We start from the raw sequence: 57,357 nt of genomic DNA on the forward strand, positions 1-57,357 counted from the left end.
CACAAAAAACAGCCGCCCCTTAAGGGACAGCTGTGCTCCTTGAATTTAGGTTTAGGTTCAATCGACGCTTACCCGGAAACGAACTGGATGACGCCGATCAGAATCAGCACAAGGTACACTGCGGCGAATCCGATAAAAATCGATAACGCGATCCTGCCCAAACTCCCTCCTCTTCCCTCGTTCTTTCTGAGAAAAGGGTCGGAATAGGTCCTTTGCTCCCGTTTCAAGCGTTCGACTTCCTCGCGGAGTTCTCGTACCTCTTGCCGCAGTTCTTCGAGATCTTGCTCCATCCCGTTCCACTCCTCCGTTCGCTCTTCACTCGACTTCGGCCGGCTGTTGGAACCATTTTAGCAGAATCTCCTGGAATTGTTGACGGGGCGTGGGCGTTGCGATCATCCAGTCTTCATCGTCCTTCGCGCTAAAGCGGATCAGCCAGTTCATATGCGAGTTGTTCATGAACTGCATCTGCTGCGTCTCCCAGTAGTCGCCGCGGTTGGCATAAAACTGGATTTCTCCGTGCGCGAGCGGCGCCTTCATGCATTTCGCCAGGGCAATGCTTCCTTCCTCATCGTCCGTCATGTCGGCCAGCAGAGCGGCCAGGCGATTCGAATCCTGCTCCCCTGCCTGGCTCATCACCGCGTCAAATTGTTTCTTGGACATCATCAACGCGGGAAGCTCGCTCGGCGTCCGCGAGTTCCATTTCATTCGTCCCGCCAGCGATCCGCTCAGTTGTTTCCCCCCGATGGTCCGTTCGATGAATATACCGCCAGCGTCCCCGGTCAACCGCTCCAATCGAATCACCTGATCGCCGGAGATATGCAAATATTCCTCGAAGCTCCGTTTCCCGCAAACGTAGGTCAGCCGGCAAGCTTTACCGGCAGCGGATGCCGCCGTCAGGTGGTCCATGACGTGCAACGGCAGGCTTAACCGTTCTCCTAGCTTCGTCTCCGCTAAATACCCCTTGTTGCTTAACGTTTCCCTTGCGTTTCCGGCTTCCGGGTCCGGCGTCTCCCGCAAAAACACATGAAAGGGATGGTGCGGATCCAGCCATCGGTTTAAACCCAGCCGTTCTGCCAAATACAACCATTCTCGCGCTTGAAGCACCACTTTTTCCTTGCGGGGAGAATCCGTAATCAACATCCGTCCACCTCCTTCAGATTGGGTCTTGCTTCCGCTGTACGACTTATGGGCCGGTACTAGACACGGCGATTTCATCTCCCGCTTCCGATGCAGTAATCATACCATTATTCCTTTTCCCGATGCTCGGAAATTTTTGCCAATCTATTACATTGTACCCATGAAAATAGGAGGTGAAGCACATTTTTTCATAGAGGATGAAACTTTTTAATCCGGGTGTCCGTATTAGTTGTATATGGCGTGCATACCGTGACCTCCGTCCTGTTTTGCCCGTTGTCATCAAACTTTTATGTAAACATAATGTTTTCTTAATCATTTTTTAAGTTTTCTATTCTACAATGTGTACTATGAAACCACTGTATAGAGGTGATTCTTATGAAAATCTTGATCAACTTCCAAAATAATTTGGTTCCGGTTTATTTCAACGTCGATAGCAAGCAACCTGTGCAGCGGACTTTGAAACTGCTGACGAGTGCGCTCGAGTACAAATATTATAATGGCAAGCAAGCCTTGAAGAAGTGCCTGAGCTCCCTGATCAGCATTGAAATTGAGGGCTCCGAAGCGATCTTGCACAGCAAAAGCGAATTCGATTCCCTTGCGCTTTCTCTCTATTAATCTAGCGGCGGCCATTTCATAGGAAAAGGCTCCGTGCTTCAGCTTATCGCTGACGGCACGGAGCCTTTTTTTGATCTTCCGGCTACTCTCTCGTCTCGAAAAACTCATTTTCGTTCGGACGACGTCCTACAAATAACGGCTTGAACCGAAGCGTAGCCGCCGTCAATGCCAACAATGCCCCATTCAGGACGAACACCACCGGTATCGAGATCCATCCGCCCAGCGCGCCGCCGGCGATCGGTCCAACCATGTTGCCTAGCTGGCTGGCGGACTGGTTCAAGCTGAATGCTCGGCCGCGAAATTCCGGTTTGGTCGCCTGCACGATCAAGGCGTTCAGCGCAGGGAATACGGCGGCGAAGAACAAGCCGTAAACGAAGCGCAGGATTCCGAACCCGACCAAGGAATGGAAGAAATGCTGCAGAATATTGCCGACTCCGCCGCCGATCAAGCCGATCATCAGCGTGTTGCGGTAGCCGATCTTCTCCCCGACCTTCCCCCAGAACGGTGCGGCGATTACGGTGGAGATCCCCACCGCCGAGAAGATGATTCCCGAACTAAACGAGGCGTCGGAAGCCGAAGCCCCTAGATCAAGCACGTACAGCGAAAGCAACGGTTCGAGCACCATCACCGAAGCGGTTACGATGAGCACGATGAGCAGCTTTCCCATCAGCGGACGATTCGCCGACGCCTCCTTGAGATCGTCCAACACATGCGAACGCTCGCGGTTGCGGTCGAAATTCTGCTCCTTCACGAAGATCAAAGCGATCAGCGCCGAAATTAGCACCACGCAGCCCGACGCCAGAAACGACTCCCGGTAGCCGATAAATTTGCTGAGCGAACCCCCAACCAGCGGCCCGATAATGCCCCCTGCCGCTCCAGCCGTCGACATGATCCCAAGGGAGTATCCGACATGCTTCTCCGGCGTATTCGTCGCGACCAATGCGATGGCGGAAGGCACATAACCGGCTAAGAGCCCTGACAGGATGCGGACCGCGATCAGTTGGTAAGGATCTTTAACGAAGAAGTATAGGAGATACACCGCACTTAGAGCGAACCCGGAGCGAAGCAGCATCGGTTTCCTTCCATACTTGTCCGACAGCGATCCCCAATACGGAGAGATCAAAGCGCCGGCCAAGAACGTCACGCCAAACGCAACCCCCGACCATAGGGTCAGGTGCTCGGTCACTCCGAGATCGTGTGCAATAAATAAGGACATGAATGGGATGACCATGGAATACGCGGTGCTGCAAAAAAATACGCCAAGCCACAGCACGTACAGATTTCTTTTCCAGGGGAAATTCACTTGATCCACCCCCAGCGTTGTTACTTTCCAGCCCTGGAACCAACCCGTTCTTTCTATTTTAGCACGATTTCTTGTCAAGCGTTCCGAACGATTTCGGATTTCCACGTTTCCACGGTATAATGGACGGTGTAAATGAGCGATTATCTAAATTTCCGTGTCCGCTTCGGTAAACGCTTACTTCGGGTATGGCGAGGCGGCATGAAGTCAAAGGAGCATGAATGTTATGGCACTGTTTCAATGTCGTTTTTTCTCGGAAGTGTTGGGTCTAAGCACGTCCATGACCGTCATTCTGCCGGAACCCGCGCTATCGCAAATCGGGATGTCCGCCCCTGCGGTGGCCGGGCCGTATCCGACCCTTTACCTGCTACATGGCATGTCGGACGACGACTCGATTTGGCTGCGGCGCACGTCCATCGAACGGTATGTCTCGGGCATGGGGCTGGCCGTGGTGATGCCGCAAGTCGATCTGAGCTTCTATGCGGATATGGCCTACGGCAACCGCTACTGGACGTTCGTCAGCGAGGAGTTGCCGCGGCTATGCCGGTCGTTCTTCCCGTTATCCGAGCGGCGTGAGGACACCTTCGTCGCCGGTCTGTCGATGGGCGGTTACGGCGCCTTCAAGCTGGCGCTGCGCAAGCCGGAGACGTTCGCCGCCGCAGCCAGCTTGTCGGGCGCGCTCGATATCGCGAACAGCCGGCACGGATTGTCGCCGCTGTTCGAGCGGATTTTCGGCGAAGCCGGCCCCCAGGGCACGGACAATGACCTGCTGACGCTACTGGATCCGCTCGCCAAGGACATGCAAGAGGGCAAGCCGATTCCCGGGCTGTACCAATGCTGCGGCACGGAGGATTTCCTCTACGAGGACAATCAGACATTCCGCGAAGCATGCGCCCGTGCAGGCCTGCCCCTCACCTATGAAGAAGGCCCGGGCTCGCATGAGTGGGGGTTTTGGGATGCGAAAATCCAGGACGTGCTGAAATGGCTGCCGCTTCAGCCGAAGTAAGATAAACCAATCGCCGGTCAGGGAATAATTCCTGACCGGCGATTTTGATCTTGCTGACCTTACAGGGTCATTCTATTCCCAGTCGCTGGCGTAGCGCCGGCGCTGTTCGCCTTTGCCGCGCGGCTCGTGGCGGCCGGTTTTGCCCGACGTTGCGGCGCGGACCGAGCGTTGGCGGGTTTGCTCCTTGGCGGCCTGAAACTTCAGTTCCCGCTGCGTTTTCAGATAGTTCTCAAACCGCTTGCGCTCCAACTGACCGCTTTGCAGGGCCTCCCTGACGGCGCAGCCGTCCTCGCGTTGGTGCCTGCAGTCGTTGAAGCGGCATTCCTTCGCCAGCTCCTCGATGTCGCCAAACGCCTCGGACCATCCGCCCTCGTCGTCCCACAGCTGCAGCTCGCGCATCCCCGGCGTATCGATCATGACCGCGCCTTGCGGCAACACGAAAAGCTCGCGGTGCGTCGTCGTATGCCGCCCGCGGCTGTCGTCCTCGCGGATGGCCTGGGTCTTCTGCATGTCTTCCCCGGCCATCCAGTTCAGGATCGTTGACTTCCCGGCTCCGGACGAACCGGTGAGCGCGACGGTCACTCCCGGCTTCAGCAACGCATCCACTTGCTCCCGGCCGAGATCCTCCAAGGCGCTGACCGCGATAACGGGCACGCCGGGGGCGACCGATTCCGCTTCGGCCACGTAACGCTCCGGCTCGTCGCATAAATCGGCTTTGCTCAGCACGATGACCGGCGAAGCTCCGCTATTCCAGGCCATGATCAAATAACGCTCCAACCGGCGAAGATTGAAATCCATGTTCAGCGCGGCGACGAGAAACAGCAGATCGACATTGGCCGCAACGACTTGTTCGGTCGGCACCGAGCCGGCGGCCCGCCGCGAAATGCGGCTGCTCCGCGGAAGCATGCCGTGGATGACGGCATCTCCGCCGGTGTCGCTAAGGAAACGCAGCGCGATCCAATCCCCGACCGCCGGATATTCGCTTCGTTCTCCCAGATCAAATTGCAGGCGACCGCTCATTTCTGCCCAGCCTTCTCCCCGCTCCGTGGCGACCCGATACTTATGGCCATGATCGGCGATGATCCGCCCCGGCCAGACTTGCTCTAACCCCAGTCCGCGAAAAGCGCTCTCCCGCTCCGGGTTCCATCCTAAATCCTGTAGATTCAATGCGTATTCCTCCCAGGGCTTCTTTGCCCTCAATTCATATGATTGATGTTCTTCCTTCCGACGATTCGTCTTAACGTCTCCTTGGCGGTCCTAGCCTGCAGCTGCGGCGCCTCGCACGCAGCCGCAGCAAAAAAGCCGCGGGACCCATCGTCCCGCGGCTTCCATCCAGGCACCGGGAAATGAAGCGGCTAAAAACCAACGTCTCCTTCCAGGAGACGCCAGCCGATCCATTCCCGGGCCCGGGTTCCCGCCGTCACCCCAAGGGGACGGCGGACGCAAAAAAGCCGCGGGACGTGATAACGGTCCCGTGGCTTCGCGCTGCTTGCACATGAATCGAATACACGACCGTGATTCGAATCAGGCGCAGCGTCTTATTTTCCCGCCAAGGAGACCGTATTTACGCGCACTACAAGTACTTTCACCATAAATAACAGCCTCCTTCATAAGAATTTGTACACATCATACTTGATGACGGGCGGCTTTGTCAATCCTTTCCTGTCCGGCACGGCTCCTGTCCGTATTGTTCCAGCAGTTCCGGGATTTCATTCAGCTCCGATATCGTCCGCCAAGGCTTGCCGCCCTCCAGCGTTTCGTCCCAATCATGCTTGCGCCGCAGCCAAATGCCGCGGATTAGGGTTTGGGCCGCTCCCCAGATATCGTTGCGGGGGTGATCGCCGACGATGACCGTCTCCTCCGGCAAGGTTCCAAGCCGCTCCAAGGCCAGCTCGTATATCCGCGGATCCGGCTTGCGGATTTCCACGTCCCCGGACACCACGATCGCATCGAAAAACCGGCGCAGGCCCAGCAAATCGATTTTTGCATGCTGCAAATGGCTATACCCGTTCGTGATGATTCCGAGCCGAAGTCCCTTCTCACGGCATGCCTGCAGGGTATCCTCCGCATAATCCATCGCTTTGGCATGGGTCATATAATAACGGTCGTAATACGACTTCAATTCTTCCAGCGTCGTCTCCTTAGCCCAAGGCAGCCAATCCAGCAGTTCCTGAAAAAATCCTTCCTTCGGCCGGTATCCATCCCGGTCGCGTTCGATCATTTCGGCTACCAACGCTTCCCGGCGCATCTCGTCCATCGGCACCAGGCACTCCCGCACCAGTTGGGAGGCGAAGCTGCGAAACGTGTGGTCCCGATCCATCAACGTGTTATCCAGGTCAAACAATACGGCTTTCAGCTGCAATCCCATTTCCCCACTTTCCCTGTTGTCTCTCTCTATTGTAAAACAACCTGTCAAATCAAAAGCGCACCCCCGGGTTACCGGAAATGCGCTCTCGGCGTTCGTTATATCACTTGTTTGGGACGATGGGTCAGCATCATTTCCTGATCCGTCACGTAGAGCGGGAATGGCGGAAGCTCTTTCAAATAATGCTCCCGGATCAACAGCCGGCAATCGACCTCCAACAGGCGCGATTCGTCCAGCACCGGAAGCTTGCCTTGTTCCTCGACGTAGTTATCCACGGCGGCTTGCACCAGATCCAGAAAATACGGGATTTCCCGTTCGTGTTCTGCAAATATTTCATAGGTTTCCTTCGACAAGAAAAAGCGTTGATCCGCAATCCCGCCCAAATAACGCGACAGGCGTTTCATATCCAGACTTCCGTCCGGCAGCAGCAACGATAACCGGTTTATGCCATCGGGCATGTCGGCTTCGTAGCGCAGCACGGCGCGTCGAACTTCGTCCAACGTAACCTGGATGGCATTCGGGACCAAGGCGCGGGCAGGTTTGCGTTTCTTAAACCAGGACAGCATGTTCGGCACCTCCCAATAGTCCTTAAAATTTTAGGTAACCGCTTACACTACTAGTGTACTCTAAAATTCCCGGTTTGAACCTTCGAAAACGAAGTTGTCATAGGATTGCCACAACCTTCTCCCCTAAGCAACGCCGGTCGATGGTTGGCAATTCCCGATCATTTGCGGTAGGATGGAATTGTTTTGAAAAATCGTTTGAAATCTATGTAAATGAGGAGGTTCCCATGCTGGATGTCATCATCATCGGAGCGGGGCCGTGCGGTCTGTCGGCAGCCATCGAATGCCAGCGTCGCGGACTGCGGGTGCTCGTTCTGGAGAAACATTGCCTTGTCCATTCCATCTATTCCTACCCGACGTACATGCAGTTTTTCAGTACGGCAGAGCTGCTGGAAATCGGGGATGTTCCGTTTGCCTCGGCGAACGATAAACCTTACCGCCATGAAGCGCTAGCCTACTACCGCAAGGTCAGCGATCACTATGACGTCCCGGTTTCGGCTTACGAGGAAGCCAACGAGGTCGTACGGCAGCCGGACGGCTCGTTCGTGGTTCGCTCGGTGAAACGCGGCGGCGAGCAAGCGGAGTATCAGGCCAGACATGTCATCATCTCGACGGGATATTTCGATCATCCCAATATTTTAGGCATTCCGGGAGAAAATACCGACAAGGTGACGCATTATTTCCAGGAGGCGCATCCGTATACAGGTACGAAGGTCACCATTATCGGCGGCAGCAATTCCGCGGTCGATGCCGCGCTGGAGCTGGTTCGCGTGAACGCCGAAGTGACTGTCGTATATCGCGGGGATGACTTGTCCGGGAACATCAAACCGTGGGTGCGTCCGTTGTTCGAAAGTGCGGTGAACAAAGGAAAAATCGCCTTGCGCTTAAACTCGCGGGTGGTCGAAATCCTGCCCGACCGCGTGGTGATTGAAGCAGCTGGCGGAGAAACGTCGGAGCTGGCCAACGATTTCGTACTGGCGTTAACCGGGTTCCGGCCGGATCGTAAGCTGTTGTTCTCCGCCGGAGTCGAAATGGCCGGCGACATGGAGAAGCCGGTGTTCGATCCGGAGACGATGGAGACGAACGTACCCGGACTGTATGTGGCGGGGGTTATCGCATCCGGACGCAACGCCAACGAGGTCTTCATCGAAACCGGGCGCGGCCACGGCAAGCTGATCGCCGAGCATATCCTCGGTTCGCAGGCCGCGGGCAACGAATAAACTATCGGATTTCACCGCAGGAGGTGGATCATGAATCAAATTGACGTGACGGCCCTGCTGCTTCTGCTGCTGGCTGCGCTCGGCATCTTCAGCAATAACATGCCGATTACTGTGGCGATGATCGTGTTGCTGCTGCTACGCGTGCTGCACATGCACTATACGTTCCCTTGGCTGGAGAAATACGGCCTGACGCTAGGCATCATCATTCTCACCATCGGGGTGATGACACCCGTCGCCAGTGGCAAAATCTCCATCCAGACGTTATGGGCTTCCTTCTTCCACTGGAAATCCCTGCTTGCCATCGGCGTCGGCATGCTTGTGGCCTGGCTTGGCGGCCGCGGCGCGACCTTGATGGGCAATCAGCCGACCGTCGTCGCCGGCCTGCTGATCGGGACGGTGCTGGGCGTCGCCTTCTTCCGCGGCGTCCCCGTCGGCCCGTTGATCGCCGCCGGCATCTTGTCGCTGGTGATCGGGAAGCTATAGCGGCGCAAAAAAAGGTTGTTCTACCGGCGAAAGTTTTCCGGTGAGAACAACCTTTTTTGAGTTACTTTTTCATCTTTTCTCCCCGCAAATGCCCAATTTGAGCAAAATAGAGTGAAATCATCACCCAGATTGCGAGATACAGCGGTACTTTTTGCCCTTATTTCGCCTAAATGAGCATAATCGGATAAAATAGCGGTAAAAAAAGTCCTTATTTTGCTCAAAGTCTGCAAAATCCGGCTATCAAGGTGCGTATTGCGAGAAATAGCGGTACTTTTTGCCCTTATTTCGCCCATTCCGGCTTAGGTGGACGAAATAAGGCCTTTTTTTGTCCTTATTTTGTGCTGAAGAAAAAGGGAGCACGCCCTCACCCCAACTCCCCGCTCTCCACTGGGCTCAGGTGCTGGATGTTGTACAGCTGCGCGTACACGCCGTCCGAGTTCGCCATCAGCTCGTCGTGCGTACCGCGCTCGGCGATCTCACCGTTCTTCAGGACGATGATCTGGTCGGCGTGGGTGATCGTCGACAGCCGGTGCGCCACGATCAGCGTCGTGCGGGCGCGTGACAGCTGCTGCAACGACTGCTGGATCAGGTGCTCCGACTCCAGGTCGAGCGCGGACGTCGCCTCGTCGAGCACGAGGATCGGCGGGTCTTTCAAGAAGACGCGGGCAATGGCGATCCGCTGCTTCTGCCCGCCGGACAGCTTGACGCCGCGCTCCCCGACCTCGGTGTCGTAGCCTTGCGGCAGCTGCATGATGAAATCATGCGCATTGGCCGCGCGGGCCGCCTCGATCACCGCATCCTCGTCCGCGTCCGGCCGGCCGAACAAAATATTGTCGCGCACGCTGCCGCTAAACAGGAAATTGTCCTGCAGCACCATCCCGATCCGGCTGCGCAAGCTTTCCATCGTCCATGCGCGGACATCCCGGCCGCCTACCGTCAGCGTCCCCCGCTGAACGTCGTAGAACCGCGGAATCAATCCGACGAGCGACGATTTCCCGCCCCCGCTCATGCCGACGAACGCGACCGTTTGGCCGGGGTTCACCTCGAGCGAAATGTTTTTGAGCACCCAGTCGCCGTCTTCCCGGTACTTGAACCAAACATCCCGGAACATCACGCCGTGGCTACCCTGCGGCAGCACCGCCGCGTCCGGCGCGTCGGTCATGTCATACGGTTCCTCCAGCAACTCCAGCACCCGCTCCCACGAAGCCGAAGCCTGCGTCAACGTCGTAGATGAGTTAATCAACCGTCGCAACGGGGCGTATAACCGGTCGAGATAGCCGAAGAAGGCTACAAACGTCCCCAAGGTCAAATCCCCGTAAATCACCTGGTAACCGCCGTACCCGATCACGAGCAGCGGCGCGATGTCGGTGAGCGTGTTGATGATCGCAAACGTCCAGGCGTTCCAGCGGCTGTGGGCCAGCGCTTTATGTAGAAACCGTCCGTTGGTGCCTTCGAACTTCTTCCGGTCATGCCGCTCCAAGGCAAAGCTGCGGATGACCGAGATGCCCTGAATGCGTTCGTGCAGATAGGCCTGAATGCCGGCGAGCGCCGCCGAGCGGTCTTTGGTCAGCTTCTTCAAGCGTTTGTACAACACTTTCACCGCAATCGCATACAAAGGGAAGATCGCGATCGACACGAGCGTCAGCCAGGGATTCAAATAGAACATGAAGCCCAGCACAAAAACCAACGTAAACATGTCCAGCCAGACGTTCATCATGCCGACCTCGACGATGTTCTTCGTCTGCTCGGCGTCGTTGATGAAGCGGGAGATGATCTCCCCCACCTTCGTGTTCTGGTAATAGCGAAGCGATAGCCGCTGCAAGTGGGCATACAGCTTGTTGCGCAAATCGAACAGGATCCGCGCCGTGATCAACTGGGCAAAATACTGCCGCGCATATTCCACCGGACCGCGCACGATCACGAACAGGAACAGCGTGGCCCCGAGTACGATCATCAACTGCGATACTTTATGTTCAAGATCGATCGCGCCGTTCAGCAAAATATCGTCCACTACGTACTTCTGCACCAACGGCAGCAAGGAAGGAATGCCGAATTTCAGTATCCCGATAAATAAGGTAAGCAAAATCCATTTCGTATAAGGCCTAACGAAGGTCAAATAGGCTTTCCAATGTTTCAATTTGCGAGCACATCCTCTATTTGTTTCTTTCCTGTCCTATCGGATCAATCCAACTTTCGAGCCAGACTCTCAGCATATTCGTCCAAGCGGCGGGCGATCCACTCCGGCGATAGGGCGGTTAGCCCCAAATCCGGCCAGCCCTGGTACACTTCGGGAGGTCCTGGCAGCATTTCGATCAGGCATAACATATCCCAATAGGGATCGTTTACATCGCATCCGTTTTGCTGAGTCGCCGCTAGATAGCTGTCCAAAAAGGCGTCCGCCGCCTCCACGCCGTACATCTGCGCGAGATTCAACCGGCAGTGGCCGGTATCGATTGCGGCCGGCCCCATGCAGGCGTTCACCCAATCCACTACGCCGCTGACTTGCCCTTCCCGCCACAGCACGTTCGTCGGATGATAATCGCGGTGAATGAACTGCGGCCGGTACGATGGGGGCGGTCCTTGAACGCGGCCGATGATTCCCCGCCACGCCTCGGGAACGCGGGTCCACTCCGGCACGGTCAAACGAGCCACCTCGTTGTAGGTAAAATAGCTCCATCCGATCGGCGAAACATCCGCCGCGTGGAGATCCGCTAGCGTCCGGGCAAGCCCGTCCAGCCAACCCGGCAGATCCGCCGGGTCCAGCACCACCCGGCCGGGCAGCCGGGTCATCAGCACGGTCGGCAGGCCGCAGGCACCGCCGTCCGGATCGCAGGCGAGCCAGCGCGGCGACGGCAGTCCCGCCGCGCCGGCCGCCTGCAGCGCCGCCGTCTCGTGCAAAGCAAGCTCCGGCTCTTCCCGCAACCACTCCGTATTGGTAAATTGTCTTAGCACCGCTTCGTGGCAGGTATCTCCTTGGTTTATTTTTAACCCAAAAACCGCCGATGAAATGCCGCCTTTCAAAGACACCGCCGAGACCACCTTGGCGCCTTGCCCCAACCGTTCCTCTGCCCAGCGAAGCGTTTCTTGCGAGAGTCCGGCGGATCCGTTCTCCATGCTCCCGTTCATCCCCATCTGCCCCCTTTCCATAGATAAAAGCCGATTTTCATGCGGCAAAGCTGAATTTATCCATCGGTTGTGGTATACTCCTTAATAAATTGAGTTGTCATAAGCATTACATGGACAGCTACGAGTTACAGGCCGTTTTAGGAGGATGACCATGTCACGCCGATTTGTGATCGAAGCCGTGATGGTGGCGATATATGGTGAATTGCTGGTGCCGGGTGCGCCTGTGGAATATATTGTACCTTACACCACCGTCATGGAGCTTTATGAATTTCAGAACAGTCCGGAGCCGCTGATGAACGACCCCGTCGACGATATGCACGTGAAGCAGAAAATCAGCGAATTGATCGCCTATCTCGAAGAGCCGCTGAACCGCAAGAAACTGGAACGGGCCCTTACCGTACCTTGGTCCAAAAGCCCTTCGATCCTGTTCGGCGATCATGTGACCTGGACCGTGGTGAACGCGGTGGACAACGAACAATACGGGGAGTTCCTCGATCCGATCGAAACGGAAATCGTCCTGACCGCTCAGCGGGAGAACGTGCCAATCCTGACCGACCAGCTCGAACTGATCCGGCGGATCATCGAGGCGGAGGTGCCGGTGCAGGTTTACGATATCGGCGATTTTGAATACGCGATGGAAGACAGCATCATTTGACCGTTGCCGGGCCACGCGCCCGTCCGCCCCATCCCACAAAGATAAAGGCCCGTGCAGGTTGACGGGCCTTTTTGTTCTTTCGCTAACTTTGCAGCCGCTGACCAGCGTCCCCAGCTTAATTCGGTGCCGCAGCCTCGTATTCATATTCGATGTCGCCCAACTGCTGGTCATAAGTCACGTTAAGATGATATCCGTCGAGATACCACATATCCTGGTCTTCCATGAAGAACGTAATGCCCTCCACTTCCGCTTTGATGCCCGGGGACACGGGCTGATCGACGTCGATCCCGAGCGAGAATCCCGGATGCAGCTTGCCTCCCGCGCTATATCGCGCAAAGAAGCGTACCGCCTGCCCCGCCTCGAGTCCAAGTTCCTGCTTAAACCACTCGGCGGCTTCGTTACTCACGTGAATCATGATAGATTCCCCTCCTCTTCTTGCATCCAACCTTATTCGCGGTGCTTCAATCCGAACGGATTGAACACTTATTTTTTAAGTTTATTGTAGACGAAACCGCGCCAAAAGCCAAACCTTTGTTCGATCTGACCCGGGATTAATTGATAGTTACTGAAAAAAATAACGTTTGACATTTTCTTCGGGCCGGTGCTAAAATCGGGAACATACGAGATCGCTTTTCAAGTAATTACCAAATGAGAAAGGGTGAGCACGGTGTTGAAACACAAATTTATGCCTGCGTATCGCGATGCGCATCACATCCAACAATTAAATACCGGAGCAACCCCTGCAGGCTTGGATGAATCTATGCGCTGACCGCCCCTTAGCTTTTAAAGGGTATAAGCGATATCATACACGCGGAGGTTGCTTGCTATAAGTAACGGACGCGACATATGTTATGGTTTTAAGGCATATCGTTTTCGGACGATATGCCTTTTTTGCGGTTTTTTGCAGGTTTAGCACTCTTGTAGAGGTTTTCCGGCAGGTTAGGCAATCGGGAATTCAAAGGAGGAAACCCCATCATGTTTTCGGTATTAAAAAATTTGGGCTGGTTTTTCAAACGTGAAAAAAGGCGTTATGTCATCGGTTTGTTCCTGCTCATTCTGGTGGGCGTCGTGGAATTGGCGCCGCCGCGGCTGCTGGGCAGCGCGATCGATGAAATCGTGGCCGGCACGGTCACTTGGGCTTCATTAACTCAATATATTTTGCTCATTATCGGCGTATTGATCTTCATCTACCTCATTACGTACATATGGATGCATTCTCTGTTCGGGGGTTCGAACCTCGTCGAGCGGCTGCTGCGAACCCGGTTCATGAGCCATCTGCTCCGGATGACGCCGCCGTTCTTCGAGCGGAGCCGCACCGGCGACCTGATGGCCCGTGCGACAAACGATTTGCGGTCGGTCGCCACGACCGTCGGCTTCGGCATGCTGACGTTGACCGACTCGACGGCGTACCTCACGGTGATCTTCGTGGCGATGAGCACGCTGATCAGCTGGAAGCTGACGCTGGCTGCGATCATCCCGCTCCCTTTTATCGCCTTGGCGATGAAAATTTACGGAAAAATCATTCACGAGCGCTACACGCTGGCACAGGATGCCTTCGGGGACATGAACGACCAGGTGCTAGAGTCGGTAGCCGGCATCCGCGTCATTCGCGCTTATGTCCAAGAACGCCATGACGAACAACGTTTTGCGGATATTACGGAAGACGTCTACAAGAAGAATCTGGCGGTGGCCAAAGTCGACGCTTATTTCGAGCCGACGATCCGCTTATGCGTTGGCCTTAGTTATGCGATTGGGCTCACGTACGGCATTTATCTCGTCTTTCATAATGAATTGACCCTGGGCGATCTCGTATCTTTCAACATGTACCTGGGGATGATGATTTGGCCGATGTTTGCGATCGGCGAGCTGATCAACGTCATGCAGCGCGGCGGCGCTTCGCTGGACCGCGTGAACGAAACGCTTAACGAGAAGCCGGACGTCGAAGACGTTCCCAACCCGATCCCGGTCGAAACGCCGGAAACCATCGAGTTTAAGGATGTGACCTTCTGCTATCCGACTTCGACCATCCATAATCTCGAGCATATCGACTTGACGATCAAACGCGGCGAGACGCTGGGGATCGTCGGCCGTACCGGCAGCGGCAAATCCACCCTGCTGAAGCAGCTGCTGCACGAATATCCGGCGGGCAGCGGCGAGCTGACCATCTCGGGCGTGCCGATTCAGCAAATTGCGCTGGACCGGTTGCATGGCTGGATCGGATATGTGCCGCAGGAGCAAATTCTGTTCTCCAAGACGGTGCGGCAAAACATTCAGTTCGGCTCCCCCGGCGCGTCCGATGAGAAAATTCTGGAGGCGATCCGCACGGCGGCCTTCGACCAGGATCTCGGCACGTTGTCCGACGGCCTGGATACGCTTGTCGGCGAGAAAGGCGTCGCCCTTTCCGGCGGCCAGAAGCAGCGGGTCTCCTTGGCCCGGGCGTTTATCGCCGATCCGGAACTCCTGATTCTGGACGACGCCTTGTCTGCCGTCGATGCTCGGACCGAGGCGCGGATCATCGAAAACATCCGCAGCCAGCGCTCCGGCAAAACCACGCTGATCTCCACGCATCGCCTGTCCGCGATTGAACATGCGGATTGGATCGTCGTGCTGGAGAAAGGCAAGATCATCGAAGAAGGTACCCATGAGACGCTGCTGCAGCTAGGCGGCTGGTACCGTGAACAATATGAACGTCAGCAGGTGGAATCGAACCTGACTGACGGGGAGGTGTCTTAAGCCATGCACACCCATACGGGAAAAGCACTTTTCAAATACGCCTTAACGGCGAAAAACACGTTTATCCTCGCGCTCGTCATGCTGGCGATCGGCGTGGCGGCCGAACTGGCCGGCCCGTTTATCGCCCGCTCGATGATCGACGATCATATGCTGGCGATCGAGCAGCCGTTTTATGAAACGACGGTCAAAGACAAAACGACCGTCGACTATGGCGGACGTACCTTTAAGCGGGGCGACCGCTTCGTCGAGGGCGAAACCAAAGGCGCCGAAGTCCGCGTGCTGCAGGTCGGCAAAAGCTTCGTATTTGTGGACGCTGCGGTCCCGGACGTCTCCGGCGACCGCAACTTCGCGGACGGCGTTCTGACCCTCACCGGAAAGGACGGCGCAAGCCGCGAATATCCGGCACAGAAACTTGGCGCGGCGGGTCTGTTCGCTTTTTACAAGCCGGAGGTTCCCGGCATTATGTCGCTCATCATCTGGTATCTCGTGTTCCTGGCCGTGTCCATCGTGATGGAATTCGGCAAAACCTATTGGCTGCAGTCTTCGGCCAACCAGGTGATCCGCAAGCTGCGTATGGACGTTTACGCCCATATTCAGCGGTTGCCGGTGCATTTTTTCGATAATCTGCCGGCCGGGAAAGTCGTCTCCCGCGTCACCAACGACACGGAAGCGGTGAAGGAATTGTTTATCGCCGTACTGGCGAACTTCTTCTCCGGGATCATAAACATGCTGGGCGTTTACATTGCCTTGTTTATCCTGGACGTGCGGCTCGGACTCATCTGCCTGTTCGTCGTTCCGATCATTTACTTGTGGGTTGTTCTCTACCGCAAGTTCGCTACGAAGTACAACACGATTATCCGCTCGCGGTTAAGCGAGATTAACGCCATCATCAACGAATCGATCCAGGGGATGTCGATCATCCGGATTTTCCGCCGCGAGTCGCAAACCAAGGAAGAGTTCGAGAACCTGAACAACGATTACATGAAGCACCAGAACAAAATGCTGAACTTGAACGCGTTCACTTCGCACAATCTGGTTAATGTGATCCGTAATCTGGCGTTTGCCACCGTGCTTTGGTATTTCGGCTCGGCGCAGCTGGACGGCACCAGCGTGATTTCGCTTGGCGTGCTGTATGCTTTCGTCGATGTGCTTGGGCGGTTGTTCCAACCGATCACCGGGATGGTCAACCAACTCGCCGCGCTCGATTCCTCGATGGTCTCCGCCGGCCGGGTGTTCGCGCTCATGGACGAACCGGGCGAGGACGTCGTTGACGGTTCGATGCCGCGCTACAAAGGGAACGTGGAATTTAAGGACGTCTCGTTCGCCTACAAGAAAGATTACGTGCTGAAAAATATCTCCTTCGAGGCGAAGCAAGGCCAAACGGTCGCGCTGGTCGGACACACGGGCTCCGGCAAAAGCTCGATCATCAACCTCCTGTTCCGGTTTTACGATCCGCAGAAAGGCACGATCACGATCGACGGCCAGCCGGTAACGGAGCTGCCGAAGCAGTGGATCCGCCACCATATGGGGATCGTGCTTCAAGATCCGTACCTGTTCACCGGGACGATCCTGTCGAACGTCACGCTGGGTGATGAACGCATCTCCCGCGAGACGGCGGAGAAAGCGCTGATCGACGTGGGCGCGGACCGAATTTTGGCCCACTTGCCCAAAGGCATGGATGAACCGGTCGTGGAAAAGGGCAGCACGTTATCCGCCGGCGAACGTCAGCTGATTTCCTTCGCTCGGGCGCTCGCGTTCGACCCGGCGATTCTGATCCTCGATGAGGCGACAGCCAACATCGACACGGAAACCGAAGCGTTGATTCAGTCCGCGCTGGAAGTGCTGAAACGCGGCCGGACGACGTTCATCATCGCCCACCGGCTGTCTACGATCCGCAGCGCCGATCAGATCCTCGTCCTGCACCGCGGCGAAATCGTCGAACGCGGCACGCATGAAGAACTGCTCGCGCTGGGCGGCCGGTACTATCAAATGTACCGGCTGCAGCTGGGAGCTGCCGAAGTTCCAGCCGCACCCGGCGCCGGACCCGCCATCACGCCGGTGGCGAATCCAACTTAATTAACAAAACAACCGTTCCTTTAAAACCAGGAACGGTTGTTTTTTTGCCTTTAAGGCAAACGCTTGATAACGACCTGATACGCGTTGGAGACAAACGTTTCCGCCTTCGTATCGGTGATGACCTGGATATACCCTTGATCCGGGTCAGGGGACAAGAGCTCGTAGTAGACGGTGGCCGTGCTGCCGGAGAACTCGATCTTGGCTACGCGAATGCCGTAGCCCGGATTCGGCTGCTCCGCCCGGGTCAGTTCGACTTTGTTGATTTGGTCGTTCACCTTTTCGACTTGAAAGCTTACTTTATCCTTCATTTCTTGTTCGGCTTCCTTCTGTTTGTTGACGAATTCTGCGGCGTTATAAACGAGACGTGCCGCGTCGATTCGTGAAATCGCCTGCTTCGGATTAAATTTCCTCTGCTCGTCCAGATTGGCGATTTTCATCAGCAGCAAGGTCTGGATGCTGTTGGCATAATCCGGATTCATTTGATCCGCGTCGACGACCTCGATATACATTTTAATCGTCGGATAGTTCCCCGTCGCGTTGACCGCTTGCATCAAAAGGTCGGCGAACGCTTCCCGCGTCAGTTCGCCATTCGGCGCGAAATCCTTCGGTAGCTTCATGCCGTTGTCTTCGGCAATCCGCAGCGAGGATGCATACCATTCGGTTGGGTCGGAAGATTGCGGCGAGCCGCCTGCTTTGGCTTTTAAGTCAAGCGCTTTGACGATCATATGTACGCCTTGCGCACCGGTCAGCTTGCCCAGCGGAACGAATTTGTCCTTCGTGATCCCTTGAATGATCCCCTTTCGCTGCAAAGCATCCGTCATGTCGGCGTCTTGTCCTTGGACATCGCTGAAGGCGGATACGGAAGTGGCCAGGAGCAGCGAGCCGGTCATCAGCAGAGTTGCGGCCAGTTTCGTCTTGCGGCCGGTTGTTGTTTTCATTTTCATCTTATCCTCACCTCTGCCCTCCTAGACGGCTCGTCCGCTCCAAAGGTTGCATCCCTTCTCGTCGGCCAGCAGATTTCTACACGCTCGCCTGCTTTTATGAAAATGTAGTCCTAGGTTGCCCCGGGCAAACTTAAATTAATCGACGCAAAGGAGAGAACCGCGGCGGCTCGCGGTTCTCTCTCAGTCAACATCGGTTGGTTCCGAAGGCAGGTTCATCTTGATGAACTACATCGATGGTTTACGTTCCAGTGCGTTTAGCCGCTGGGCGATTTCGTGTTTGTCAAAATGCTCGCCGATAAACACGGCCACGTCGGGGACGTCCCCCTGCGGCGTAATTTTCAGATAATCGGCTTCCCGGTACGCATATTGGAACAAGAAACGGCTGGCCGTATCGGTAAACCGCAAAACGCCTTTACCGCGATAGACTTCCCGGGGCAATTCGGCGATAAAACGCTCGAAGTCCATGCTGTCCACCGGCCCGTCAAAATAGTGCGTGTACACGGTGACATGCTCATGCGATGCATGGGGATGAACGTGATCGTGATCATGGTTGTGTTCATGTTGAGGATATCCATGTTCATGGCCGTGAGTATGATCATGATCATGCCGATGATCAATAGCGCCGTGATCTTGCTCATGAGCAGCTTCGCTGTTTTGCTCTATGTACGCAGCGCCGCGTTGAACCAAAGGGTTGGAGTTGTCTTGCTCCTCTTCCGGCTTCCATAGAGTCGTTACATCTACATCGCATTTCACCGCAGGGATGATCCGCGCGTAGGGGTTCGTGCGGCGTAGAAACTCCGTCATTTCCCGCTGACGATCAGGTTCGAGCAAGTCGATCTTATTCAGGATAAGCACGGAGCCGCAGCGGATTTGCTCCATCATAAGCCGGTACGTTTTTCCTTGCTGCGACGCGTGCAAATCGGCCAGATGGGCGGCATCGACGACCGTTACCATCGGCTTGATGTCCAATTTGAGATAAAGCGACACCTCGGTCACCGCATCGAAGATTTCCATCGGATTGCCCGCGCCCGTCGCCTCGATGACGATCAGGTCCGGCTTCTCCCCTTCGATCAGTTCGGCCATCTGCACGCTCAGGTCGCCGCGAATGGTGCAGCAGATGCAGCCGTCCAGCATTTCAGCCATCGGCACGTCGCTGGATACGAGCAAACCATCGAGGTTCACTTCCCCGATTTCGTTCATGATCACGGCCGGACGAAGCCCCTGCTCCCGCCAGTGACGAATCAGCCGTTGGAGCAGCGTCGTTTTGCCGCTCCCCAAAAATCCGGACAATATATAAACGGGTGTCACCACGTTTTCCACCTCATCTCCTAAGATCTAAACGATAAAATGCATACGAATGCGAGTTTACACCAACCTTACAGGACATGCAACCACTTTTCCAGCATAACCCCGGCCGTTCAAACATGATACAATGGAGATAACATCCAAAGAAAGGAAGCGAACGCGATGAGATCCGTCGATGAACACCGAATGGAAGCGCCGAACGAGGTATCCTGCCTCGTGATCACCGTCTCCGATACGCGTACGGAAGAGACCGATACCAGCGGCCGGCTGATCCAAGAGTTGCTTCGGCACAACGGGTATCATGTTGCCCGCTATACCATCGTCAAAGACGATTATGACGGCATTCGCCAGTTGCTGCGGGAAGCAGCCTCAGATCGGGAGATCGAAGCCGTCCTTCTGAGCGGAGGAACCGGCATTGCCCCGCGGGATACCACATATGAAGCAGTGCGCAGCCTGCTCAATAAGGAGATGCCGGGCTTCGGGGAAATTTTCCGTTACCTCAGCTTTACCGAGGATATCGGCTCGGCCGCCATCCTTAGCCGCGCGATCGCCGGGACGATCGGCAACATGGCGGTCTTCTCCATGCCCGGTTCACAGGGCGCCGTCAAGCTGGCGATGGAAAGGATCATCCTTCCCGAGCTGCGTCATGTCATGCGCGAAATCTACAAGAAATAAGCGCGAAAAACCAACCGCTTACCCTCCTCGAACGAAGGCAACGGTTGGTTTTTTTTTAAATACCTCTGCTGCAGCTTACTCCGAACGATCCTTCATCTGCTCCAATAACCGACCAAATACCGCCTTCATTTCCTTACGGTATTGGCTGTCCTTCTGCGCGCTTGAGGCATAAACCAAAGCGGTGTTGCCTTTAGCCGACAGAACGGACGCCTGGCTCGCCGCCGAGCGGGTCGCGATCTGTTGTTTTCCGTCACCGGTTCCGTAGATTTCCTCGATTTCGCGGATTCGATCCTGTTCGCTAGGAAACACGTGCACGATAATGAAATGCCGCGCGTCCCCGTTGATAAAATAACTGTAGCTAATATTCCCGTCGAGCCCTTCGGCATAAGTTTCATGGGTTAGCCGGATTCCCCGCTGCGCGCATTCCGCCTTTAAAGCTTGCAGCATCGCCGTGTTCAGCGTCGTGCCGCTCGTCAATTGGCGTTCGTTCCCTTGCCGGTAGCTCTGCATGTTATATTTGCTCATTTCATCCTTGGCCACCCGCTGCAGGTTGCCGCACCCTGCTGTCAGCGACAGGGCCAGGGCCATTCCCAATCCAACCTTCCACCATCTCATTGACATCCATCCTTTATCCTAAGCTTGTAAGCCAGCTTCGGCCGATGGTGTTAGGTTGTCTCATCCTCCCCCAATTTATACCATACGGGTTAGTTGATGAAGGAAATGACCTGGCGTCCGACGGCTTTGCCGGCCAGTACCGTATTCAAGGCTTCCGGCAACTGCTCCAGCGGATACTCGGTCACGCCTGCGGTCAACACCCGTTCCGGCTTCCAATCGCCGGCCAGCAGCTTCCAGAGCTGGTGACGCAGCGGCTCCGGACAAAAAACGGAATCGATGCCCAGCAAATTGACGCCCCGCAAAATGAAGGGATACACGGAGGTTTCGATTGCGCCGCCGCCGGTTAGTCCCGACAAGGCGACGGACCCGCCGTACTGTACCGATTTGAGCAGATCGGCGGTCATTGCGCCCCCTACGGGATCCACGATCGCGGCCCACCGCTCTTTGCCGAGAACGCCTTTGGCCCCCGAAGCCGCTTCCTCGCGGGAGAGGAACTCGGCGGCGCCAAACGCCGTCAACTTCTCCCGCGCCTCCGGCTTTCCGGTGACGGCCGTTACGGCGAACCCGAGCCGGCTGAGGATCGCCACGGCCATGCTGCCGACCCCGCCGGTGGCACCGAGGACGAGAACGGGGCCTTGTCCCGGCGCCAACCCGTTATCCAGCAGGCGCCGCACCGACAGGGCTGCCGTAAACCCGGCCGTCCCGATCGCCATCGCTTCCCGGGCCGTGAGCCCCTCCGGCAGCGCCACCAGCCAGTCGCCCGGTACGCGGGCGACCTCGGCGAACCCGCCCTCATGCGAGACGCCTAGGCCGTAGCCGGTGCAGAGCACCCGGTCACCAGGCTGGAATCTTGTATCGCGGGAGGCCATGACCTCTCCGGCCAAATCGATGCCGGGGATAAACGGGTAGGTTTTGACGATTTTCCCCTCCGGAATGCTGGCCAATCCGTCTTTATAGTTGACGCTGGAATAATGCACCTTGACGGTGACGTCGGCGTCGGGAAGCGTCGAGACGTTCAAGTGCTCGACCCCCGACCGGAACCCGGACTCGTCCTGGTGTACGCGAAACGCGCGAAATAACTGATCCATACTGCTAACTCCTCCTTCACTTGCTTATCTTCTACTTAACGAAAAAAGCGGCCATATGCCGCTTCCTTCGGTTATTATTAAAAGCCTCCAAATAAAGGTTCATAAAGTGAGCAACGGAAGGCCCGGCTGAATACAAGATTTGATGCCGAATAGACTTCTTGATCTTACTTCGTGAACAAAAGACGACTTTTTGAACGACCTTACAAATAGGGGTTTTCGTGTTTGGCTTGGAGGACTCTCCAGCGCCGTTCCACCTCTTGCTCGAACTCCGCCAAAGCCTCGGCGTTTTCCGGCTTCGTCAAGTGGCGGGTTTTGCCCATCGTCTTCAGCCAATCCGTCAGCGGAATGTGGTTGCCCTTCTCTTCCGGATTGTAAGTGATGGTCGTCTGCCCGTGTTCCACCTCGTACAGCGGGAAGAAGCAGGAATTGACGGCCGCGTCGATGATGTTGGTACCCTGATCGTCCGGTGAAATCCAGTTGAGCGGGCAAGCTATCAATATTTTACCATAAACCAGCCCTTCGTTTTGCGCGTACCACTGGGCTTTGGCTGCTTTTTTCACCAAATCCTGCGGATAAGCCTCACTGCCCGTGAAGACGTAAGGAATGTTCGTCGCTGCCATGATTTGCGGCGTGTCTTTATGTTGGAAGGCTTTCCCCTTCTGCACTTTGCCGATGTTCGACGTAGACGTACGGTGGCCTAGAGGAGTCGAATACGACAGCTGCGCCCCGGTATTCATATATCCTTCGTTATCATACTCGATAATGATCATTTTATGACCCCGCAGCGCAGCGCCGATCGCCGGCCCCATGCCGATGTCCATCCCGCCGTCGCCGGTGACCATCACGAAGGTGAAGTCGTCCTGGAGGCCGAGCTCGTCGAGTTCGCCGCGGCGTTTTCTTTCCCAGAACATTTCCACGACCCCGGACAAGGTGGCCGCTCCGTTCTGGAACAGATTATGGATGTACGTCGCTTTATGGGACGAATACGGGTATCCGGTCGTCACGACCATCGCGCAGCCCGTATGGAACAGGGCAACGATATCGCCTTCGATCCCTTTAAAGAACAGCTCCAGGCCGGAGAAAATCCCGCAGCCCGGGCAAGCGCCGTGTCCCGGTGCAATCCGTTTCGGCTTCTTCGTCAACGCGCGAAGCGGCGGAATGCGCACGCCCAGCTTGCCGGTTTCTTCATTTTTGGTGACCGTAATCAGTCCGGTCTTCAAATCTTCGAATTTGAGCGGATTCATCACCCGCTTCGGTGCTTTCTCTGAATTCCCCGGCGTATGGCCGTAATAGTCGAACGGCACTTCCACACGGCCCTCCTTCGCCGCATCGATCGCCAATTGGAACAAGTGATGCCCGTCCTCGGCGTAAAACTCCTTGCCCCCAAGGCCGTAAATCCGGCTGATCACCTGCGTCGTATGGTTGCCGTGCGTAAACAGCGCGGCTTTGATCTCGTTAACCATATTGCCGCCATACGCGCCGTAGGAATCGCCGCGGTCGCCAACCGTAATGGCTTTCACGTTCTTCAACGCCTCGGCGATTTGCTTCTGCGGGAATGGACGGATCATGTTGGGCGCGATCGAGCCGGCTTTGATGCCTTGGCGGCGCAAATCGTCCACGACGTCCTTGATGATTTCGGAGGCCGAATTCATCAAGAAGACCGCGACCTCGGCGTCATCCATCCGGTAGAGGTCGAGCATTGGATAGTCCCGGCCGGTCAATTCCGCATATTCGCCGGCTATGCGTTCAAAGACGCGTTCGGCATTGTACATCGCAACGGACTGCTGGTAGCAGTTATTGATGTAATCCGGTTCGTTCATGTAAGGACCGACGGTAATCGGTTTGTTGCGGTCCAGCGTATGCGGGAAATCTCCAGGCGGTCGTTCGCCAACAAACTTCAAAACGTCTTCCTGGTTAGCGAAGGTGTGCACGCGGCGTTTCTGATGGGACGTAAAGTACCCGTCCGAAGCCACCAGCACCGGGAGACGGACTTCCGGATCCTCCGCCAGCTTGATCGCCATCAGGTTCATGTCGTAAACCGCCTGTGGATCGCGGCACATCAGGATCGGCCAACCGGTGTTCAGCGCAAAATACAAATCCGAGTGGTCGCCGTGAATGTTCAGCGGTCCGGAAATCGACCGGCAGACCAGGTTCATGACCATCGGGAAGCGCGTTCCCGATTGGACGGGCATCTGCTCCAGCATGTACAAATAACCTTGGGCACTGGTCGCGTTAAAGACCCGTCCTCCGGCCGTGGAAGCCCCGTAGCAGATGCCCGCGGAGCTGTGTTCGCCGTCCGACGGAATCAACTTGATGTCATGTTGACCGTTCGCCTTCATCAAATCGAGGAATTGCGCCACCTCGGTGGAAGGGGAGATTGGAAAATACCCCATAATATGATAATTGATCTGGCTGGCTGCATAAGCCGCCATTTCATTTCCCGATTCATAAACCACGCGCTGCTCTATCGTGCCCGCGCGGCGTTCTTTTTCCATATCGATCGCCATCTTTCATTACCACCTTTCCAGCTTTTTAGCGAATCGCCAAATCGAACAAATGCGGAACCCGGTGCTCCTCGGCATACCCGTCTTCTTCCCGCTCCCCGGACAACGCGTCGGTCGGGCAAGCATGGATGCATTTCAAACAACCTTTGCAATATTGATAGTCGATGCCGGTCAGGAACATTTGCGGACGACCCTTCTTGTCGGGTCGTTCTTCCCAGACGAAGCAGTTATCCGGGCAGACGTTGTCGCACTGGGCACAGTGAATGCACGACTCTTCCTTGAAATGCGGCATCATCCCGGAACGGGAAATGCTGAGGTCCTTCAGGATACTGTTGCCCGGATTGAGGATCACCCCGCCAATCGGCTGGGTTTCATAACCCAGGACCGGTGTATCCGCACGGACGAAATCAGGCATGCTGACGCCGGCCGGCAGCGCGAACGTTTCGAAGACGACTTCGTTATAACCCCGGTCAAACGTAGCCAAAGCTGGCGCCACGGTTTGCGGATATTTCTTCTCCAGCGATTTGCGGATGACGTCCTTCATCGTTTCGGGATCAAGGAACGGGCACAGCCGGAACAAAGCTCCGAGCATCGCCATGTTCACCCGGTTTTTCTCTTCGAGCGCAATGCCGGTGGCATCGATCACTGCGATCGTGCCGCCGATCAGCTTCATTTTCTCCTTTAACTGCTGCGGGGTTTTGCGCGAGTTGACCAGCACGGTGCTATCCTCGTAAATCCCGCTGATGACGTTCACCGTCTTGGCCAGCGCCTCCTGAAAAATCCCCACGATATGCGGGCGTTCCACCGGCGACGTATCGCGGATCGGCGTATTTAAATCGCAGAAGCGGATATGTGCCTTCACCGGCGATCCTTTTTTCTCCGACCCATAAGAAGAAAAGCTGACCCCATTGAGTCCGGCTCCTTCAACCCCGGCTTCGGCCAGCATTTTCCCTGCCAGGTTCGCACCTAGTCCCCCAATGGATTCCAAACGGATTTCAAAAAATCCCAGCTCGTTTAATTTCGGTAATTGTACCACGCGCTTGACTCCCTTCTTCGCAAATGCGAGTTCATCACGACGTAAATAAGTGCAAAACATCACACAAAAAGAAATCTTTCTTAATTTTAAAATTTATCATAGATGCGATGTGACTTATGTAACAAATGTCATATAGACATTCTTGGCTGGGCGAATACACCAGCCCGCCCTGTGCTGAATAGGATAACGGCAAAACCCTTTTTCCCAGGAGGACGAAAAAACATGATTCCCGAATACCCTTACTACAGCTCGAAAACGGTATGCCAAGAGCAACCGATCACTTTCCCGCCGCAGCATCAACCCCGGCAGCCCGGCTTGGAAACGTTGATGGTACCGCCCCCGATCTCCGAAAATCCCGCTTACGTCGGCAGCGGCAAGCTGAAGGATAAGGTCGCCATACTGACCGGCGGCGACAGCGGCATCGGACGGGCCACGGCGATTGCCTTCGCCAAAGAAGGCGCGGACCTGGCTATCGTGTACCTGTACGAACATGAGGACGCCCAGGCAACCAAACGCCGCGTAGAGGAGTTGGGCCGGCGCTGCCTCTTGATCCCCGGCGATCTACGGCAAGAGGCCTTCTGTAAAGCGGTCATCCACCATACGCTGCATCATTTCGGTAAAATCGATATCTTGGTGCTTAATCAGGCGGTTCAATATCCTCAAGGACAGGGGATCGAGGCCATTTCCGCCGAACAGCTGCACCAAACCTACGCCACCAACATTTTTCCACACTTCTACATGACCAAGGCCGCGCTTCCCTTTTTACGGTCCGGCAGCACGATTATCAGTACTGCTTCGATTACGGCTTACGCCGGTGCCCCCCTGCTGATCGATTATTCTTCCACCAAAGGCGCGGTCGTTTCCTTTACCCGCTCCCTGGCTTTGTCGCTCGTTGATCGGGGCATTCGCGTGAATGCCGTGGCGCCGGGACCGATCTGGACCCCGCTCATCCCGTCCAGCTATTCCGCGGAATACGTCTCCACGTTTGGGCTGGAAACGCCGATGAAACGGGCCGGACAGCCGTTTGAGCTGGCGCCGGTGTACGTTTTCTTGGCCTCCGACGATTCCAGCTTCGTGACCGGGCAAACGATTCACGTGAATGGCGGCGCGATGATTACGAGTTAACACCGCCCAGTAAACGAAAAGCACCCTTTCCGCAAGGAAAGAGTGCTTTTCGCATATCATCATTGAAATTAATGGCCCGCCATCAGGCTGGGATCCGCTTGAGCCCCCTCGGCCGCTTGATCGTTGGCCGAATCGGGTTGTTTTTTCGGTCTGGACAACATGAGGGTCAGCAAAAATCCGACGCCCGCAATACATGCCGCCAGGAAATAGGTTTCCCCAAAACCGGATGCGGCCGCCTCCAGCGGATTTCCGCCTTGAGCCGTCTCCGCCATATGGCTGCTGATTTGGGAGGTCAGATAACCGGTTAAGCCGGCCACCGCAAAGGATACGATCCACCTGCTGCGCCGCCGTCATGAGCGGAGTGACTCGGGCCACCAAATGGCGCGGTGCGGAGTTCAGGATATGCGTGTTCAGCGGCATCATCGTCAGCCCCATCCCGCCGCCAAGCAGGCCCAGCGGCACCAGCACCATCGTCAGCGGAGTGTCCGCCGTGATTCGCGACAGCAGGAACAACGCCGTGGATACGACGCCAAGGCCGATAAAAGCCAGCGGCCGTGCACCCACCCGGTCAAACAAACGTCCGCTGATCGGCATGAAGAAGGCCGACATCAGCGCTTGAGGTAGCAAATAAATCCCGGTCTCCAGCGCATTGTAGCCTCTCACTTGCTGCAAGTATAACGGGGTAAGAATCATCGAACCGAACAAAGCTGCCTGGGCGATCCATACCAAGATGATCCCCCGGGTAAAATGGGAGGACCGGAATACGCGCAGCTCAAGCAGCGGCTGCTTATGCCTGATTTCAACCAGGATGAATAGAAGTAAGGCGATCCCCCCAACGATAAGGCCGGTAATCGTCGTAGCCGAAGTCCAGCTGGTCCCCCCTTCGCTGACTCCGTAGGTTAACATGGCGAAAGCGATCGGGGCCAGGATCATCCCCAGTTTATCCAACTGCGGCGCCTCCCGGCGTTCGGACTTAGGCAAGAACCTGAGCCCAATAAGAAAAGCAAGAATTCCAATCGGCAGATTAATCAGAAAAATCCAATGCCAGCTTACGTTCTCTACCAGCCAACCGGATAAAACCGGACCCAGAGCGGGTGCCAGCAGCATCGGTACGCCCAGCGCCCCCATCACTGCGCCCCGCTTCTCGGGCGGCGCCAGCTTGAACACCATGGCAAAGCCGATCGGCGATACCATCCCGCCGCCCAAGCCTTGGATGATGCGAAAAACGATCAACTGCTCCGGCGTTTGCGCTACGGCGCATAATACCGAGCCGATCGTAAACAACGCGATCGTCATCAGAAAGATGCGTTTCTCCCCAAATTTATCGGTCATCCAGCCGGCCAGCGGAATGACGGCGGACAAAGCCAGCGTGTAACCGGTGATTGTCCATTGGACGGTCTTCAAATCGGTGGCGAAGAAGTCGACCAGTTTGGGCACGGCCACATTCACTACCGTGCTGTCCAAGATCACCATAATCATCCCGACGATTACGGCCATCAGCGGCGCGATGATCGATCGGATGGAAAATTCCTTGGCTTCGATCGAACTTTCCACAGTTTTCGGCATCCTCTCACTCAGCTTTCTCTTTAATTTAAACACCGTTTAAAACAATGTTTAAATCAAATTTAAACGGATGCCCGGGATTTGTCAAGATACCTATCGCCGGTAGCACCTTCAAATTCTGGTTGGAGCTCCCTTCGCCTTGTTCTTGACACCGCAAGTGAAAGCGTATTATGTTGAATTTAAACATCTTTTAATCCTATCTTGACATTTGATATACTTGGCAGAAGAATGGATGGCATAAAGGAGCAAAACTATGAGTAATTGCGCCGAGGGGCTGACAACCAAACAGAATATCATTCAGGCAACATTGGAGCTTATTAAGACGGAAGGGGCGGACCAGGTCACTTTGCGCAAGATCACCGCTGCCGCTAATGTCAATCTAGCCCTGGTGAATTACTATTTCGGTTCCAAGGACAATCTGATCAATGAAGCGCTCAAATTGCTGCTGACTACATTTCAAGCTAATTTTTCCGTTCTGGACGATACCACGCTTAATCCCAAAGACCGATTAAAAGCTTTTATTCTACAATATGTGGATTCGGTGCTGCAATATCCCGGTTTGCTGCATGAGGTCCTGGGCAAGGGACGGATTACTTTCGATTCCCGGCAGGATTTCACCAGTTTTATGAAAACGACCGGATTCAGCAAGATCAGCGGCACGCTGGAGGAGATCACGGGCGAAACCAATACGGAAACTCTGTACATCATGATGATGCAAATCAATGCGGCCGTGTTGTTCCCGCTCGTCCTGGCAAGGCAGATCAAGCACTTGGAGAACCGTCCGGGCAAAGAAGCCGTGGAGCGGCAGATTGATATTTTGTTTGACCATTATTTTGCGAAATACGAGACCCGTCGTTAACTTGTCGAATCCGGCGGCCGATCCGCCGATTTATAGCGCTTTTTGCGCTTTCCCGAGAAATAATTTTATTCCGCGCAAAAAAAGATCGCTCCGCCGATTGGCGGGAAGCGATCTTTTTGTCATGCGGGATGGTGCACCGGCGTTACTCTTCCTGCTGCCCCAAATATTCCTCGATCATCTTTTGCTTTAATTCCCAGGCTTCCTGGCTTAAGCTGATGCGGTAAATTTCCGGGTTCAGCTTGCGCAGGTACTCCGGCCAGAACAAGTCCAGCTGGTCCCGATGATACTGGCGGATTTGATCCAGCGTAGGCAATTCGTATACAAGCTGACCGTCCACGAAGATCGGCTGCAGCATCGCTACGGCTTCGTAGTTCTTCACCGACTTTTTGATGTAGGGATGGACCGGATCGAACAATCGAAGGCTTCCGCCCGTCCGCGCTTGCTGCTCATGCGGAAAGCAGATGTAATCCGCGATCGCTTTGCCGCTGTCTTTGCTGACAATGCGCAGCACGTCTTTTTTGCCAGGGGTCGTGACTTTCTCCGGGTTGCCGGAAATTTTGATCGTCGGCTCCATCCGTCCATCTTTCTCCCGTTCTACCAGCTTATAGACGCCCCCCAATGCCGGTTGATCCGCCGCCGTAATCAACTGGGTCCCCACGCCCCAAATATCGATTTTCGCGCCCTGCGCCTTCAGGTTAAAAATCGTATTCTCGTCCAAGTCGTTCGATGCGACGATTTTAACGTAAGGCAAGCCGGCGTCATCCAGCATTTTACGGGCCTGGATCGACAAGTAGGCCAAATCGCCGCTATCCAGACGGATGCTGCCGAGCCGCTTGCCGGCGGCTTCCAGCATTTTACCGGTACGGATGGCATGCGGCACGCCGCTCTTCAGCGTATCAAACGTATCGACCAGCAGCGACACCTGATCCGGCAGCGCCTTGGCGTACAATTCGAAGGCTTCCTGCTCCGAATCGAAGATCTGCACCCACGAGTGGGCGTGCGTCCCTTTGGTCGGAATGCCGAAATTCTCGCCGGCGAGCAGGTTGGACGTCGCATCAAAGCCGGCTACGTAAGCCGCCCGTGCCCCCCAAATGGCCGCATCGGCTTCCTGTGCCCGTCGGGTGCCGAACTCCAGAAGCACGTCGTTTTCGGCCACCCGTTTGACCCGCGACGCTTTGGTCGCAATTAAGGTCTGGAAATTCATGAAATTCAACAGCGCCGTTTCGACCAACTGCGTCTCCATGATCGTTCCTTCCACGCGGATCAACGGCTCGTTCGGGAAACAAAGGGCGCCTTCCGCCATCGACAACAGCGTGCCTTTAAATTCGAACCCGCGCAGCAGGTCGAGAAATTCCGGTTTGTAGTTCTCTTCCTGCTTGGCCAAATACGCTAAATCCTCTTCCGTAAACCGGAGCTGCCGAATATAGTCCACGATCCGCTCCAAGCCTGCAAACACCGCATACCCGTTGCCGAACGGCAGTTTGCGGAAGTAGGCTTCAAACACCGTCTTTCGCAAATGCGTTCCGTTCATCCAATGCGCGTAGATCATATTAATCTGATATTTATCGGTATGCAGTGCTAAACCCGTGGTTGGCATCGCCTGTTCATCCTCTCTGGCTGTTCGTTACGTTCGCTCCCAAACTGCTGCGGAAATGGCCCAGCGCCCAGGCATGGCCTTCCGGGTTGAAGCTAGCTACCGCATCTTCATAGACCGTAATGGCAAATCCCTTGTTGTACGCGTCCACCGCCGTATGCAGCACGCAAATGTCCGTGCACACGCCGATCAGATGCACCTCCGTCACTCCCCGCTCCCGCAGCTTCAGCTCCAAGTCCGTGCCGCAAAACGCGCTGTACCTTGTTTTGTCCATCCAATAAATCCGGTTCCGGTTCTGATTGTATACTTCAGCCAATCGGCCATATAAAGCGCGCCCTTCCGTATCCCTCAAATTATGGGGCGGGAACAGCTTCGTTTCCGGATGCCATTGATCTTCCCGTTCATGCAGATCCACTGCCATGACGACAAAATCGCCTTGCGCCGCAAAAGATTCCGTCAACCGGCAAACGGCCGGTTCGATATCGATCGCCGGCTGGCCAACCGGAAGGTTGCCGTCCACGAAATCATTCGTATAATCGATGACGATCAGAGCTTTCATGATCTCACTCTCCCTTTGTACAATCCCGTTCGCCGTCAGCCGTTAAGTTATGTAAGTGATGCAGTTACGTATAGATGGACAGCTGCGGCGTGAAATCGGTAAACCGGTACAGCTGGGCCGGACGCTGTGAATACTGGTTCGATAACATCAGTTTGCCGGTTTCGTCGCGAACCTCCTCCAGTATCCCCTGACGGCTGCGCGTCGATGTAATTTTGCGGATAAAATTCAGCTCGGCGAAATCCGGAACGACCGTTTGGATGACTTGATACAATTCGCCCAGCGTAAAATGCGGAGGCAAAAACTGCTTGGCGATCGTCGTATGCAGCATTTGCTGCTGAATGCGTTTATAGGCGTCCTGCAAAATTTCGCGGTGGTCGAAGGCCAACTGCAAATCTTCCAACGCCTCGCGTACGGTAAAGAGGCCCACCTCTTGCGCATCATCCGCCGACTGCCGTTTTTCCAGCACCCATTCCTCCACCAGCGCGAAAAAGGCATGCGAGATAATCCAGCCGCGCGGATCGCGGCCCGGCTTGCTGTATACGCCCAGGTATTCCAGATGGGAGCCGTCGACGCCGGTTTCTTCCTTCAGTTCGCGGCGGGCGGTTTCGTATAGAGATTCGTCCTCCTGCGAGAAACCGCCAGGCAATGCCCAGGCTCCGGCAAACGGCCAGCTCCGCCGGCGGATCAGCATGACCTTCAGATCAAAGCGCGGCAGCGACTTGGTCGATGCCTTTCGTTCCTGCCTCGTCAGCGTAAACATGACGATATCGGCCGGGATCCCGTCCGGCGTGCGATATTTCTTAACCTCATTAACTACCTGCTTTTGTTCTTCGTTCATCACGTATCACCACATAGTCTAGGATAACGCCGGTTAGAAGGACATCCCGGCATTTACGAATCATGCGAATCGAACCCGCCGACGGTACCCGTCGATTACTTCGGCAAACGGAACGTGGCCGTCGAGATGCAGCCCAGGGTCCCTTCCTCGTTGCGGACCTCGGATCGGAGCGTCATCGTCCGATGGGTCTCATGCAGCGGGTAAGCCGACACCACCAGTTCTCCCGTCCGCATCGGACTAAGGAAGTTGACGTTTAGGTGGGTCGTCACCCCAAGCTTGCCTTTGATCGTCGCGACCAGCGTGCCCATCGCTTGATCCATCATGGACGACAGTACGCCGCCATGTACGATACCCATGGAGTTGAGATGAGAGGCCTCTGCCGTAAGGCCAAGCTCCACGAGGGTCTTGTCGGCCGAAATGAGCCGCAGTCCCAAGAGCCCCCAGAACGATTGCTCATCGCGACGTTGTACTTCTTCGCTCCAATTCACGTGTTGTCCCCCTATCGTTGCTTCTCTCTATATTATAATATTCCGAAGAAACGGTGCTTCTATCAACCGTCTCGACGACGGTATGAAAAAAAGCGGAGGGGTTGCCTCCGCACCGACTTCCTCGCTTTACTCTCCGTAACCGGATGAAACGGCCGGCTCGCTGCCCGACTCGACGTTCACTTTGCTGGCTACCGTATCGCGGATCACGGAGACGACAAGCTGGAGCAAATAATTGATATCGCTTTGGCTCTGCTGGAACTCCGTTACGAGCGGAATACCGTCGAGTTCGTCCTGCAGCTCCTCGATTTCGCGTTCGATTTTCTGGACCATCGCCTGGTTCTGGAATGTTTCGAAGGCCACGATTTCCTTCTGCTTCTTCTTGATCGCGCTGATCAGCGTCTGGATGCGCTCGTGCTGTTGGATCAGCTTCTCCGCCTTCTGAAATTGCTGTACTTCCTCGCTGGTACCGATCAGATCGGCCAGCTCCTTCGCCTTGCTCATGATATCCTCGCGAATCACCAGATCTCGCGAATCGAATTTTGGAATTCCGCAATCGGTATGATCATTATGCTGTTCCACCGTCTATACCTCCCCCTGCATTTACGCCAATTTGGCGGTTTGCTCCACGAGATTGCCTTTGATGTACCACGTCATCGGATCGGTGATTTCCACTTGAACAAACGTTCCGATCAGATCCGATCCGCCTTCGAAATGAACGAGTTTGTTGCTGCGGGTGCGACCGGATAACACATGGGCGTTGTTCTTGCTCTCCCCTTCGACCAGCACCTCGACGATTTGTCCGCGCAGCTCCTCGTTGCTGCTGCGGCTGAATTCGTTAACGGTATCGTTCAGGCGGGCAAGCCGCGCTTTCTTCTCTTCCAGCGGAACGTTGTCTTCCATCACGGCGGCCGGCGTTCCCTCCCGCGGCGAGTAGACGAACGTATACGCCGAGTCGTAACCTACCTCGCGAACGAGGGACAACGTTTCCTCGAACTGTTCCTCGGTTTCTCCCGGGAATCCGACGATAATGTCCGTCGTCAGGACGACGTTCGGAATTTTCGCTTTGATTTTTCGCACCAACTCCAGATAATGCTCGCGGGAATATTTCCGGCTCATCTTCTTCAGCACCTCGCTGCTGCCCGATTGCACCGGAAGATGGATGTGCTCCACCAAATTGCCGCCTTTGGCCAATACATCGATCAGCGCATCGTCAAAGTCGCGCGGATGCGACGTGGTAAAGCGAACCCGAGGAATATCGATTTGACGGATATCGTCCATCAGATTCGCGAATGTATAAGTGATGTCGGTAAAATCCTTGCCGTAGGCATTGACATTTTGCCCGAGCAGCGTCACTTCTTTATACCCTTGGCGCGCCAGTTCCCGCACTTCCGCAATGACATCCTCCGGACGGCGGCTGCGCTCCTTGCCGCGGGTAAACGGCACGATGCAATACGTGCAGAACTTGTCGCATCCGTACATGATGTTCACCCAAGCCCGCATGCCTTCGCGTTTCTTCGGCAGGTTCTCGATGATGTCGCCTTCTTTGGACCAGACCTCCACCACCATCTCCTTACTGAACAACGCTTCCTGAATCAGATAAGGCAAACGGTGAATGTTATGCGTTCCGAAAATCATGTCCACGAATCCGTGCTTCTGCAGGATGCGCTTGACGACGCCTTCCTCCTGCGACATGCAGCCGCACACGCCCAGAAGCAAATCCGGCTTCTCCGTCTTCAATCCTTTGAGATGCCCCAGCTCGCCGAACACCTTGTCCTCGGCGTTCTCCCGGATGGCGCACGTGTTCAGTAAAATAAGGTCCGCAACCTTCCGGTCTTCGGTCGCACGGTAGCCCATCTGCTCCAGCAAGCCTTTGATCGTTTCGGTATCATGCTCATTCATCTGGCAGCCAAACGTATATACGATATAATGCTTACCAGTCCCGATTCCCTTCAGCTCGTCGGGAACGGCGTTCTCGTACAGCACCTGCACGTCCTCTTTCCCGCGCTGCTTCTCCATGCGGTGGTTCGGCTCGGACAAGATTTGAATGTCCCGGCCACGGATTCGGATTTTCTTTCCACGCTCATCCTCCGAAATGACCCGGGCGTCCGAGAAGTCAAAGTATTTGGCGTAATCTTTCGTTTCCTTAGCCATGTTGCCCGTTCACTCCTTTGCCAGATCTATCTTCGTTCTTTATGGGTGATGATTTAGATGAGAGTTCAAAAAGTCGGGTTTTCAGCACCGAGAAGGTTGCATGAAGCTAGGGACTGAGTAGCGCAGCGTAGGTGAGCTTACGTGAGCAACGGAAGGCCCGGCTGAATCAAGATTCGACGTCGAATCCGCTTCAACGACCCGCTTCGTGATCAAAAGATGACTTTTTGAACTTCCTTTGTAAAAATGCATTACACTAAATTATAACATGGCCGGGCCTCGATATCCAGATAAACGCCTGCTACCGCTGATGTTTGAAAGCGTGGCGGCGACGAGCTTCGGCAAACCAAAAAGGCCCGTTCGAAGGAACGGGCCGGGTCCGAATTTCTTTTTTAGAATCCCTTGTATTGGGGTTCTTCGCTTTCCAGTTGCGATACGCGGCTTTCCACCTGCGTCACGATTTGCTGCGTTTGCTCCGCGCATTGCGTAAACAGGTCTTTCGCTTGTTGGTTTTGCGTGTTTAAAGCGAATTGCTCCAGGTTGGCTTGCGCACTTTTTAAGGAAGCTAAGGTCGTTTTGACTTGAGCTGCTACTGTCATTATTTCACCACCTTTATTTTTGCATGATGCTTTGAACAAAGCATAATTTCACCTTTCCCTAACGGATTCATACCCTCCTATTCCCTTCCACATTTTGTCTTAGTAAATTCACGCAACCCCGCGCATAATTGGGTTATCTCGCCTTGGATTGTTTAAGAAAGGAGCATTCCCATGCCGATGTGGTTGGAAGTCATCGTCCGAACGCTGGTGGCGGTTATCGTGTTGTTCGTGCTCACCCGGCTTCTCGGAAAAAGGCAAATCTCGCAGCTGTCCTTCTTCGAATACATCACCGGGATAACGATCGGGAGCATCACCGCTTATATTTCGCTCGATGTCAACACGGATTGGTATCTCGGCCTGATCGCCGTCACCGTTTGGTTTCTCGTTTCGCTCGGAATCGAGTACCTGCAGATCAAAAGCAAGAAAGCCCGGGATTGGATCGACAGCAGCAGCACGGTGTTGATCAAAGACGGCAAGATTCTGGAGGATAACCTGAAGAAGGAAAGGCTGACCAACGAGGAGTTAATGGAGCAACTGAGGAAGAAGAGCATCTTCAAAGTGGCCGAAGTGGAGTTCGCGGTCATCGAGCCCGACGGGCAGATTAACGCGATGCTGAAGAACGAATATCAGCCGATTACGCCGTCTCACTTGGGGATAAAGGTCGCTCCCGAGCCAGAGCCGCAAACGGTGATCATCGACGGAAAAATCATGGACGAGCCGCTCGCGACGCTGGGACTCAACCGGAAATGGCTCAATACCGAACTGGAGAAGCTTGGCGTTTCGCTGGATAACGTCAATTTGGGGCAGGTTGATGCGTATGGCCAGTTTTACGCCGATTTGTACGACGATCAGATTACCGTGCCCCAGCCCCAAGAAAAAGCCGTCCTGCTCGCCCAGTTAAAGAAGTGCGAAGCCGATCTGGAAATGTTCGCCCTCTCGACGGACGAAGAAGCAGCGAAGAAGCTGTACGGGGATTGCTCGGCCAACCTGCAGCAGGTCATCGATCAAGTCAAACCGTTATTAATCCAATAGGAGGATGGGAGCATGGCCAAGAAACAAAATAAGCAGTTGACCCCGACGCAGCAGCAGTATCAACGGCTGGCGAATGCTCATGAGCCGAAGCGTCCGGTAGCCGTCAATTGCCTGCGGGCCTTTTTGGCCGGTGGGCTGATTTGCCTGCTTGGAGAATGCATCCGACAGGCCTTTATCCATTTTGCGGACATGAGCGAAAAAGAGGCCGCCAATCCGACGGTCGCCATCCTCGTCATCCTATCCGTGCTGCTCACGAGCTTTGGCGTCTATGACAAAATCGCGCAGTGGGCCGGAGCCGGCACGGCCGTCCCCGTTACCGGATTTGCCAACTCGATGGCCTCGACGGCGATCGAGCACCGTCCCGAAGGCTTAGTGCTTGGCGTCGGCGCGGGCATGTTTCAATTAGCGGGCTCCGTGATCGTGTTCGGAACGGTGGCCGCTTTTCTCATCGGGATCATCTATGCCGTATTCGTGCCGGGTTACGCTGGAGGAGGGCACTGACATGTTAAAGGGTCATCAAAGCTGGGTATTCGAAAATAAACCGAAAATCATCAGTACCGCCACCGTGGTTGGACCGTTTGAAGGCCAGGGGCCGCTCGCCGAGGATTTCGACATTATCCATGCCGACCTCTATATGGGCCAAGACAGTTGGGAAAAAGCCGAAAAAACGCTGTTGGAAGAATCGGCGCAGCTGGCCATTCGGCACGCCGGCTTGACCAAGGAGCAAGTACAGTTCTACTTCGGCGGCGATCTGATGAACCAAATCATCAGCAACAGCTTTGCCGCACGGACGTTAAGCATTCCCTACATCGGCATGTTCGGCGCTTGCTCAACTTCGATGGAGACGCTGGCGATGGCTGCTTATGTGGTCAATTCCGGCGGCGCCAAATACGTCGTGGCCGGGACGTGCAGCCATAACTCCAGCGTGGAGAAGCAGTTCCGCTACCCGACGGAATACGGATCGCAGAAGCCGCCGACCGCGCAGTTCACCGTCACCGGCTCAGGCTCGGCGGTGCTGTCTCCCGAAGGGGACGGTCCATCGGTAACCTCGGCCACGATCGGCAAGGTCATCGACATGGGCATCACCGACCCGTTTAATATGGGCGCGGCCATGGCGCCGGCGGCCGTCGATACGATCCAGGCCCATTTCCGCGACCTGCAAATCGAACCGTCCCACTACGATCTGATCGTCACCGGGGACTTGTCCAAGGTCGGCTACGCCATCGCCAACGACCTGTTCGTCCGCCACAATATCCCCATCAAGCAGACGACCTATCAGGATTGCGGCATGATGATCTATGATTACGAGAACCAGCAGGTCCAGGCCGGCGCCAGCGGTTGCGCCTGCTCCGCGGTCGTCACTTACGGCCATTTGCTGAATCGGATGAAACGCGGCGAGCTGAAACGCATCCTCGTCGTCGCCACCGGGGCGCTGCTCTCCCCGCTTTCCTATCAGCAAGGCGAGAGCATTCCTTGCATCGCCCACGCGGTATCCATCGAAGCGTAAAGTTAACGCAAAAAGGGCTTGACCCGGCCTTCATCGCCGTTGGTCAAGCCCTTTGTTTATGATTTCCGCAAACGGATTACTCGACGATTTCTGCTGTATCGCCCGTTTTGGCGCCGGCAGCATTCGCTTCATCCGTGTCGATATGCATATCGAGTGCAAAGGTATCGGATACGCGTGCAATGACGTTCTCAAGCACCAAACCGCGCTCCCCGCCCAGGCGAACCTTCAGCAGTTGCTTGTCTTGGATGCCCCATTTCTCCGCATCGGAGGTATGGAAGTGAATATGGCGCGCAGCAACGATTACGCCTTGCTCCAATTCGATTTCGCCGGCAGGACCTTTCACCGTGATGCCTGGCGTGCCCTCAATGTTGCCCGATTCGCGAACCGGTGCTTTAACGCCGATCGCAAAGGAATCCGTGCGGGAAATTTCCAATTGGGAAGCTTTACGCGCCGGGCCCAGAATGCGGACTTTGTCGAACTGGCCTTTCGGTCCGATAACGGCCACCTGTTCATTCGCGGCAAATTGCCCCGGTTGCGACAGCGGCTTGAATTCAGTCAATTGATAGCCTTGTCCAAACAAAATTTCAATATGCTCCTGCGTCAAATGGATATGACGCGCGGATACGCCGACAGGTACAGTTTTGCTCATGTCTACAAACACTCCTCGTATATTCTCTATATCGATGACGATTCACATCGCTACTCATTATACACCTAATGACGAAAAAAAGGAAAAGACGTCCACCGGAAATGGACGCCTTTCACCCCATTATTTAAATTCTGCAACAAGATTGTCAAACTCGCTCTCGGAAAGCGCCAGCGGTTGATGCGCCAGCGGCTCCTTTTTAAAGCCGTGAACAAGATCCTCGTAGCTCTTCTTCTCTTTGTTCTGGTAGATCAGTCCGGTAATCATGCTGTTCGTCTCCATCAGCTTCGCCATCGCCATCGCGCGGTTGCTTGGATCATAATCCGGAACGGTCTCAAGATTGATGATGTTCTCTTTGAACCAGTCATACGTGTTCACTTTGTTGAAGGTGACGCATGGGCTGAATACGTTGATCAAGGAGAAGCCTTCGTGCTGGATCCCTTGCTCGATCAGGGACGTCAGCTGCTTCAAATCGCTGGAGAACGACTGGGCCACAAAGGTGGCGCCAGACGCCAAGGCGATTTCAAGTGGCGACAAGGTCGATTCCACCGAACCTTCCGGCGTACTCTTCGTCTTGAAGCCTTCGCCGCTGCGCGGGGAAGTTTGCCCTTTGGTCAACCCGTAAATTTGGTTATCCATGACGATGTAGGTGATGTTGATGTTACGGCGAATCGCATGCACCGTATGGCCCATCCCGATCGCGAAACCGTCGCCGTCCCCGCCGGACGCGATCACCGTCAGATCGCGATTGGCCAGCTTCACGCCTTGGGCGATCGGCAGCGCGCGACCGTGAATCCCGTGCAAGCCGTAGGCGTTGATATAACCGGAGATCCGGCCGGAGCATCCGATACCGGAAATGACGGCGAGCTGCTCCGGTTCAAGACCGACATTCGCCGCGGCGCGTTGGATAGCGGCTTGAATGGAGAAATCGCCGCAGCCCGGACACCAGTTAGGTTTAACGTTGTTACGGAACTCTTTAAACGTTGCCATTTTTCACCAACTCCTCCTGCGCTTTATTCCCGGCTGCCTTCTTGCACTCCTCGTAGACTTCCGAAGGAAGGAACGGATTGCCGTTATATTTCAGCACATTCACGATCTTGTCGTGATAGCCGACGTTTTGTTTAATCAAATTCGCCAGTTGGCCGGTTGCGTTGTTCTCCAGAACGACCACTTTCTTCGCCTTCGCGATTTGCGGCAACACCTGCTCGGTTGGGAACGGATGCATCAATCGCACGGTCATGTGATTCGTCTTCACCCCGTCCTCGGACAGGTGTACACGGGCTTGATCAATCGTTCCGCCCGTTGAACCCATGCCGATAATGAGCAGATCTGGTTCGGCATGTGGCGCTTGCAGGTGAACTGGGTTAGTGACTTCAAGCTGAGCAAGCTTCCGCAGACGTTTATCCATCATTTTCTTCCGGTTCACCGTACTTTCCGACGGTCGTCCGGATTCGTCATGCTCGACCCCGGTCACATGGTGAATGCCGTTCTTCTCGCCTGGCAGCACCCGTGGGGAGATGCCGTTCTCCGTAAAGGCATAGCGGTTGAACATGCTCGAATCGTCCCGGTCCGGAATGTCCTTGACGAGGTAGCCGCGATCGATCGAAACTTTGCTGTAATCCAACATTTCGCAAGACTGCTTGCCGAGGGATAACTGCAAGTCCGTAGCCACGATGACGGGTACTTGATATTTCTCGGCCAGATTGAAGGCTTCTACCGTATCGTAGAAGCATTCCTCAATCGAGCTTGGCGCGATCACGATTTTTGGAATTTCCCCGTGCGTGCCGTAGATCAGCGCATTGATATCGCTTTGCTCCTGCTTCGTCGGCAAGCCCGTACTTGGACCGCCGCGCTGCGTATCGATGATGACGACCGGGGTTTCGGTCATGCCGGCCAAGCCGATCGCTTCCATCATCAGGGACAAGCCGGGTCCCGCCGATGCGGTCATCGTACGGACACCGGCATAACTCGAACCGATCGCCATCGTAATCGCTGCGATTTCATCCTCGGTTTGTACGACCGTCCCGCCGAATTTCGGCAATTTCTTAATCAAATATTCCATAATTTCAGAAGCCGGCGTAATCGGGTATGCGCTCATAATCCGGCAGCCTGCCGCTACGGCGCCCAGGCCGATCGCATCGTTGCCGATCATGAACAGCTTTTGCTTGCCGTCGGCCGGCTCAAGCTTGAATTCGTCCAGAGGTCCTCCGGCGAGCTCGAGCACGAAATCCGCGCCCCGTTTTACCGCTTCGATATTCTTCTCTACAATTGCCGGCCCTTTGCGGCCGAATTCCTCTTCCACCGCTTTATTGAACACCTCAAGCGGAAGACCGAGCAGCGCCCAAGAAGCACCGGAAGCCACCATGTTCTTCATCAGCGAAGTCCCAAGCTCTTCGGCAATGCTGGTAATCGGCACCGCGAACAAACGGGCATCAACGCCCTCCGGCACCGTCGGGTTAAACTTGGCATCCGCCACGATCACTCCGCCGCCGCGCAGCTCCTGCGCGTTCAAATCGATACTTTCTTGGTCGAAAGCGACTAAAATGTCCAAGTCGTCGGAAATCGCGCGAATCGGCTTGGTACTGATCCGGATTTTGTTATTCGTATGACCGCCTTTGATACGGGAGGAAAAATGCCGATACCCGTACAGATAATATCCCAGCCGGTTCAAAGCCGTCGAAAAAATCCGATCCGTACTTTCAACGCCCTCGCCCTGCTGTCCACCGATCTTCCAAGACAATTGACTAATCAAGATCGCCCACCCCTTTAATCGTATCGCAATGGAAAAAATAGAAATTATAATGAAGTTCGAATGTTAACGTGCAAGAGGTCACATTTCGGCCCGTTGTTTGTGAACATTCTGTTTCAGAGTCATGTCAATTTTATGTCTCAACCTGGTAAAAAGCAAGCGTTTTCTAGCCTTTTTTCATATAGTAGTTTTCGATCAATTCGTTCTCGTAATTGGATGAATTAAAGCGCTTACTTGTGAGAGGGCAACCAAGCGCGCAGGAACGCGGCGGCATTGTCGTACAACCATCCGCGGACAAGCTCTTCCGGGTAATATTTCAGCAAGGTTTCCTGCCAAACGGCGTAATGTCCCGCATGCCGGAAATCGGTCAAATGGGTTTCGATCCCGTCGAAATCGGAGCCGAACATCAGGTTGGCTGCACCGCCCAATGAACAAATTCGATCAATATGCGGCAGCAAATCTCGGCTGGAGGCCTTTTTGCCCTCTTTGACGAACCACGGCACGAAGGTTAGCCCGATTCGCCCGCCCAGCTTGATGATCGCCTGGATCTGATCATCGCGAAGGTTCCTCGCATGCGGACAAACTTGATAGGCATTGGAATGCGAAGCGATAAACGGCTTGCCGGCTGACTCCGCGAGCTCCTGGAGCTCCCAAAATCCTTTGACCGACAAATGCGAAACATCCAGAATGATTCCGAGCTCATGGCAGCATTTGACCAGGTCCAGGCCAGCCGGCGTAAACCCGCCGTTTCGCGGCTCCATGATCCCGTCGGCAGCCCAGTTGGCATAGTTCCAGGTCAAACCGAGTAGCCGGACGCCCTTCTCGTAACAAATGCGGACATAATGCAAGTTCCCCTCCAGCCCGTCCGCCCCTTCCAGCGACAGCACCCCCCCGATGGCGTTACTTTGCTCCACGGCATCCAGATCCTCCCCCGATTGCACCGCAAGCACGCCAAGCGGTTGAACCCGCTCCCGAAATATATCGATTTGTCCCAAAATATGTTCCATTTTCGGCGGCCCCAACCGTTCGGACAAAAAAATCGCGAACGTTTGCAGCTTCACCCCGCCTTCCTCCAAACGGCGCAAATTAACGTCCAGCCGGCGGTCCCGGGCAAAGTCCAGCTTTGGATCCAGTTGCATTTTACTTAAAGCGTCGCAATGAAAATCGATGATCGGCATCTTCATGTTCCTACCTCCTCGTTACGGATAGTTTTGCCGAAAAAACAAAAAAGCCTGTCTACGGGGACGTAAACAGGCGTCATTTCTATCGAAATATTATCTCGGTTCTACGATCAGTTTAATAGCGGTCCGATCCTCGCCATCGATTACGATGTCGGTAAAGGCCGGAATACAAATCAAGTCCACGCCGCTTGGCGCGACGAATCCCCGGGCGATCGCTACGGCTTTGATGGCTTGGTTAAGAGCACCCGCCCCAATGGCCTGAAGTTCAGCAGCGCCACGTTCTCTGAGTACGCCGGCCAACGCGCCGGCAACGGAGTTGGGGTTGGATTTTGCTGAAACCTTTAATACTTCCATGGTTAGTACCTCCCTGGGAATATTCGTTGGATTCCACTACTTAGAAGATATTCGTGAGAATTCGGGATATTCCTTCTTTTTCCCGGAGGCGAAGTTTCGGGAGGCCTTGATCCTACGGACTTCCGGGCGTTTTGCCGCATCGCTGCGAAATCGCTTTCCGTTCCGCTAGTCCATCAGCCATTCATCTTCGAGCAAGCGAATTTTTTGAATTTTTTGCGCTTTGCCCGTGGATTCATCCACATCGACGATGACCGCGTGAAAATGCCATTTCCCTTCGCAGACTTGAAACCGGACGGGAAGCTGGGTCGTAAACTTACGCAGCACCGCCGTACGTTCCATGCCCAGAATGCCTTCGCGCGAGCCGACCATGCCGGCATCGGTCAGGTAAGCCGTTCCCTGCGGCAGGATCGTATCATCGTTGCTTTGCACATGCGTATGCGTCCCCACGACAAGCGAAGCACGGCCGTCCAGGTGCCAGCCCATGGCGATTTTTTCGGAAGTGGCTTCGGCGTGGAAATCCACCAGAATACATTTGTGTTTCTTGGACAACTGTCCGATGATTTCATCGGCGGCCCGAAAAGGATCGTCGATGGCCGGCAGGAAGGTGCGGCCCATCAAATTCACTACGGCCAGCTCCTTGCCGCCCGCTTTGATCACCGTAAACCCCTGCCCCGGCGTACCTGGCGGATAATTTGCCGGCCGGACCATGCGCGGCTCGTCATCGATGAAGTCGAAGATTTCTTTATTGTCCCACGTGTGGTTGCCCATCGTTAAGCCGTGCACGCCTTGGTCGAAAAACTCTTTGGCGATGTTGGCGTTAATCCCGCGGCCCGCCGCAGCGTTTTCCCCGTTGGCGATAATGATATGCGGATTATATTTCGATTTTAAATGGGGCAACGTGGCTTTCAGCGCTTTACGCCCCGTATTTCCGACGATATCTCCGATAAACAGAACTTTAATGCTGTTTCCCTCCTCTGACCAATGACCTTAAGCCCTAGAGAGCTCAGGGTCATGTAGGCAATGAAAAAGCGGCCCGCGAGGGGCCACTTTTCAGCATAACCTTTACTTGGCGTATTCAACCGCCCGCGTCTCGCGGATGACGGTAACTTTGATATGACCCGGATAATCCAGCTCACTTTCAATCGTCTTGGTAATGTCACGCGCCAAGCGGAATGCTTCCGCGTCGTCGATTTTATCCGGTTGTACCATCACGCGCACCTCGCGGCCCGCCTGAATGGCAAACGATTTCTCGACGCCTTCGAACGACTCGGAAATCTCCTCGAGTTTCTCCAACCGACGAATGTAGGTTTCGAGCGTTTCCCGACGTGCACCCGGTCTTGCCGCCGACAAAGCATCGGCTGCGCCAACCAGCATGGCAATGACAGAGGTGGCTTCGCAATCGCCGTGGTGAGAGGCAATGCTGTTGATAACCACCGGATGTTCTTTATACTTCTTCGCCAGCTCCACGCCGATTTCGACATGAGACCCTTCCACTTCATGATCAAGCGCTTTACCGATATCGTGCAGCAAGCCTGCCCGTTTGGCAAGAGCGATGTCTTCGCCTAGCTCTCCGGCCATCAATCCGGCCAGGTATGCGACTTCCATCGAGTGCTTCAATACGTTTTGACCGTAGCTTGTCCGGAACTTGAGACGTCCCAAAATCTTGATCAAATCCGGATGCAGCGCATGCACGCCCACTTCGAACGTGGCTTGTTCGCCATATTCGCGAATGCGTTCGTCCACTTCCCGGCGGGATTTCTCGACCATTTCTTCGATCCGGGCCGGGTGAATCCGTCCATCCGCCACCAATTTCTCAAGGGCGGTCCGGGCAATTTCGCGGCGAATCGGGTCAAAGCCCGACAAGATCACCGCTTCCGGCGTATCGTCGATAATGAGATCGATCCCGGTCAAGGTTTCGAGTGCTCGAATATTCCGACCTTCCCGGCCGATGATGCGCCCTTTCATTTCTTCGTTCGGCAGCGTTACGACGGAAACCGTCGTTTCCGCCACATGATCGGCAGCGCAACGTTGAATCGCCAGCGTAATGATCTCGCGGGATTTCTTATCCGCTTCTTCCTTCGCTTGCTGTTCAATGTCTTTAATCATCTGCGCGGTTTCATGGCGAACTTCCTGCTCGACATTGTTCAAAATGATCGAACGGGCATCTTCCATCGTAAGGTTGGAAATCCGCTCCAATTCCTGAACTTGACTCTTGTAAATCAAGTCGATTTGTTGTTGTGTTTCTTCGATCCGTTTCTCTTTGCTGACCACTTGCTCTTCTTTACGTTCAAGCGATTCTAATTTTTTATCCAGCGACTCTTCTTTTTGCAACAATCGTCTTTCTTGTCGTTGTATTTCATTCCGACGTTCACGAATGTCTTTATCAGCTTCGGCTCTAAGCTTGTGGACTTCGTCCTTAGCTTCCAGAACCGTTTCCTTTTTCAGTGCTTCGGCGTCCTTCTTGGCATTCTCCAAGATTTGGCTGGCCGCGTGCTCTGCACTGGAAATTTTAGCTTCGGCAAGAGACTTGCGAATAAAATACCCGATCACGAACCCAAAGAATAAAGCGGCTGCAACGAGAACGATCCAGATTACTGGTTCCATCTGTTCACCTCCCCGTTGTTTCCTCCAAGGCATTCCTTGGGATGTTTGCAGTTGTAGTTACTTTCGTTTCTAGGTTCATCATTCATACAAAAAATTCATGACTTGCCCATTCAGTTCAGCAGTTCATGCTGCAATGCATGACCCTTCCGCCATCACAAGCGGAGGCACTTTGCCTTCATGATTGGAGAACATAAATCCTACCCTCAGACCCATAATTTTGGAAGGAAAAAAAGGGCCTCTGATGATATGGATTCAAGTTCATTTTATTATTTGACAAAAGATATTGTCAAGCAAATGACAGGAGTTCCCTCCCGTCCTCTTATTCTTCGTCCCAATCGTCCATTCCATGCATCTGTTCCCGGTTGCCAAGTTCCCGCATGACCCGGGATACGACGCTCCCGCTAAATCCTCGTCGCTGCAGGAAAGCGCCTGTTTTGCGCTTTCGGTCAAGCGGCTCTCCCGTGGTTCCCTGCCACTTCTTCAACCCTAGCTGAAGGGCGCTCTCAAACTCGTCATCTTCGCTAACTTCGCCGAGCGCCTCCTCGATGTGCGACTTGGACACGCCTTTCTGGCGCAATTCATGCTTGACCCACAGCTTACCCTTCCCGCGAAGCTTAACGCGCTGAGAAGCCCATTCCTGGGCGTAGGCGGCGTCATCGACATACCCTTCCGATTGCAAGCGGGCCAGAACGTCCTGGATCGTCTCCTCACTCCAACCTTTTTCCCCCAAACGTTGAGCGATTTCAAAAGTCGTTCGCGGCTTCAAGCTTAAAAACTTCAACGCATCGGCATATCCCTGCTGACGTTCGTCAGCCGCTACGATTTCCTCCAGCTCCGACTTCGTGAATACCGCCCCTTTGATCATGCGGTATTTGATCATCACGTCCTCATGAACCTCTAATGCGTACGCGCCAAAAGAGATCCGATAGCGATGCTTCGGCCGCTTCAGCATCAGTACGGACGTAATCGCCAACTCGGTGTCCTCGGGGAAGGCCTCCAAACCGGCGTTTTCTTCCGGGTCCGCCCCCTCCGAATCCCGGCTGACCTGGCGCGGCCGCGGTTCCCAGAACGATTCATCGGAGATATCCACGATTTCGTCCTCTCTACGTTCGTCAGAGGTAGACCCGGTTCTCCTTCCCGCCGTTTTCCCGCGCGACGATCCCCAACTACTCACATCATATCCCTCCGCTTCTGCATAGGCTATCCATCCAATTCCCATAGTACCGCAAAAGCGCCCTGCCCCCGGCAATTGCCGGCGGTCAGAGCGCTTGATAGTTACGGCTTAACGAGCTTATTCATCTCCGAACAGCGCTTGCTCTTCCTCAAGCTCCGCTTCCAGATCACTAGTGGAAGCCGGGGCTACCGACGTCGTCAGATTGCTGGACTCGCGGATTCTTTGTTCAATCGTATTCGCGATTTCCGGATGTTCCTTCAAGAACTGCTTTGCGTTCTCGCGGCCTTGTCCAAGGCGTTCGCCGGAATACGAGTACCAGGCACCGCTCTTGTCCACGATGTCCAGCTCCGTCCCGATGTCGATGATGCTGCCTTCCTTGGAAATCCCTTCACCGTACATGATGTCGATTTCCGCTTGTTTGAAAGGAGGCGCAACCTTGTTCTTCACGACCTTGATCCGCGTCCGGTTCCCTACCATGTCGTTGCCCATCTTGATCGTTTCAATGCGGCGCACGTCCAAACGAACCGTTGAATAGAATTTCAGCGCGCGTCCACCTGGCGTCGTCTCCGGGTTACCGAACATCACGCCGACTTTCTCACGCAGCTGGTTGATGAAGATCGCGATCGTCTTCGACTTGCTGATCGCTCCCGACAGCTTCCGCAAGGCCTGCGACATCAGGCGGGCCTGCAAGCCAACGTGCGAGTCCCCCATTTCGCCTTCGATCTCCGCTTTAGGCACCAATGCCGCTACGGAGTCGATGACGATAATGTCCACCGCGCCGCTGCGCACGAGCGCTTCGGCAATCTCCAACGCTTGCTCCCCCGTATCCGGCTGGGACAGCAGGAGTTCGTCGATGTTCACGCCCAGCTTGCTGGCGTAAGACGGGTCCAACGCATGCTCGGCGTCGATAAAGGCAGCTTGTCCGCCGATCTTCTGAACCTCGGCGATCGCGTGCAGCGCTACCGTCGTTTTACCGGACGATTCCGGGCCGTAAACTTCGATGATCCGTCCGCGAGGAAGTCCGCCCGTACCCAGGGCGATATCCAGGGCGATCGATCCGCTTGGAACGATCTCCACCTGCATATGCGTCGATTCTCCCAGTTTCATGATCGAACCTTTACCGAATTGCTTTTCTATTTGGCGAAGCGCCATCTCCAGCGCTGCTTTACGATCTGACAATCAGCTCACATCCTTAAATTAGATATAAATCATGGGTTACTTCATTTACTTGGTTTCATTATGATTTAGGGCCATTCGTAACTCTTCACGTATATCATTGTACCTTGTTTTGGTATGTTTGCCAAGCGTTTTTTCGAACATACATTCGTAATTTTTTCTCAACCCTCCCAAACCCTCCCTTACCGTAAGGGAGGGCCCCCAAGGGCCCGCTGCCCTTGGGGAGCCCGCAAACTGGAAGAACGTTAGTGGGACTGAGACGCTCCTTAGGCGCTCTCCCCAGCGGGGATTCGCTAGCTTTGGTGCGTGGTCACTTTCACAGCCTCCCTACCCGCTGTTTCCTTCCGAAATGCGCTCACCACGACGGAAAAGTTAGGTTACATCTGGATATGTATGAATTTTCATATACATTTCGCCGAAGTTGGCTGTAAACGCGGATTATACTCGATATTTCATATATATTTGCTGATATAGTTACTTCAGAGCACAATTGTATTCGGTTTTTCATACATATCATGCACATTTGCTCTTACAGGGCACCATTATATATGATTTTTCGAACAGATTCTGCGTCCTCATCCTCACCACCCGCTCGCACGCACCACTTCGAAACTAACGATAGCCCAGCACTTACTACTTACCTACTCACTCACCTACTTGCCTGCAGCTTCCATCCCCTCCCATGGTTACTCCAACAACAAAAAAAGAACCGCAGCATAACTGAAACAGTTTGCTACGGTTCTTCCGTGCTTTGATTATATGTCATAAACCCCGAAAGCGCAAGAACAAGCTGAAGGGAATCTACTACAACCTCCGAGCGAATAATGAATCGGAGGGAGTTTACGTCCGCATTTGGGAGCCGCTTATTATCCTTCTATCCAGTCCGCAGACAAGCGGCGACAAGAGCGGCCCGGGATCATTATTCACTTTCCCTACCATTGCAAAGGAGTCAGCCTCCCTGCAGCGCTCTCCACAACCGATACAACAGCGTCTTCGCCGCGCGCAGCCGGATCGTTTCGCGGTTGCCCTTGAGGTTCAGCTCGAAGACGACGGTGTCCGAACCCCGGCGGGAGATCGCGATATACACAAGGCCGACGGGCTTGCGCTCGGAATGAGCCGGACCCGCCACGCCGGTGATCGACAGGCCGAAGTCGGTGCCCACGGTCAGGCGCACCTGCTCCGCCAGCACCTTGGCCGTTTCCGCGCTGACCGCGCCGGGGGCGCCGTCGCCTTCCAGCAGGTCATGCGGCACATTCAGCAGCTTCTCCTTCATCTCATTGGAGTAGCAAACGATCCCGCCGGCGAACACGGCCGAGCTGCCGGGCAGCGCGGTGAACATCTCCATGAGCAGCCCGCCGGTGCAGCTTTCGGCCGCGCTCAACGTCAGTCCGCGCGCAGCCATCAAATCGAGAATCGTCTTCTCGATCGGCTCGTCGACGTTCGCGTACAGATGCTCCGGCAGCCGGGAGGCGATCTCACGCTCCATGGCGTCCAGCTTCACCGCCGCGTCCTGCTCGCACGTCGCCTTGGTGGACACGCGAATCGTCACCTCGCCTTCCTTCGCATACGGCGCAACCGTCGGGTCGCTTTGAGCCTCGATCAGGTCAAGCAGCTTCGTTTCCAGCGCCGATTCGCCAATTCCGGCGAATTTCAGCATCCGCGAATAGATCGGCATCTCGCCGGTCAACACATGCTCCAGAATCCAAGGTTTCGCCTGATGCTCGAACATCGGCTTCATTTCCTTCGGCGGCCCGGGTAGCACGATATAATACTTCCCGTCCTGCGCAAGCGCATTGCCCACAGCCAGTCCGGTTTCATTCGGAAGCGGTGTGCCTCCCTCAATAGCCAGCGCCTGACGGCGGTTATTCTCCGTCATCGGGACCCCGCGCCCCTGGAAGAAACGATCGACGTTCGCCATCGCTTCCGGGTCGATATAGAGGGTGCGGCCCAATACCCCGGCCAGCGCTTCCTTGGTTAAATCGTCTTGCGTCGGACCGATCCCGCCGGTAAAAATCAGCACATCCGCCCGCCCCGACGCCGTCTTCACCGCTTCTGCCAGCCGGTTCATGTTATCGCCAACCACGGTTTGAAAATAAACGTCGATCCCCAAAGCGGCCAGTTCCTGCGATAGGAACTGCGCATTGGTATTCACGATTTGGCCGAGCAACAGCTCCGTACCCACCGCAATAATTTCCGCTTTCATCTTCGCATGCCTCCTTCAGATTTCCAACCAACCCAAATCAATTTATGCTTTGGAAAAAGAAAGCACGCTCTTATTCTTCACGAAATAATCGATGCCCGAATACAGCGTGATGACGGCCGCCAACCACATCGCGACGTCATCAAACGGGAACGAGAGCCACTCGAACGGAAAATTGTTCAGCAGCAGCGCCGAAATGGCGATGATCTGCGTAATCGTCTTCGCCTTGCCCCACTTGCTGGCCGCGATCACGGAGCCTTCCAGCAGCGCGACTTCGCGCAAACCGGTCACGGCGAACTCGCGGGCGATGATGATGACCGCAATCCAGGCATCGCATTTGCCCAATGCCACGAGACCGATCAGCACCGTTCCGACGAGCAACTTATCAGCGAGCGGATCAAGCAGCTTGCCTAAATTGGTAACAAGATTATATTTACGGGCGATGTAGCCGTCGATCCCATCCGTGCTGGCAGCCACGATAAACAGTACCGCAGCGATCAGCTGATTGACCGGAAGCGAGTAGTTGCCTAGCGTGAGCTCATGGGACAACCACCCGGCATCGACCAGCAAGAAGACCAGCATCACCGGAATCATGAAAATACGGGTTAACGTGATACGGTTGGGCAAATTCACAGGACGGCCTCCCCGGATAAATCATAGTCAAAAGCATGCGTAATCCGCACCTTGGTCAGTTCCCCGAGTCCTACGGGGCAATTCGTGACGAAGACCTCGCCGTCGATTTCCGGAGCGTCGAATTGCGAGCGGCCCACGTATACGTCGCTGCGGCCGTCGTAACGTTCGATCAGGACGTCCAGCACCTGGCCGATGTATTTGCCGCTGTTCGCATTGGCAACCTCCCGCTGAATCTCCATCAGCGTATTGGCCCGCCATTCCTTCACATCCTCGTCGATCTGGTCCGGCAAACGCGACGCCGGCGTATCCTCTTCCTTGGAATAGGTAAATACGCCAAGCCGGTCGAACTTCACCTCGCGCACGAACTCGCATAACCGTTCGAAATCCTCCTCGGTTTCCCCGGGGAACCCGACGATCAAGGAGGTGCGCAGCGAAACGTTTGGAATCCGTGCGCGAATCTTGGCAACCAGCTCACGAATATCACGGTTCCGTCCGGGACGGCGCATGCGCTTCAGGATCGCGTCTTCGCTGTGCTGAAGCGGCATATCCACGTATTTGCAAATCTTCGGATTCGTCGCCATCATGTCGATCAGCTCGTCCGTAAAAAAGCCGGGATATGCGTAATGCAGACGCACCCATTCAATCCCGTCCACCCGGGTAACCCGGTCCATCAGCTCAGCCAGCTTGAACTCCCCGTACAAATCGGTACCGTAGTTGGTGGAGTCCTGCGCGATCAGGCTGATTTCCTTGACGCCTTGGGCGGCCATGTTCCGCACTTCCTCCAGGACCGATTCCATCGACCGGCTGCGGAACTTCCCGCGCATGATCGGAATGCTGCAAAACGTACAATTGTTATCGCAGCCTTCGGCGATCTTTACGTAGGTCGTGTACCGGGCCGTAGACAGCTTGCGCGGCAGCGCCTGCTCATAATTAAAGACAGGGTTGCCGACCAGCGCCGGCTTCTTGCCCTTGAGGGCTTCATCCACGATCCGGTTGATATGGTGAAAATCCCCCGTGCCGACGATTCCGTCGATTTCCGGCATTTCCTCCATTAGAGTCTGCTTATATCGCTGCGTCAAACACCCGGAAACGATCAGCGCCTTTAGCCTCCCGCTTTCCTTCAAATCGGCGAGCTCCAGAATCGTGTTAACCGACTCCTCCTTGGCCGCATCGATAAATCCGCAGGTGTTGACGATAATGACGGTTGCGTCTTCGCGATTATCCACCAAGGAATAGCCGCGCTGGTCAATTAAGCCCGACATGATTTCCGAGTCGACCAGATTTTTCTCGCAGCCGAGCGTCACGATTTTTACTTTTTCTGTCATGAACCATTTCCCCCATCGTTGAAAGCCAAAATTCCCGTCAAACTAAGGATTGAACAACCTATACAAGTATAATATTCCAGCCCCGATGCTGTCAAAAATATGAAAATGGTCTCCGTAGCTCGAAATCCGCGCCACAAGAGACCTTTCAGTTCTATTTGAAATTGGTGAACTGCAAATCCACCGTCAAATCGGCCTTGCGCAGCATCTGCATAATCTCCTGCAAATCGTCCCTGCTTTTACCGGTGACGCGAATTTGGTCGCCTTGGATTTGGCTTTTGACCTTCAGCTTGGAATCGCGGATCAGGATGTTGATCTTCTTGGCGTTCTCCTGGTCAATCCCCTGCTTCAGGTTAATCCGCTGCCGTACCGTGCCCAGCGAGGCCGGCTCAACCTTGCCGTAATCCAGGTTCTTGATCGGTAAGCCGCGCTTGATCATCTTCGATTGCAAGATGTCGATGACGGCGCCCAGCTTGTAATCGTCGTCCGAAACGATCACCAACACGTCTTTCTCCAGTTTGAGCTCGCTTTTGCTCCCCTTAAAATCAAAACGGTTCGCGATTTCCCGTTCCGTCTGATCGATTGCGTTGATCAATTCCTGCATGTCCATTTTCGAAACGATGTCGAAAGAATTTTCCGAAGCCATAAGTCACATTCCTTTCTCGGTTTCCAATCTTTTCATACATAAATTATATGTAAAAAAATTCGCAAAGTCGAGCATCCCGGCACTCCCGCTCTCATGACAGCCAAAAAAGCGCCGTTTGACCGGATCGGTCCCAACCGCGCTCTTACTAAGCGAAAAAGCGACCGGCCTCACGCGTTCGCTTATTCGTCACTCTGTCGTCGTCGTTTCATTATTACCCCTATCGGTATTGCCGGCATCGCTGCCTTCCGTCCCGGTATTGCCTGGGGTGCCGCCGCCTGTGCCATCGTCCAAGCTCAAGAAGAACCGGGACGTCGTCTTGCCGTCTTCGATCGGCTGCTCCGCCACCGTAATCGCGGTTTTGGCCGAATTCCCCGACAAGATGTACAAGCCTTCCGGAACAACGTCATAAGTCAGCACGTCGCCGTCTTTGGTTTTTCCGAAGTACAGCTTTTCCCCGCTTTTGTTTCCCTTGCGAACTTCTACCCAGCTTTCGCCGCTAGCCGTAATGACGACCTGAACCGGCTGGGTTCCGGGGTTTTGAATTTTGAACTTCGTCGTGCTGCCTTCCGTTCCGTCCGGCACGACCGCAACAGGCTGATTGCCGGTATCGTTAACCGGGGTATCATTGCCTGCGTTGCCCGCATTCCCCGTATTGGTGTTCGTGCCGTTATTCGTTCCCGGATCCGTGGTAGCGTTGTCCGTTTCGTTGCCAGCGCCTTTGTTCCCGCCAAGGGCGTCGCCGCTGGCGGCGTTCCCGGCATTGCTGCCGTTTTGGTTGGCATCCTGGGTCACCGGCGTCGGATCCGGCTCCTTATTTCCCTCGGCTTCATCTTTATTGTTGCCCCAGACCGAGAAATACATATAAATAACGATTAAAATCAGCACGGCAAACGACCACATCAGCGTGGTGGACAGCCATTTCGAGTTGCGCTCGTTGTGCTGTCGGCTGCGCCGTTTTTGGATCACCGGCTCCATCGTAGGTTCCGGAGCTGAAGAAGGCACGTTTTGCCGATGTTCGGCAAGCAGTTCGTCCGCGTCCAAGCCGACGGCTTCCGCATACGTTTTGATAAAAGCCCGAACATAGAAGCTTCCTGGCAGAACCTTGTAATCCCCCATTTCGATGGCTTCCAAATATCGTTTGCGAATCTTCGTCATTTCCTGTACATCATCCAGCGACAAACCTCTGGCAAGGCGGGCTTCCCTTAACTGCTGGCCCAAATCCGACACGACCATCACCTCCTGCTATGATTGAATTATGCGGCAAATCGTTACAGATCGTCCGTATAAATTGTCGTGAACGTATCATAAACGATTTGCTCCTCCGGATTGTTACGCAATTCTATAATAATGTCAAAATTGTCATAACTGTATTCGGACTCTTTGACGAACACGTCCGGATGTTCTATGACTTTGGTCGAAGGCATGGACATCAGCTCTTGCAAAAGCTGATGATGCTTTTCATTGGATCGAAGCGTACTGATGATACCGTCGATAATAAACACATTATGGGGATCCATCTCGTTCTCCGATAATTGGCTGCGAACCGTTTGCCGCAAGAGGGTGGAGGACACGAACGTCCATCGCTTCATCGCGCAGACGCTGCCGGCGATAATCGATTCCGTCTTGCCGACGCGTGGCATTCCCCTGAGACCGATCACTTGATGGCCTTCCCGCTTAAATACCTCACCTAGAAAATCAACCAGAATCCCCAGTTCATCCCGCGTGAACCGAAACGTCTTACGGTCGTCCGAATCCCGGTCAATATAACGGCCATGCCGTACGGCCAGCAAATCGACAAGCCGCGGATTACGCAAAGCGGTCACCGTAATGCTGTCCACCTTGTTTAGCAACTGGCTGACCTGATCGATTTTGCCGTCATCGTCGGTTTCCAGCAATAGTCCCCGAGTCTTACCTTCTACGCCGTTGATCGTCAAGATGTTGATCTCGAGCATCCCCAACATCGAAGCGATATCCCCCAAAAGTCCTGGGCGATTCTTATGTATTTTGTACTCCAAATACCATTGTTTCTCTTCCATCCCTGACACCTTCTCCATATCCTCATGCACCATTCGACAAAATAGGTCTTAATTCCTGCTGTTTTTCAAAACAATTTACAAAAACATTTCTTACCAATACTGAAATTACATGTTCATATGTGTTTTATGATATATAAAATGAAAATGAAAGGCAAGCGGGCGGAGAAAATGGGGGAAAAGCTCCCGGAACGGGAGCTTTTCAAGTGCCAAACTATGCGTTTTTCTTGGCCAACTTCACCATCAAACGAGCGATGGTTTTCCGCTCTTCCTCGGTACCGACGTCCCAAATTTCTTTCAGGGTACGGTTGGATTCGTTTTGCGGATCGACTTTGTCGTCCAGAAAACCGCCGATTTCGTAAGCAAGGTTGGCAATCGCCTCTTCGCTGAAGCCGGCTTTTTCCGCATGCTCGACGCGTTCACCCAGGAATTTCTTCCATGTATCAAAATTTTTGAGTACTGTTGACATGATTAAATCCTCCTTCGCTTGGCGATTTAAAATCAACAGTTGTAATATGCGAAAATCCCGCGGGTTTTATGCGCGAGCTGCAGCCTGCAGCATCCGGCAAAACCTGTACATGAAGGGGCGATCAGGTAATCCAGCCGCCGTTGGGGCTAATGATTTGTCCGGTGATGTAACCCGATTCCGGCAGCGCCAAAAAATAAACGAGCGACGATATTTCCTGCGGCGAACCGAGCCGCCCCGCCGGAATATCCTCCTCCAACTGACGAAGCTCTTCCGCATCAAAACGCTCCAGCATCTCGGTCTTGACCGCCCCTGGAGCGACCGCATTCACCGTGACGCCGGAGGGGGCCAGTTCTTTGGCCAACGCTTTGGTAAACGCGTTAACCCCGCCTTTGGCCGCCGAATAGACCGCCTCGCAGGAGCCGCCGGATATCCCCCAAACGGAGGAAACGTTAATAATCCGCCCAAAGCGTTGGCTGATCATGTGCGGCATAAACAGCTGGCTGCAGAGAAACACGCTTTTTAAATTGACGTTCATAACGTCGTCCCATTCCGCTTCGGTCACATCGGACAGCAGCGCATAATGCGAAATGCCCGCATTATTAACCAAGATATCAGGGTACAGCCCGTAATTCTCGAGCCTCTCCTTCATCCGCAAAATTTGCTCCTTGCTGCGTAAGTCGGCTGCAACCGTGTAAGCCTTGGCTCCGAGCTCCAGGCATTTGCGGGCAACCTCGTTCGCAGCCTCGTGCGAATTCATATAATGAATGACCACGTTCATGCCGACCGAAGCAAAACGCAGCGCCACCTCGGCGCCGATCCCCCGGCTTGCCCCGGTGATCAGTACGGTCATGTCCGCGATATTTTTTCCTATCCCATGCTCCATCGCCATTTATGGGCTCACCACAATCGATACGGCTAATTGCTCCCAATCGATATGCTCGCGCAGCCGTGCATTGATATCTTCCAGCGTCAGCGACTCGTAAATCGGAAGCACCGCGAACAGGTCGCCGCCGCGGAAGTTGTAGCGGGTGAACTCATGGGCAATGTTCTCCGGCGAATTCAGCATGCGCAAATACCCGCCGATCTTCTTCTTGCGCGCCCGTTCGAAATCCTCCTGACGGAATCCGGAAGCCAGAAGCGCTTCGGTTTCCTCCTTGATTACGGCCAGCATCCGGTCCGGATCCTTCGTGTCCCCGCCGATCGCGGAAAACGCGTAATTCGGGTTGCTGTTGTATTCATGACCAAAACTGTCGGAGATCAGGTCCATGTCGTACAGCTTTTGATACAGCTTCGTGCTGGCACCAAACAGCAGATCGAGCGCCAGCTTCGTGGCGAGGTCCCGTCGCAGCAGTTCCTCTCCGGTCAGCCCTAACCGGGTCTCCTTAAAGCCGAACAAGCATTTCGGCTGGGATACCGGCAGGCGGGATTCGCGCCGTTTCTCGGATACTTCTCGAGGCTCCGGTTCAAACAATCGATCGATCGTTCCTTGCGGTTGATATTCCTTCTTCGCCTGATTGTCCCGGACCAGCTTGAATACTTCCTCGGGATCGACGCCTCCGACGACGAACAACAGCATATTGCTCGGGTGGTAAAAAGCGTTGTAGCACGTATAAAGCGTTTCTTTCGTGATGGTTCCGATCGACTCCACCGTGCCGGCAATGTCGATGTGAACGGGATGCACTTTGTACATCGCCTCGATGAGGCCGAAATACACCCGCCAGTCCGGGTTATCCCGGTACATGCCGATCTCTTGGCCGATAATGCCTTTTTCCTTCTCGACGTTCTGGTCGGTAAAATAAGGATGCTGCACGAAATTGACCAAGGTCTCCAGATTGGCCGGAATGTTCTCTGTCGCAGAAAACAGGTAAACCGTCTGGTCGAAGCTGGTAAACGCATTAGCGGAAGCGCCTTGGGAGGCAAAAGTGGCAAAAATGTCCCCTTCCGGCTCCTCGAACATTTTATGCTCCAGAAAATGCGCGATGCCGTCCGGAACCGAAATGTCTTCCTGCCCCTCTACCCGGAAATGATTATCGATCGAGCCGTATTTGGTCGAGAATGTCGCGTACGTTTTCTGGAAGCCCGGTTTGGGCAGCACATAGACTTGCAGACCGTTCTCCATCGTTTCGCGATACAGCGTTTCCTGCAAAGCGTCGTAACGAATCGTTTCCATCCGCCTACCCCTCCTTCTGGCCTGTCAAAAAGTATATCGTATCGAGCTGGACGGTTTCCGCGGCGGCAACGACGTCCTGCGGCTGAACCTGCTCGACCTGACGGAGCAGTTCCTCCGCCGGCCGGTCTTTGCCGGATAAGACGCGGTTGAAATCATAGGCGATCATTTCAAATGCGGAATCCTGCATCTCCAGCAGGCTGTTGCGGATCATCGCTTTCGTCTGCGACATCTCTAGCTCGCTG

General features: G+C 54.7%; 56 protein-coding genes and 1 pseudogene (1 of these 57 only partly in view). 13 read left to right on the forward strand and 44 right to left on the reverse strand.

Annotated elements, in window-relative coordinates; genetic code table 11:
• Window positions 1-68: 68 nt before the first annotated feature.
• Both MJ257_RS10810 and MJ257_RS10815 read right to left on the reverse strand, forming a co-directional pair.
• A complete protein-coding gene (locus MJ257_RS10810; protein ID WP_240269261.1) occupies window positions 69-290 on the reverse strand; it encodes a hypothetical protein in 222 nt (73 codons plus the stop codon).
• Window positions 291-315: 25 nt separating this feature from the next.
• The gene (locus MJ257_RS10815; protein ID WP_240269262.1) at window positions 316-1,140 is read right to left on the reverse strand and encodes a hypothetical protein; all 825 of its coding nucleotides are present in this window, start codon (window positions 1,138-1,140) and stop codon (window positions 316-318) included.
• Window positions 1,141-1,512: 372 nt separating this feature from the next.
• Between MJ257_RS10815 and MJ257_RS10820 the strand changes: the two genes are divergently transcribed.
• Window positions 1,513-1,752: a hypothetical protein gene (locus MJ257_RS10820; protein ID WP_068785922.1), complete on the forward strand. Its 240-nt coding sequence runs from the start codon at window positions 1,513-1,515 to the stop codon at window positions 1,750-1,752.
• A gap of 82 nt (window positions 1,753-1,834) precedes the next feature.
• Here MJ257_RS10820 and MJ257_RS10825 read toward each other — a convergent pair whose 3' ends face one another.
• Window positions 1,835-3,055, reverse strand: a complete 1,221-nt coding sequence (locus MJ257_RS10825) for an MFS transporter (protein ID WP_240269263.1) — start codon at window positions 3,053-3,055, stop codon at window positions 1,835-1,837.
• 223 nt (window positions 3,056-3,278) lie between these two features.
• Here MJ257_RS10825 and MJ257_RS10830 point away from each other — a divergent pair, with 223 nt between their 5' ends.
• Window positions 3,279-4,058 (forward strand): alpha/beta hydrolase, encoded by a 780-nt coding sequence (locus tag MJ257_RS10830; protein ID WP_240269264.1) that lies wholly within the window; start codon window positions 3,279-3,281, stop codon window positions 4,056-4,058.
• A 72-nt stretch (window positions 4,059-4,130) separates the two neighbouring features.
• Here the strand turns inward: MJ257_RS10830 and rsgA are convergent, their stop codons facing one another.
• The 4 genes from rsgA to MJ257_RS10850 form a co-directional block, all read right to left on the reverse strand.
• Complete coding sequence (gene rsgA / locus MJ257_RS10835) at window positions 4,131-5,225, reverse strand: ribosome small subunit-dependent GTPase A (RefSeq protein ID WP_240269265.1); 1,095 nt, start codon at window positions 5,223-5,225, stop codon at window positions 4,131-4,133.
• Between the two features lie 29 nt (window positions 5,226-5,254).
• The gene (locus MJ257_RS10840) at window positions 5,255-5,398 is read right to left on the reverse strand and encodes a hypothetical protein (RefSeq protein ID WP_240269266.1); all 144 of its coding nucleotides are present in this window, start codon (window positions 5,396-5,398) and stop codon (window positions 5,255-5,257) included.
• Between the two features lie 311 nt (window positions 5,399-5,709).
• Window positions 5,710-6,426, reverse strand: a complete 717-nt coding sequence (locus tag MJ257_RS10845) for an HAD family hydrolase (protein ID WP_240269267.1) — start codon at window positions 6,424-6,426, stop codon at window positions 5,710-5,712.
• A 95-nt stretch (window positions 6,427-6,521) separates the two neighbouring features.
• A complete protein-coding gene (locus MJ257_RS10850; protein WP_240269268.1) occupies window positions 6,522-6,989 on the reverse strand; it encodes a DUF3939 domain-containing protein in 468 nt (155 codons plus the stop codon).
• Window positions 6,990-7,213: 224 nt separating this feature from the next.
• Here MJ257_RS10850 and MJ257_RS10855 point away from each other — a divergent pair, with 224 nt between their 5' ends.
• Together MJ257_RS10855 and MJ257_RS10860 are read left to right on the forward strand one after the other, a co-directional pair.
• A complete protein-coding gene (locus tag MJ257_RS10855; RefSeq protein ID WP_240269269.1) occupies window positions 7,214-8,206 on the forward strand; it encodes a YpdA family putative bacillithiol disulfide reductase in 993 nt (330 codons plus the stop codon).
• Between the two features lie 30 nt (window positions 8,207-8,236).
• The gene (locus tag MJ257_RS10860; protein WP_178022371.1) at window positions 8,237-8,689 is read left to right on the forward strand and encodes a DUF441 domain-containing protein; all 453 of its coding nucleotides are present in this window, start codon (window positions 8,237-8,239) and stop codon (window positions 8,687-8,689) included.
• Window positions 8,690-8,709: 20 nt separating this feature from the next.
• On the opposite strand, the gene MJ257_RS10865 is transcribed toward MJ257_RS10860, so the two are convergent.
• The 3 genes from MJ257_RS10865 to MJ257_RS10875 form a co-directional block, all read right to left on the reverse strand.
• A complete protein-coding gene (locus tag MJ257_RS10865; protein WP_240269270.1) occupies window positions 8,710-8,982 on the reverse strand; it encodes a hypothetical protein in 273 nt (90 codons plus the stop codon).
• 71 nt (window positions 8,983-9,053) lie between these two features.
• Window positions 9,054-10,826, reverse strand: a complete 1,773-nt coding sequence (locus MJ257_RS10870) for an ABC transporter ATP-binding protein (protein WP_240269271.1) — start codon at window positions 10,824-10,826, stop codon at window positions 9,054-9,056.
• A 44-nt stretch (window positions 10,827-10,870) separates the two neighbouring features.
• The gene (locus tag MJ257_RS10875) at window positions 10,871-11,815 is read right to left on the reverse strand and encodes a phosphotransferase family protein (protein WP_240269272.1); all 945 of its coding nucleotides are present in this window, start codon (window positions 11,813-11,815) and stop codon (window positions 10,871-10,873) included.
• Between the two features lie 151 nt (window positions 11,816-11,966).
• Here MJ257_RS10875 and MJ257_RS10880 point away from each other — a divergent pair, with 151 nt between their 5' ends.
• Window positions 11,967-12,470 (forward strand): hypothetical protein, encoded by a 504-nt coding sequence (locus MJ257_RS10880; RefSeq protein ID WP_059045177.1) that lies wholly within the window; start codon window positions 11,967-11,969, stop codon window positions 12,468-12,470.
• Window positions 12,471-12,585: 115 nt separating this feature from the next.
• Here MJ257_RS10880 and MJ257_RS10885 read toward each other — a convergent pair whose 3' ends face one another.
• The gene (locus MJ257_RS10885) at window positions 12,586-12,885 is read right to left on the reverse strand and encodes a HesB/YadR/YfhF family protein (RefSeq protein ID WP_240269273.1); all 300 of its coding nucleotides are present in this window, start codon (window positions 12,883-12,885) and stop codon (window positions 12,586-12,588) included.
• Between the two features lie 560 nt (window positions 12,886-13,445).
• Between MJ257_RS10885 and MJ257_RS10890 the strand changes: the two genes are divergently transcribed.
• Window positions 13,446-15,203: an ABC transporter ATP-binding protein gene (locus tag MJ257_RS10890; RefSeq protein ID WP_240269274.1), complete on the forward strand. Its 1,758-nt coding sequence runs from the start codon at window positions 13,446-13,448 to the stop codon at window positions 15,201-15,203.
• Between the two features lie 3 nt (window positions 15,204-15,206).
• Window positions 15,207-17,279, forward strand: coding sequence for an ABC transporter ATP-binding protein (locus tag MJ257_RS10895; RefSeq protein ID WP_240269275.1), 2,073 nt, complete (start codon window positions 15,207-15,209; stop codon window positions 17,277-17,279).
• Between the two features lie 50 nt (window positions 17,280-17,329).
• Here the strand turns inward: MJ257_RS10895 and MJ257_RS10900 are convergent, their stop codons facing one another.
• Complete coding sequence (locus MJ257_RS10900; protein ID WP_240269276.1) at window positions 17,330-18,223, reverse strand: protease complex subunit PrcB family protein; 894 nt, start codon at window positions 18,221-18,223, stop codon at window positions 17,330-17,332.
• A gap of 225 nt (window positions 18,224-18,448) precedes the next feature.
• The gene (locus MJ257_RS10905) at window positions 18,449-19,534 is read right to left on the reverse strand and encodes a CobW family GTP-binding protein (protein WP_372489779.1); all 1,086 of its coding nucleotides are present in this window, start codon (window positions 19,532-19,534) and stop codon (window positions 18,449-18,451) included.
• 156 nt (window positions 19,535-19,690) lie between these two features.
• On the opposite strand from MJ257_RS10905, the gene MJ257_RS10910 reads away from it, so the two are divergent.
• Window positions 19,691-20,203, forward strand: a complete 513-nt coding sequence (locus MJ257_RS10910; RefSeq protein WP_240269278.1) for a MogA/MoaB family molybdenum cofactor biosynthesis protein — start codon at window positions 19,691-19,693, stop codon at window positions 20,201-20,203.
• A gap of 75 nt (window positions 20,204-20,278) precedes the next feature.
• Here MJ257_RS10910 and MJ257_RS10915 read toward each other — a convergent pair whose 3' ends face one another.
• From MJ257_RS10915 to MJ257_RS10930, 4 genes are all read right to left on the reverse strand, one after another.
• Complete coding sequence (locus MJ257_RS10915) at window positions 20,279-20,818, reverse strand: hypothetical protein (RefSeq protein WP_240269279.1); 540 nt, start codon at window positions 20,816-20,818, stop codon at window positions 20,279-20,281.
• A gap of 89 nt (window positions 20,819-20,907) precedes the next feature.
• Window positions 20,908-21,906, reverse strand: coding sequence for an acrylyl-CoA reductase family protein (locus tag MJ257_RS10920; protein WP_240269280.1), 999 nt, complete (start codon window positions 21,904-21,906; stop codon window positions 20,908-20,910).
• A 200-nt stretch (window positions 21,907-22,106) separates the two neighbouring features.
• Window positions 22,107-24,413, reverse strand: a complete 2,307-nt coding sequence (locus tag MJ257_RS10925) for a thiamine pyrophosphate-dependent enzyme (RefSeq protein ID WP_240269281.1) — start codon at window positions 24,411-24,413, stop codon at window positions 22,107-22,109.
• A gap of 25 nt (window positions 24,414-24,438) precedes the next feature.
• On the reverse strand, window positions 24,439-25,446 hold the full coding sequence (locus MJ257_RS10930) for a 2-oxoacid:acceptor oxidoreductase family protein (protein ID WP_240269282.1): 1,008 nt from the start codon (window positions 25,444-25,446) through the stop codon (window positions 24,439-24,441).
• A 222-nt stretch (window positions 25,447-25,668) separates the two neighbouring features.
• Between MJ257_RS10930 and MJ257_RS10935 the strand changes: the two genes are divergently transcribed.
• Window positions 25,669-26,571: an SDR family oxidoreductase gene (locus MJ257_RS10935; protein WP_240269283.1), complete on the forward strand. Its 903-nt coding sequence runs from the start codon at window positions 25,669-25,671 to the stop codon at window positions 26,569-26,571.
• 393 nt (window positions 26,572-26,964) lie between these two features.
• Here MJ257_RS10935 and MJ257_RS10940 read toward each other — a convergent pair.
• Window positions 26,965-28,137 (reverse strand): annotated as a pseudogene (locus MJ257_RS10940) (DHA2 family efflux MFS transporter permease subunit); the annotation flags it as partial.
• Window positions 28,138-28,387: 250 nt separating this feature from the next.
• Here MJ257_RS10940 and MJ257_RS10945 point away from each other — a divergent pair.
• Window positions 28,388-28,993: a TetR/AcrR family transcriptional regulator gene (locus MJ257_RS10945; protein WP_240269284.1), complete on the forward strand. Its 606-nt coding sequence runs from the start codon at window positions 28,388-28,390 to the stop codon at window positions 28,991-28,993.
• Between the two features lie 142 nt (window positions 28,994-29,135).
• On the opposite strand, the gene MJ257_RS10950 is transcribed toward MJ257_RS10945, so the two are convergent.
• From MJ257_RS10950 to MJ257_RS10980, 7 genes are all read right to left on the reverse strand, one after another.
• Window positions 29,136-30,590 (reverse strand): nicotinate phosphoribosyltransferase, encoded by a 1,455-nt coding sequence (locus tag MJ257_RS10950; RefSeq protein WP_240269285.1) that lies wholly within the window; start codon window positions 30,588-30,590, stop codon window positions 29,136-29,138.
• 7 nt (window positions 30,591-30,597) lie between these two features.
• Window positions 30,598-31,146: a cysteine hydrolase family protein gene (locus tag MJ257_RS10955; protein WP_240269286.1), complete on the reverse strand. Its 549-nt coding sequence runs from the start codon at window positions 31,144-31,146 to the stop codon at window positions 30,598-30,600.
• 64 nt (window positions 31,147-31,210) lie between these two features.
• The gene (locus MJ257_RS10960) at window positions 31,211-31,984 is read right to left on the reverse strand and encodes an NUDIX domain-containing protein (protein WP_240269287.1); all 774 of its coding nucleotides are present in this window, start codon (window positions 31,982-31,984) and stop codon (window positions 31,211-31,213) included.
• A 95-nt stretch (window positions 31,985-32,079) separates the two neighbouring features.
• Window positions 32,080-32,472: a PaaI family thioesterase gene (locus MJ257_RS10965; protein WP_178021897.1), complete on the reverse strand. Its 393-nt coding sequence runs from the start codon at window positions 32,470-32,472 to the stop codon at window positions 32,080-32,082.
• A 126-nt stretch (window positions 32,473-32,598) separates the two neighbouring features.
• On the reverse strand, window positions 32,599-33,051 hold the full coding sequence (locus tag MJ257_RS10970) for a YlbF/YmcA family competence regulator (protein WP_240269288.1): 453 nt from the start codon (window positions 33,049-33,051) through the stop codon (window positions 32,599-32,601).
• A gap of 21 nt (window positions 33,052-33,072) precedes the next feature.
• The gene (miaB, locus tag MJ257_RS10975) at window positions 33,073-34,623 is read right to left on the reverse strand and encodes a tRNA (N6-isopentenyl adenosine(37)-C2)-methylthiotransferase MiaB (RefSeq protein ID WP_240269289.1); all 1,551 of its coding nucleotides are present in this window, start codon (window positions 34,621-34,623) and stop codon (window positions 33,073-33,075) included.
• Window positions 34,624-35,012: 389 nt separating this feature from the next.
• Entirely contained in the window at window positions 35,013-35,219 is a 207-nt protein-coding gene (locus MJ257_RS10980; protein WP_155607982.1) for a DUF1657 domain-containing protein, read from the reverse strand.
• A gap of 171 nt (window positions 35,220-35,390) precedes the next feature.
• On the opposite strand from MJ257_RS10980, the gene MJ257_RS10985 reads away from it, so the two are divergent.
• The 3 genes from MJ257_RS10985 to spoVAD are packed head-to-tail and all read left to right on the forward strand — an operon-like array spanning window position 35,391 to window position 37,758.
• Window positions 35,391-36,251, forward strand: coding sequence for a DUF421 domain-containing protein (locus MJ257_RS10985; protein WP_240269290.1), 861 nt, complete (start codon window positions 35,391-35,393; stop codon window positions 36,249-36,251).
• A 12-nt stretch (window positions 36,252-36,263) separates the two neighbouring features.
• On the forward strand, window positions 36,264-36,752 hold the full coding sequence (gene spoVAC, locus MJ257_RS10990) for a stage V sporulation protein AC (RefSeq protein ID WP_240269291.1): 489 nt from the start codon (window positions 36,264-36,266) through the stop codon (window positions 36,750-36,752).
• 1 nt (window position 36,753) lies between these two features.
• Complete coding sequence (gene spoVAD, locus MJ257_RS10995) at window positions 36,754-37,758, forward strand: stage V sporulation protein AD (protein WP_240269292.1); 1,005 nt, start codon at window positions 36,754-36,756, stop codon at window positions 37,756-37,758.
• A 76-nt stretch (window positions 37,759-37,834) separates the two neighbouring features.
• Here spoVAD and pduL read toward each other — a convergent pair whose 3' ends face one another.
• From pduL to yfmF, 19 genes are all read right to left on the reverse strand, one after another.
• A complete protein-coding gene (gene pduL, locus MJ257_RS11000; RefSeq protein WP_178021891.1) occupies window positions 37,835-38,407 on the reverse strand; it encodes a phosphate propanoyltransferase in 573 nt (190 codons plus the stop codon).
• A 120-nt stretch (window positions 38,408-38,527) separates the two neighbouring features.
• Window positions 38,528-39,394, reverse strand: coding sequence for a 2-oxoacid:ferredoxin oxidoreductase subunit beta (locus tag MJ257_RS11005; protein WP_240269293.1), 867 nt, complete (start codon window positions 39,392-39,394; stop codon window positions 38,528-38,530).
• Window positions 39,381-41,156 carry a 2-oxoacid:acceptor oxidoreductase subunit alpha gene (locus MJ257_RS11010; protein ID WP_240269294.1) on the reverse strand — a complete coding sequence of 592 codons (1,776 nt, stop codon included), beginning with the start codon at window positions 41,154-41,156 and terminating at the stop codon, window positions 39,381-39,383. The genes MJ257_RS11005 and MJ257_RS11010 overlap by 14 nt, the downstream gene beginning before the upstream one ends.
• 227 nt (window positions 41,157-41,383) lie before the next feature.
• Window positions 41,384-42,337 carry a dipeptidase gene (locus MJ257_RS11015; RefSeq protein ID WP_240269295.1) on the reverse strand — a complete coding sequence of 318 codons (954 nt, stop codon included), beginning with the start codon at window positions 42,335-42,337 and terminating at the stop codon, window positions 41,384-41,386.
• 90 nt (window positions 42,338-42,427) lie between these two features.
• Entirely contained in the window at window positions 42,428-42,688 is a 261-nt protein-coding gene (locus MJ257_RS11020; protein ID WP_006286829.1) for a stage V sporulation protein S, read from the reverse strand.
• Window positions 42,689-42,853: 165 nt separating this feature from the next.
• Entirely contained in the window at window positions 42,854-43,648 is a 795-nt protein-coding gene (locus MJ257_RS11025) for a TIGR00282 family metallophosphoesterase (protein ID WP_240269318.1), read from the reverse strand.
• Window positions 43,649-43,750: 102 nt separating this feature from the next.
• The gene (rny, locus tag MJ257_RS11030; RefSeq protein ID WP_240269296.1) at window positions 43,751-45,292 is read right to left on the reverse strand and encodes a ribonuclease Y; all 1,542 of its coding nucleotides are present in this window, start codon (window positions 45,290-45,292) and stop codon (window positions 43,751-43,753) included.
• A gap of 319 nt (window positions 45,293-45,611) precedes the next feature.
• Window positions 45,612-46,466 carry a regulatory protein RecX gene (locus tag MJ257_RS11035; RefSeq protein WP_240269297.1) on the reverse strand — a complete coding sequence of 285 codons (855 nt, stop codon included), beginning with the start codon at window positions 46,464-46,466 and terminating at the stop codon, window positions 45,612-45,614.
• Between the two features lie 117 nt (window positions 46,467-46,583).
• Window positions 46,584-47,645, reverse strand: a complete 1,062-nt coding sequence (gene recA, locus MJ257_RS11040; RefSeq protein WP_270406338.1) for a recombinase RecA — start codon at window positions 47,643-47,645, stop codon at window positions 46,584-46,586.
• 946 nt (window positions 47,646-48,591) lie between these two features.
• Window positions 48,592-49,845: a competence/damage-inducible protein A gene (locus MJ257_RS11045; RefSeq protein ID WP_240269298.1), complete on the reverse strand. Its 1,254-nt coding sequence runs from the start codon at window positions 49,843-49,845 to the stop codon at window positions 48,592-48,594.
• A gap of 42 nt (window positions 49,846-49,887) precedes the next feature.
• Window positions 49,888-50,475 (reverse strand): CDP-diacylglycerol--glycerol-3-phosphate 3-phosphatidyltransferase, encoded by a 588-nt coding sequence (pgsA, locus tag MJ257_RS11050; RefSeq protein ID WP_178021883.1) that lies wholly within the window; start codon window positions 50,473-50,475, stop codon window positions 49,888-49,890.
• The gene (gene rimO / locus MJ257_RS11055; protein ID WP_240269299.1) at window positions 50,472-51,800 is read right to left on the reverse strand and encodes a 30S ribosomal protein S12 methylthiotransferase RimO; all 1,329 of its coding nucleotides are present in this window, start codon (window positions 51,798-51,800) and stop codon (window positions 50,472-50,474) included. Before rimO ends, pgsA begins: the two co-directional genes overlap by 4 nt.
• A 151-nt stretch (window positions 51,801-51,951) precedes the next feature.
• Window positions 51,952-52,443 (reverse strand): YajQ family cyclic di-GMP-binding protein, encoded by a 492-nt coding sequence (locus MJ257_RS11060; protein WP_240269300.1) that lies wholly within the window; start codon window positions 52,441-52,443, stop codon window positions 51,952-51,954.
• 186 nt (window positions 52,444-52,629) lie between these two features.
• A complete protein-coding gene (locus MJ257_RS11065) occupies window positions 52,630-53,670 on the reverse strand; it encodes a helix-turn-helix domain-containing protein (RefSeq protein WP_240269301.1) in 1,041 nt (346 codons plus the stop codon).
• Window positions 53,671-53,711: 41 nt separating this feature from the next.
• On the reverse strand, window positions 53,712-54,479 hold the full coding sequence (locus tag MJ257_RS11070; RefSeq protein WP_059045231.1) for a DUF3388 domain-containing protein: 768 nt from the start codon (window positions 54,477-54,479) through the stop codon (window positions 53,712-53,714).
• Window positions 54,480-54,690: 211 nt separating this feature from the next.
• Window positions 54,691-54,945: a DUF3243 domain-containing protein gene (locus tag MJ257_RS11075; RefSeq protein ID WP_240269302.1), complete on the reverse strand. Its 255-nt coding sequence runs from the start codon at window positions 54,943-54,945 to the stop codon at window positions 54,691-54,693.
• Window positions 54,946-55,066: 121 nt separating this feature from the next.
• Window positions 55,067-55,834 carry an elongation factor P 5-aminopentanone reductase gene (gene ymfI / locus MJ257_RS11080; protein WP_372489777.1) on the reverse strand — a complete coding sequence of 256 codons (768 nt, stop codon included), beginning with the start codon at window positions 55,832-55,834 and terminating at the stop codon, window positions 55,067-55,069.
• On the reverse strand, window positions 55,835-57,115 hold the full coding sequence (gene yfmH / locus MJ257_RS11085; protein WP_240269303.1) for an EF-P 5-aminopentanol modification-associated protein YfmH: 1,281 nt from the start codon (window positions 57,113-57,115) through the stop codon (window positions 55,835-55,837).
• Window positions 57,116-57,119: 4 nt separating this feature from the next.
• On the reverse strand, window positions 57,120-57,357 hold the 3' end of the coding sequence (yfmF, locus tag MJ257_RS11090) for an EF-P 5-aminopentanol modification-associated protein YfmF (protein ID WP_240269304.1). It continues 1,043 nt past the right edge of the window; the window shows 238 of its 1,281 coding nt (coding positions 1,044-1,281); its start codon lies beyond the right edge, outside the window — the gene reads right to left on this strand; the stop codon is at window positions 57,120-57,122.

The organism is Paenibacillus timonensis (genome assembly GCF_022427145.1).
GTDB classification, from domain to species: Bacteria; Bacillota; Bacilli; order Paenibacillales; family Paenibacillaceae; genus Fontibacillus; species Fontibacillus timonensis.

Bases quoted from the DNA above. Each gene is read 5' to 3' on its own strand.
- MJ257_RS10810 (WP_240269261.1), bottom strand. From the start codon at position 290: ATGGAGCAAGATCTCGAAGAACTGCGGCAAGAGGTACGAGAACTCCGC.
- MJ257_RS10815 (WP_240269262.1), bottom strand. From the start codon at position 1,140: ATGTTGATTACGGATTCTCCCCGCAAGGAAAAAGTGGTGCTTCAAGCG.
- MJ257_RS10820 (WP_068785922.1), top strand. From the start codon at position 1,513: ATGAAAATCTTGATCAACTTCCAAAATAATTTGGTTCCGGTTTATTTC.
- MJ257_RS10830 (WP_240269264.1), top strand. From the start codon at position 3,279: ATGGCACTGTTTCAATGTCGTTTTTTCTCGGAAGTGTTGGGTCTAAGC.
- MJ257_RS10845 (WP_240269267.1), bottom strand. From the start codon at position 6,426: ATGGGATTGCAGCTGAAAGCCGTATTGTTTGACCTGGATAACACGTTG.
- MJ257_RS10850 (WP_240269268.1), bottom strand. From the start codon at position 6,989: ATGCTGTCCTGGTTTAAGAAACGCAAACCTGCCCGCGCCTTGGTCCCG.
- MJ257_RS10855 (WP_240269269.1), top strand. From the start codon at position 7,214: ATGCTGGATGTCATCATCATCGGAGCGGGGCCGTGCGGTCTGTCGGCA.
- MJ257_RS10860 (WP_178022371.1), top strand. From the start codon at position 8,237: ATGAATCAAATTGACGTGACGGCCCTGCTGCTTCTGCTGCTGGCTGCG.
- MJ257_RS10865 (WP_240269270.1), bottom strand. From the start codon at position 8,982: ATGGGCGAAATAAGGGCAAAAAGTACCGCTATTTCTCGCAATACGCAC.
- MJ257_RS10875 (WP_240269272.1), bottom strand. From the start codon at position 11,815: ATGAACGGGAGCATGGAGAACGGATCCGCCGGACTCTCGCAAGAAACG.
- MJ257_RS10880 (WP_059045177.1), top strand. From the start codon at position 11,967: ATGTCACGCCGATTTGTGATCGAAGCCGTGATGGTGGCGATATATGGT.
- MJ257_RS10885 (WP_240269273.1), bottom strand. From the start codon at position 12,885: ATGATTCACGTGAGTAACGAAGCCGCCGAGTGGTTTAAGCAGGAACTT.
- MJ257_RS10890 (WP_240269274.1), top strand. From the start codon at position 13,446: ATGTTTTCGGTATTAAAAAATTTGGGCTGGTTTTTCAAACGTGAAAAA.
- MJ257_RS10895 (WP_240269275.1), top strand. From the start codon at position 15,207: ATGCACACCCATACGGGAAAAGCACTTTTCAAATACGCCTTAACGGCG.
- MJ257_RS10900 (WP_240269276.1), bottom strand. From the start codon at position 18,223: ATGAAAATGAAAACAACAACCGGCCGCAAGACGAAACTGGCCGCAACT.
- MJ257_RS10910 (WP_240269278.1), top strand. From the start codon at position 19,691: ATGAGATCCGTCGATGAACACCGAATGGAAGCGCCGAACGAGGTATCC.
- MJ257_RS10915 (WP_240269279.1), bottom strand. From the start codon at position 20,818: ATGAGATGGTGGAAGGTTGGATTGGGAATGGCCCTGGCCCTGTCGCTG.
- MJ257_RS10920 (WP_240269280.1), bottom strand. From the start codon at position 21,906: ATGGATCAGTTATTTCGCGCGTTTCGCGTACACCAGGACGAGTCCGGG.
- MJ257_RS10925 (WP_240269281.1), bottom strand. From the start codon at position 24,413: ATGGCGATCGATATGGAAAAAGAACGCCGCGCGGGCACGATAGAGCAG.
- MJ257_RS10935 (WP_240269283.1), top strand. From the start codon at position 25,669: ATGATTCCCGAATACCCTTACTACAGCTCGAAAACGGTATGCCAAGAG.
- MJ257_RS10945 (WP_240269284.1), top strand. From the start codon at position 28,388: ATGAGTAATTGCGCCGAGGGGCTGACAACCAAACAGAATATCATTCAG.
- MJ257_RS10950 (WP_240269285.1), bottom strand. From the start codon at position 30,590: ATGCCAACCACGGGTTTAGCACTGCATACCGATAAATATCAGATTAAT.
- MJ257_RS10955 (WP_240269286.1), bottom strand. From the start codon at position 31,146: ATGAAAGCTCTGATCGTCATCGATTATACGAATGATTTCGTGGACGGC.
- MJ257_RS10960 (WP_240269287.1), bottom strand. From the start codon at position 31,984: ATGAACGAAGAACAAAAGCAGGTAGTTAATGAGGTTAAGAAATATCGC.
- miaB (WP_240269289.1), bottom strand. From the start codon at position 34,623: ATGGCTAAGGAAACGAAAGATTACGCCAAATACTTTGACTTCTCGGAC.
- MJ257_RS10980 (WP_155607982.1), bottom strand. From the start codon at position 35,219: ATGACAGTAGCAGCTCAAGTCAAAACGACCTTAGCTTCCTTAAAAAGT.
- MJ257_RS10985 (WP_240269290.1), top strand. From the start codon at position 35,391: ATGCCGATGTGGTTGGAAGTCATCGTCCGAACGCTGGTGGCGGTTATC.
- spoVAC (WP_240269291.1), top strand. From the start codon at position 36,264: ATGGCCAAGAAACAAAATAAGCAGTTGACCCCGACGCAGCAGCAGTAT.
- spoVAD (WP_240269292.1), top strand. From the start codon at position 36,754: ATGTTAAAGGGTCATCAAAGCTGGGTATTCGAAAATAAACCGAAAATC.
- pduL (WP_178021891.1), bottom strand. From the start codon at position 38,407: ATGAGCAAAACTGTACCTGTCGGCGTATCCGCGCGTCATATCCATTTG.
- MJ257_RS11005 (WP_240269293.1), bottom strand. From the start codon at position 39,394: ATGGCAACGTTTAAAGAGTTCCGTAACAACGTTAAACCTAACTGGTGT.
- MJ257_RS11015 (WP_240269295.1), bottom strand. From the start codon at position 42,337: ATGAAGATGCCGATCATCGATTTTCATTGCGACGCTTTAAGTAAAATG.
- MJ257_RS11020 (WP_006286829.1), bottom strand. From the start codon at position 42,688: ATGGAAGTATTAAAGGTTTCAGCAAAATCCAACCCCAACTCCGTTGCC.
- rny (WP_240269296.1), bottom strand. From the start codon at position 45,292: ATGGAACCAGTAATCTGGATCGTTCTCGTTGCAGCCGCTTTATTCTTT.
- MJ257_RS11045 (WP_240269298.1), bottom strand. From the start codon at position 49,845: ATGAAAGCGGAAATTATTGCGGTGGGTACGGAGCTGTTGCTCGGCCAA.
- rimO (WP_240269299.1), bottom strand. From the start codon at position 51,800: ATGACAGAAAAAGTAAAAATCGTGACGCTCGGCTGCGAGAAAAATCTG.
- MJ257_RS11060 (WP_240269300.1), bottom strand. From the start codon at position 52,443: ATGGCTTCGGAAAATTCTTTCGACATCGTTTCGAAAATGGACATGCAG.
- MJ257_RS11070 (WP_059045231.1), bottom strand. From the start codon at position 54,479: ATGGAAGAGAAACAATGGTATTTGGAGTACAAAATACATAAGAATCGC.
- MJ257_RS11075 (WP_240269302.1), bottom strand. From the start codon at position 54,945: ATGTCAACAGTACTCAAAAATTTTGATACATGGAAGAAATTCCTGGGT.
- ymfI (WP_372489777.1), bottom strand. From the start codon at position 55,834: ATGGCGATGGAGCATGGGATAGGAAAAAATATCGCGGACATGACCGTA.
- yfmH (WP_240269303.1), bottom strand. From the start codon at position 57,115: ATGGAAACGATTCGTTACGACGCTTTGCAGGAAACGCTGTATCGCGAA.